Consider the following 54,766-nt stretch of genomic DNA (forward strand, 5'->3'; position numbering starts at 1 on the left):
GCCAGCCGCTCCTCCAGTTCCTCGTGCAGGGCCAGCGAGCCGTTGCTCAGGCGCGAGCCGCCGCTGCCGGTGCCCAGCCGCCGGACCGCCGCCGTCGCGGCCCGCTTGACCCGCTCGTCACCCGACAGGCCCAGATAGTCGTTGGAGCCGGCCTGCACGAGCACCCGGCCGTCGATGACGACCTCTCCCCCGCCCGGCCGCTCCCGCACGGCCCGGTAGTAAGGGTAGACACCGAGATCGCGGACGAGATCGTAGGTGTCGGGCATCCGGCACCGCGCGAACACGTCGGCCATCGTTCACCACCTTCCGGTCGATCGCACTCCCCGTGGGTACGAGTCTGGCCCGCGTCGCGGCCCGCCGTCGGCGGCGGACACAATGGGGCATATGACACGTGCGGTGTACGTCGCGGCCAGTGAGGCGGAGAGCAACAAGGGCACCGTCGCCCTCGGCATGGTGGAGCTGCTGTCCCGGCAGGTGGAGACCGTGGGGGTGTTCCGGCCCGTGGTGCGCGCGGGCCGCGAGGACAACCTGATCAACACCGTCCGCAGCCGCTTCCAGCTCGCCCTGCCCTACGACGCCTGCGCCGGCGTCACCTACGACGAGGTGCACGCCGACGCCGACCGCGCCGCCGGCGACATCGTGGCCCGCTACCGCGAGCTGGCCGGCCGCTGCGGCGCCGTGGTGGTCATCGGCACCGACTACACCGACGTCGGCGCGCCCACCGAGTTCGAGTTCAACGCCCGCCTGGCCGCCGACCTGGGCACTCCCGTCCTCAACGTGGTCAGCGGCCGCGGCCGCACCGCCGCCGAGATCGCCGCCGCCGTGGAGGTGTCGTCCCGGCAGCTCGCCCACCACCACGCCCGCGAGCTGGCCGTGGTCGTCACCCGCGCCGGAACCGGGGACGGGATCGGAGACGGGATCGGAGACGGGACCGCAACCGGCGCGGGGGCCGGGGCGGGGACCGGGACGCTTGGGGCAATCGGGGCGGCCGGGGAGGGGCATCCCACGCCGGTGTACGTGCTGCCGGAGACGCCCTCCCTGCGCGCCCCCACCGTCGCCGACCTGATGCAGGCCTGCGACGGCCGTTTCTACCTGGGCGAGCGCGACGGGCTCGGCCGCGAGGCCGGCGGCCTGATGGTGGGCGCGATGTCGCTGCCCGGCATCCTCGACCGCTACACCGAGGGCACTGCGCTGATCATCCCCTCCGACCGGGCGGCCGCGCTGCTGCCCGGCTTGATCGCCGCGCACAGCGCCCCCGGCTTCCCCGCCCTGTCCGCGGTGATCATGACCGGCGGGATGGAACTGCCCGCCCCCGTCGAGCGCCTGCTGCGCGGCATGACCATCCCCGTGCCGGTGATCGCCACCGACCACGACACCTTCGACACCGCCACCCGCCTGTCGGCGGTGGAAGGCCGCTTCACCCCCGAGGCCGCGGCGAAGATCGACACGGCGCTGCGGCTGTTCGCCGAGCACGTCGACGGCCAGGAGCTGCTGCGGCGGCTGTCCATCGCCAGGACCGACGTCGTCACGCCGCTGATGTTCGAGTACGAGCTGCTGGACCGGGCGCGGGCGCGCCGCCGGCGCATCGTGCTGCCCGAGGGCGAGGAGCCGCGCGTCCTGCGCGCCGCCGAGGTGCTGCTGCGCCGCGGCGTGGCCGAGCTGACCCTGCTCGGCGACCGCGAGCGCATCGCCGCCCAGGCCGCCCGGCTCGGCGTGGACCTCGACGGCGCCGCCGTGCTCAGCCCGTTCGACCCCGAGCTGCGCGAGCGGTTCGCCCGCGAGTACGCCCGGCTGCGCGCCCACAAGGGCATCACCGTCGAGCTGGCCCGCGACACCGTCACCGACGTGTCCTACTTCGGCACGCTCATGGTGCAGCAGGGGCTGGCCGACGGCATGGTGTCGGGGGCCGCGCACACCACGGCGCACACCATCCGGCCGGCGTTCGAGCTGCTGCGCCTCGGGCTGGTCTCCAGCGTGTTCTTCATGTGCCTGGCCGACCGGGTGCTGGTCTACGGCGACTGCGCGGTCAACCCCGACCCGGACGCCGCCCAGCTCGCCGACATCGCGATCTCCTCGGCCCGCACGGCGGCGTCGTTCGGGGTGGAGCCGCGCGTGGCGATGTTGTCGTACTCGACGGGCGCCTCCGGCGCGGGCGCGGACGTCGACAAGGTGCGCCAGGCCACCGAGCTGGTACGCCGCCGCCACCCCGACCTGCCGGTGGAGGGCCCCATCCAGTACGACGCCGCGATCGACCCCGCCGTGGCCCGCGCCAAGATGCCCGGCAGCGAGGTGGCCGGCCGCGCCACGGTGTTCGTGGTGCCCGACCTCAACACCGGCAACAACCTCTACAAGGCGGTGCAGCGCAGCGCCGGCGCGGTCGCGGTCGGGCCGGTGCTGCAGAACCTCCGCAAACCGGTCAACGACCTGTCGCGGGGCGCGACCGTCGCCGACATCGTCACCACCGTCGCCATCACCGCCGCCCAGGTCCGCGACGACGAGCCCGCCACCCATGAATGAGCCGGCCGCCGAGGCCGCACGTCCGCACGGGAGCACGACCTTGGCCGTACGCGCCGCGACCGACGACGACATGCCCGCCGTCCGGCGGATCGCCCGCCGCTTCGACCTGCTGACCGGCTGGCCCGCGGAGACCGACTTCCTGGACGCCGAGCGCGCGTTCGGCGCCCTGCTGGTCTCCGGCGAGGACGACGGGGAGGGGGGCGGGGCGGGGGGCGGGGCGGCCGGGTTCGGCGGGACGCTGCGGCGCGGGGCCCTCACCCACCTGGGCGACCTGTTCGTGCTGCCCGAGCGCCAGTCCTCCGGCACGGGCCGCGCCCTGCTGGAACGGCTGCTGGCCGGGGACGGGCCGAAGGTCACCTTCGCCTCCTCCGACCCCCGGGCGATGGCCCTGTACGTCCGGCGCGGGCTGCGCCCCTGGACGCCGCTGCTCTACCTGAGCGGCCCCACCGCCGGCCTGCCCGCCGGGTCGCGGGTCCGGGCGGCCGGGGCGCGGGAGGTCGCCGCCGCCGACGCCCGCGCCGCCGGCGGCGCCCGCCCCGGCACGCTCGCCTGGTACGCCGCCCTGCCCGGCGTCACCGTCCACGTCACCGTCACCGCGGGGACCGGCGGGGAAGCCGGATGGGAGGCCGGCGGAGAGGCCGGCGGAGAGGCCGGTTACGCGTTCGCCCGCCGCCTCGGCCGGGAGGTCCTGATCGGCCCGGCGGGCGGCGACAGCCCGGACGGCTGCGCGCGGGCCGTGCTCGGCGCCCTGGCCGCCGTCCGGGGCGCCGTCCGGGCCGTCGACGGCGCCCCGCAGGCCCGCCTCGCCGTCCCGGGCACGCACCCCCTGGTGCCGGTGCTGCTGGGCGCCGGCTGGCGGATCGGGGACATGGACACGTTCATGGCCGACGACGCCGCCCTCGACCTCGTCCGCCCCGACCGCTACGTCCCCCACCCCGACCTCGGCTGACCGGCCCCGGCCGGCTGACCGGCGGGCGCGGCGCCGTCACGGGCGCACGGGGATCTCGTCGAGCACGGACGTGGCCAGCGCCGCGGCGCTGGGCTCGTAGCGGCGGGCGAGGGTGTGGAACACGGTCTCGGCGCGGATGCCCGGCCAGTCGGCCGGCAGGTGCTCGGCGGGCAGGCGGGGGTCCTGGCGGACGAGCTGCAGCCAGTCGGTGTGCAGGAACAGCTGCCTGGCCAGGTCGTCCACGGCCGACGGCAGCGGGCGCGCGGTGTCCCAGCGGCCGAGGAAGGCCCGGTAGCGCTCGGCGATCTGGTCGGTGTCGAACGCCTTGCGCACCAGGTCGGCCGACTCCGTCGGCTTGTACGCCCGCGCCTGCAGCACGGTGACGTTGTCGCCCAGGCCCAGCGGGGCCAGCATCGCCTCCACGTCCTTGGCCCCCGGCGCGATCCACAGCCCGCCCTGCAGCAGCCCGAAACCGGCCCAGATGAGCTGGGAACGCAGGTCGTGGCGGGTGCTGCGCTCGCTGCCCGGCAGGGAGAAGCCGACGATCGTCCAGGTGCCGTCCCAGTCGCGGTTGACCGCGCCCCTCTCCCAGACGTGCCTTCGCCCGTTGTCGAGGACCTCCGTGGCGTGCGGCGTGAGCCCGAAGTAGACCTTCTTGCCCTGGCGGTGCCTGGCCAGCAGGTTGCGTTTGACCATGCGGGTGAGCGTCGAGCGCACCGCCTCCTCCGAGACGCCGAGGCGGGCGAAGACGTCGATGACGCTGCCCGAGTAGACGGCGGTGTCGCGCCCCAGCACGTAGATGCCGAGAAAGCTGAACATCAGCGACTGGGGGCGCGCCGAAGGCCGGTCGTGCTGCTCGTCCTCGTCCTTCACAGGGATGAGCGTAGACCGAACAGATAAGTCGGGCAAAGTATTGACTTAGGTCGAAAGTATGCCCAACGTAGGTCCACCGGCATTACACCGGAGCCCCTTCCACGAGGTGAGGAGCCCCCCACTCATGTCCGATCCCGTCCAGCTGCGCCGCGCGGTCGCCTCCAGCTTCCTCGGCAGCGTCATCGAGTACTACGACTTCCTCCTGTACGCCACGGCCTCGGCCGTCGTGTTCAACAAGGTCTTCTTCTCCAACCTCGACCCGCTGGTCGCCACGGTGGCCAGCCTGGGCACCTTCGCCACCGGCTACCTGTCCAGGCCCATCGGCGGCATCGTGTTCGGCCACTTCGGCGACCGGCTGGGGCGCAAGCGCATGCTGGTGCTGACCATGGTGCTGATGGGCGTGGCCAGCTTCCTCATCGGGCTGCTGCCCACGTACGCGCAGGCCGGGGTGCTCGCCCCCGTCGCGCTGGTCCTGCTGAGGGTCGTGCAGGGCGTCGCGGTCGGCGGCGAGTGGGGCGGCGCGGTGCTGATGTCCGCCGAGCACGCCACCGCCCGCCGCGGCCTGTGGGCCAGCTTCACCAACGCCGGCGCGCCGTTCGGCATGGTGCTGTCCACGGGCGCGCTGAGCGGCACCGTCGCCCTCGTCGGCAACGAGGCGTTCCTGGCCTGGGGGTGGCGGGTGCCGTTCCTGATCAGCATCGTGCTGCTCGCCATCGGCCTGTTCGTCAGGACGCGGGTGGAGGAGACCCCGGTGTTCAGCGCCGCCGTCAAGGAGCGCCCCTCCCGGGCCCCGCTGCTGGACGTGCTGCGCGGCCAGCCCAGGACGCTGCTGCTCGGGGTCGGCGTGGGGCTGGCGGCGTTCGTGGCGCAGGGCACGCTCACCACGTTCCTCATCGCGTACGGCGTGGCGGCCGGCTTCGAGCGGCAGACCGTGCTGAACGGGCTGACGCTGTCGTCGGCGCTGGCCGTGTTCGGCATCCTCGGCTGGTCGGCGCTGTCGGACCGGATCGGGCGGCGGCCGGTCGTCGTGATCGGCGCGCTGGTCATGGCGGTGTTCGCGTTCGCGCTGTTCCCGCTGGTGAACACGGGCAACGCCGCGCTGCTCACCGCCGCGCTCGTCCTCGGCCAGGCCGTCGTGCACCCGATGATGTACGGCCCGCTGGCCGCGCTCTACACCGAGCTGTTCAGCACCCGTACCCGCTACACCGGCGCGTCGCTCGGCTACCAGCTGGCCGGGCTCGGCGCCGGGCTCGCCCCCGTGGTGTTCGCCCAGATCCAGGCGTCCAGCGGCGGCGGCGGGACCCTGGTCATCTCGGCCGTCATCGCCGCCACGTGCCTGCTGGCCGTGGTCTGCACGCTCGCGCTCAAGGAGACCAGCCGCGGCGACCTCGCCGAGCCGGTCGCCTCCGAGGCCGCCACCGCGCCCTGAGCCGGACCCCGGAGGCATTCGTTTTCCGGCATCCGGAAACCGCCGTTCCGCGGTCGCCGTGACCCAGGTCACCATCGTTCCACCCCGGTGAAGGAGCCGCCCATGTCAAGCATCCCCCGCGACCAGTGGTACGTCGCCGCCTACGGCCGCGAGATCGGCCAGGAGCTGTTCAGCCGCACCATCTGCGGCGAGTCCATCCTGTTCTGGCGGACCCGCGCCGGAACCGTCACCGCCGTGTCGGACCGCTGCGTGCACCGCAGGTTCCCGCTGTCGGAGCCGCCCAGCCGGCTGGTCGACGACCAGGTGGTGTGCGGCTACCACGGCTTCACCTACGGCGCCGACGGCGGCTGCGTGGCCGTCCCCGGCCAGGCCCGGGTGCCGCGCACCGCCCGGCTGAAGAGCTACCCCGTCGTCGAGCAGGACTCGTTCGTCTGGGTCTGGATCGGCGACCCGGCCAGGAGCGACGCCACCCGCATCCCGCGGGCGCCCTGGCTGGTCTCGCCCGACTACACCACCGTGTCCGGGATGGAGCCGCTGAAGGCGAGATTCGGGCTGCTGGTGGACAACCTGCTCGACCTGTCGCACGAGACGTACCTGCACGGCGGCTACATCGGCACGCCCGAGGTCGCCGCCACCCCGATCACCACCGAGGTGGACGAGGAGGCCGGGATCGTCTACGTCAGCCGCCACATGGACGACGCCGAGTGCCCGCCGTTCTACGCCAAGTCCACCGGGCTGAGCGGGCGGATCATGCGCTGGCAGGACATCGAGTACACCCCGCCGTGCCTGTACAAGCTGCACTCGCGGATCGCGCCGCTGGGGGTGCTGCCGAACGCCGACGGCACCGACCCGGACGCCTTCCACGTCGAGGTCGTGTACGCGATCACGCCCGAGACGGAGCACACCACGCACGACTTCTGGGCCGTGGCGCGGGACTTCGCCCTGGACGACCAGGGCGTGTCGGACTTCCTCGCCGACAACAACCGGACCGTGGTGCTTCAGGACGTGGCCGCGCTGGACGTGCTGGAGCGGGTGATCGCCACCGAGCCGGAGGGCTACCAGGAGCTGTCGATCAACATCGACACCGGCGGGCTGGCGGCGCGGCGCATGCTGGCCCGGCTCGCCGGGCAAGGCGTCGGCAGCCGGGTGTGACGGGCATGGACTCGGCAGGCATGGACTTGGCAGGCATGGAGCCGGCGAGCACGGGCCCGACGGGCACGGGCCCGACGGGCACGGGGTCGGCGAGCACGGGGTCGGCGGGGATGGAGCCGGCGGGCATGCTCACCGGGCGTGGGGTGCTCCGGGTGGTGTGGCTGCCCGGCAGCGACGTGTTGCGGGGCCGGTGCCACTGCGGCGCCGTCCGCGACGCCCAGGGGCCGGTCGAGGTGTGGGAGTGGCTTCTCGCCCACCCGGCCGGCCACTTCCCCGAGCCGGACCCGGGCCCGCCCCCGGCCGGCGCGGGCCCGGAGCGGGCGGTCCCCGCGGGGACGGCCCGATGACCGGCCCGATGACCGGCCCGATGACCAGCCGGGAGGGCATAGCGGGCACGGCGGGAGCGGCGGGAGCGGCGGGGCGTGCCGATGGCGGCGCGGCCGAGCGCAAGGTCGTCGTGCACGCGCGTGAGCAGGTGGCCGAGGGAGTCGTCACGCTCGAACTGCGCGATCCGGCCGGCGGGGAGCTGCCCGGCTGGTCGCCGGGCGCGCACATCGACCTGGTGCTCGGCGGCGGCGACCTCGTCCGCCAGTACTCGCTGTGCGGCGACCCCGCCGACCGGACGGCGTGGCGGATCGCCGTGCTGCGCGAGCCCGCCGGCCGGGGCGGCTCGGCCTACGTGCACGACGAGCTGCGCCCCGGCGCCACGGTCCTGGCCCGCGGCCCCCGCAACAACTTCCCGCTCCACCCCGCCGCCCGCTACCTGTTCATCGCCGGAGGGATCGGGATCACCCCCATCCTCCCCATGATCGCCGCCGTCGGAGGCGCCCGGTGGCGGCTGGCCTACGGCGGCCGCACGGCGACGTCGATGGCGTTCGCCGACGAGCTGCGCGCCGCCCACGGCGACCGCGTGCTGCTGTGGCCGCAGGACGAGCACGGCCTGCTCGACCTCGACGCCCTCCTGGCCGAGGAGCCCCTGGACACCCTGGTCTACTGCTGCGGCCCGGCCCCGCTCCTGGAGGCCGTCGAGGCGCGGTGCGCCGACCGGCCGCTGCACGTCGAACGCTTCACCCCGAAGGAGGCGGGCGAGCCGGTCGTGGCCGGCGCGTTCGAGGTCGAGCTGGCCGTCTCCGGCCTCACCCTGACGGTGCCGCCGGACCGGTCGATCCTGCAGGTCGTGGAGGAGGCGGGCGTGCCCGTCCTGACCTCGTGCCGGGAGGGCACCTGCGGCACCTGCGAGACGCCCGTCCTCGACGGCGTCGTGGACCACCGCGACTCGCTGCTCACCCCCGAGGAGCGGGCGGCGAACGACGTGATGTTCGTCTGCGTCTCCCGCGCCGCCTGCCCCAAGCTGGTCCTCGAACTCTGAACGAGAAGCCGGGAGCCGTCGATGCCGTCGATGCCGTCAGCAGCCGCGCGGACCGGGCCGGTCGTGGCGCGGGCGCTGCAGGTCCTCGGCGCGTTCACCCCCGACCGGCGGTCGCTGACGCTCAGCGACCTGGCCCGGCACTCCGGGCTGCCGGTGTCCACGGTGCACCGGCTGGTGGCCGAGCTCGTGGCCTGGGGCGCGCTGGAACGCGGCCCGGCGGGCTGCTACCACATCGGCCTGCGCCTGTGGGAGATCGGCTCGCTCGCCCCGCGCGGGCTGGGCCTGCGCGAGGCCGCGCTGCCGTACCTGGAGGACCTGTCGCAGGTGACCCGCGAGAACGTGCAGCTGGCCGTGCGCGAGGGCGCCGAGGTGGTGTTCGTCGAACGGATCGCGGGCAGCGGCGCGGTGCCGGTGCTCACCAGGGTCGGTGGCCGCTTCGCGCTCACGGCCACCGGCGTCGGCCTGGTCCTGCTCGCCCACGCCCCCGCCGACGTGCAGGAGCAGGTCCTGGCCCGCCCCGTCGAGCGCTACACCGAGCGCACGCTCACCACCGCCCGCCAGATCCGCGCGGCCCTGGCCGACACCCGCGCCCGCGGCTACGCCGTCAGCGACCGCCAGGTCACCATGGACGCCCTGTCCGTCGCCGCCCCGATCCACGACCTCGACGGGCAGGTCGTGGCGGCCGTGTCGCTGGTCGTCCACCACGGCAGCGCCTCGACCCAGGCGCTCGCCCATCTCGTCCGCACCAGCGCCCGCGCCATCTCCCGCGCCCTCCCGCCACGGCACTGAGGACGGCCGGCCCGTCCCGGCGGGCTCAGGCGCCGGCCGGCTCCGTACGCCCGGCGCGGGCGGCGGTGGCGGCCCGCTGGTGGACCGGGATGTCCCCGTCCTCGCCGGGGTTGGGCTGTCCCTTGCCCGTGTTGATCAGGTCGCGCAGGCTGCCGTCGATGTAGCCGCTCCAGGCGTTGGCGCACACGTCGTAGCACTCGTGCGCCGGGACCAGGCCCACGTGGGTGAAGCGGATCTCGGCGCCGCCGTCCTTGCCGGTGATCTCGAAGACGACGTCGGTGCCCTTCCACTCGCCCTGGTCGGTGACGAAGTCGAAGTGGTTGTCCAGGACACGCCAGACGACCTTCCTGCCGGGCTGGAGCTCGGTGATCTGGACCGTACAGCGGTGGACGTCCTTGTAGTGGTGGTAGAACACGGCGCCGGCCTGGTCGGTGACGCCTTTGACGTCCTCGGACCACCAGCCGCGCACGTCGGTGACGCCCTCGAACGCCTCCTGCGGGCTCTTGTCCACCGTGACGGTGGTGGTGAAGTGCCGCCGCTCATCTGCTTGCATCATGCAAGTCACCGTAGAGCCATACGCTTTCATGACGCAAGTGGTTCGGTAGGATCAGTGACGTGTTGGGAAAGAGCTACGAGTCCCAGGTGTGCTCCATCGCGCGCGCCCTGGAGGTGGTCGGCGAACGCTGGAGCCTGCTCATCGCGCGCGAGGCCGTGTTCGGCGGGGTCACCCGCTACGGCGAGTTCCAGCGCAGGTTGGGCATCGCCACGAACGTGCTCAAGACCCGCCTGGCCGGCTTCGTGGAGGCCGGGATCATGCGCCGCGAGAGATCCCCGGAACACCCCGACCTGTACGAGTACCTGCTGACCGACAAGGGCCGCGCGCTCGCGCCCGTGCTGGTCGCGCTCACCGAATGGGGCGACCAGTGGGCGACCGACGGGGAGCCGCCGATCCTCTACACCCATGCCGCCTGCGGCCACGGCGTCACCCAGCGCACGACGTGCGCCCACTGCGGCCGCGTGGACGACCCGGCCGAGATCAGGGCCGTCCTCGGCCCCGGCCACCCCTCCCGGACCCCCGCCGCCTGACGGGCGACCGCGACCTGGCGGGTCGCTCAGGGGAAGGCGTCGCGGTGCGGCCCGTGGTCGGGGTCGAACTCGTGCCGGATACGGGCACAGTCCTCCAGCAGCGCCCCCTGCAACGACCGCAGCCGGTCGTCACCCACCCGGTCCAGCAGCGCCAGCGACAGCCGCTGCTGGTGCTCGCCGTCGCGCAGCGCCGCCCGCAGCTCCCGCAGGTCCTCGCCGCGGCCCCGGCCGACCTGCAACCGCCCGAACGTGGCGAACAGCCGCGCCAGCGTGGCCAGCTCCCCGGCCAGCGGCTCGGGCAGCTCGGCCGCCTCCTCGCCCGGCAGCCCGCGCACGCCCGCCACCAGGTCCGCCAGCCCCCTGGCCACGCCCCGCAACTGCTGGCAGGCGTGATCCAGGCAGGTCGCGGCCTCGGCCACCTGCCGCAGCCGGCGGTCGTAGCGGCGGCGGCGCAGCGACAGGCGTACCGACTCGGCCGCCTGGTCGGCCGTCGCCTCCATGTCCTCCAGCCGCCGCGCCAGGCCGCGGGCCCGCTCCAGCCAGTCCTCGGCCACGTCCTTGCCCCACCGCGAGCGCAGCCCGCCCGCCATGTCCTCGGCCAGCTCCGACAGCTCGCCCGACAGCTCGCACAGCTCCCGCATGGCGTGCTCCACGTAGCGCGGCGGCAGGATCAGCAGGTTCGCCGCGATGCCGATGGCCGCGCCCAGCAGCACGTCCGCCAGGCGGGCGAAGCCGTAGGTGCTGCCCAGCGACAACACCAGCAGCGCGGTGATCGGGATCTGCACGTTCTGGGCCGGCAGGTTGAGCAGGCGGGTCAGCACCAGGCCCGACACCACCAGCACGCCCAGGGTCAGCGCGTTGACGCCCATCAGCCAGATCAGGCCCGTCGCCGCCCCCACGCCCACGACGATCGCGCCGACCTGCTGCGCGCCGCGCACCACCGTGCTGTAGGCGGTCGCCGAGACCGTCAGCAGCACGCCGATGGGCACCAGCACCGGCAGCGCCAGCTTGAGCACGACCGCCGCCAGCCACCAGCCGAACACGCACGCCCCCGTCACCTTGACGGTCTGGACCAGCTGCTCGCGCTCCATCCGCAACCAGCGGCCCGGCCCCAGGCTCTTGATGCCCTCCAGCGCCGCCGTCCCGCTCGCCAGGATGCGGCCCAGCGGAGAGCCGCCGCTGCCGCGCCCCTTTCCGGTCTCCATGCCGGTGACCTGCCCAGCAAGGAAGCCGGATAGAGCGCGCCTTTGTGGGTAGCGGCCTGTGGGTAGCGGCACGACGGAGGCACGAGGACACGGGAGTCGCGTATGAGGACGTCAGTCGGAGCCGAGAAGATGGCGGTCACCGAGGGCTGGGTGGCCGGTGACCGGCTCAGCCTGTCCAACTCCGGGCCGCGCAACGCCTGCGTCGAGCTGACCTTCTGCGCCGAGGGCCAGCGGCCGCTGGGCCCGTACCGCATGACCGTCCCCGCCCGGCGCAGCCGCGCCATGTCGCTGGACGACCTGGCCGGCCCCGCCGCGGCCCTGTCGCCCGGCACGCTCTACGCCGTCGCGATCGTCTCCGACGCCGACGTGGTGGCCCAGCTCACCCACGACCTCACCCACGACGCGCACGAGGCCCACGAGGCCCACGGACAGCGCCCGGCCGCGTGAGGCCGGCCCGCCGCCGGGCCCGGCCGATCACGGTCAGGCGGGGCTGGCGGTCATCACGTCGTCCTGCGGCACCCGGTTCTCCAGCGAGCTGGCGCCCTGCCGCCAGCGGTCCAGGACGTGGCCCGCCCACAGCCGCTCCACGCCCAGCGCGCACGCCGCCCCGTACAGGATGTCGCCGGTGAGCGACGGCTCCTGCACCGCCAGGCCGGTGCACAGGTCGTGCGCGGCGATCTGCTCGTGCACGGCGTCGGCCTGGACGTGCTCGTCGTAGAAGCGGGTGGCCGCCGCGTCCCCGCCCAGCCGGCGCAGCGCCGTGGCGTAGCGGCGGTTGGGCAGCGAGGAGGTCATCTCCAGCGCCGCCAGATGGCCGGCCAGGGCGCCCCGCAACCGGCGGTGCAGCCCGAACAGCGACATGACGTTGGAGACCGCCAGCGTGATGCCGGGCACCCGCTCCAGGTAGGCGCCGTAGGAGGCGTCCAGCCCCAGCCCGGTCATGGTGGCCTTGAACAGCTCGGCGTGCACGCGCTCGGCGTGGCCGCCGCCGTACTCGTCGGACTGGATCTCCACCAGGGCGGCCTTGGGCACGCCGTGCAGGCGCGGGATGGCCCACGTGTGCGGGTCGGCCTCCTTGAGGTGGTAGATCGAGCGGTGCACGACGAACTCGCGGAAACGGCCCAGATCGGCCTCACGATGCAGGTACGCCGACAGCGCCGGGCCCTGCTGCTCGTCGTGGGCGACCAGCTCGTTCAGCGCGCGGCGCACCTGATGGGGCGGCACCGGCGCGGGACGCGGCACGGCGTGCTCCAGGGCCGCCTCCAGGCAGCGTTCGAGCTCGCGGCGCAGGGCCAGCAGCGACGGCTGCCACTCCCAGCGCTCGTCCACGTCCTCGAAACCGCGGTAGTGCAGCTCATAGCAGACGAACAGGGCCAGCTGCAGGTCGCCGTCCTCCAGCGCGCGGGCGCAGGGCGGCGTCACCAGCGGCGGCTCCACGTCGGCGGGCGCGCCGGCCAGGCGCTCGAACAGGCCGGCGGTGATGGGTCCGCGGGCGGCGGGCAGGCGCATCATGCCCCTCCCTTGCGACGGTCGCCGGCGGCGCGGCCGGGATCCCGAACGATGTCACAGCTGATGCTCCGGTCGGCGCCGCATCGGGCGCGCAGCTCGGACGTCGGCACTTCACCCCCTGGTGCTCCCCGTCGGTACGCGGCCCTCAGCTGCCCGGGCCTCCGAGGTCCAAACTACGGGCGCCCGGCATCGCGGCCGGTCAGGCGCGTCGTAGGCACCCGGACGCCGCGGGGTCCCCGATGATGAGGGGAAGATCACGATGACAGGAGCCACGCATGCAGATCGGTGTCGTCTTCCCGCAGACCGAGATCGGCGCCGATCCGGCCGCGGTGCGCGCCTACGGGCAGCGCGTCGAGGAGCTGGGCTTCCGCCACCTGCTGGCCTACGACCACGTGGTGGGCGCCGACCCGGCGGTGCACCGGGGCTGGTCGGGCCCCTACGACGTGCACACCACCTTCCACGAGCCGATGGTCCTGTTCGGCTACCTGGCCGCGCTGACGTCGCTGGAGCTGGTGACCGGCATCATCATCCTGCCGCAGCGGCAGGCGGTCCTGGCCGCCAAGCAGGCTGCCGAGATCGACCTGCTCACCGGCGGCCGCTTCCGCATGGGCGTGGGGCTGGGCTGGAACCGGGTCGAGTACGAAGCCCTCGGCCAGGACTTCGCCGGCCGGGGCCGGCGGGTGGAGGAGCAGGTGGCGGTGATGCGGCGGCTGTGGAGCGAGCAGACGGTCACCTTCGAGGGCGAGCACCACCGGGTGACGGGCGCCGGCCTGGCGCCGCTGCCGGTGCAGCGGCCGATCCCCGTCTGGTTCGGCGCGCAGTCGCCCCCCGCCTACCGGCGGGCCGGGCGGCTGGCCGACGGCTGGTTCCCGCAGATGTCGCCCGGGCCCGACCTGGAGCAGGCCAGGGCCGTGGTCGGGGAGGCCGCCGAGCGGGCCGGGCGCGACCCGTCCCGGCTCGGCATGGAGGGGCGGGCGAGCTGGACGGGCAGCGCCGGCGAGCTGGAGGAGCTGGCGGGCCGCTGGCGGGAGGCCGGCGCCACGCACCTGTCGATCGACACGATGCGGGCCGGGCTGCGCTCGGTCGAGGAGCACCTGGCCGCCCTGGAGAGCGCCGCGGCGGCACTCGGCCTCGCGGCGCGCTGACCGGCCACACCCCCGGCCACACCCCCGACCGCGGCCGCGAGCGGTTCTACCTCCACCTCGATCCCCTCACCTGGGGCTGACCCCGGCCATGCCCGCGCGGGCCGTCATGGGGATTTCGTGACCCGGGAATGACCCAGGTCAGAGGGCTGTTATACCTGTCCGTGAGCGGGGCCGCGACTGCGGGCCGCGCCGAGCGGCGTCCGGATCCCGGGCGCCATGTTCGCACCATCCTCCCACCGCGGGCCCACGTCGCCCGCGGCCGCTGAATCCGCCTCGCGCGGAACCGGGGACCCACGTCCGATCGGGGTGAATCGGCACGTCCGCGTGCCGTAGGGCAGCTTCCACCGCCCGAACCCGTCAGCTAACCCGGTAAGCGGCATGGAAGCAAGGAGCAATCGCCTCATGGCCATCAGCCGACTCATCCGTGCCCCGAAACCGTCCCTCTCGAAACTGCCCTTCTCGAAGCTGCCCGCCGCCAGGCTCGCGCTGGGCGCGACCCTCGCCGCCTCCGCCTTCGGCGCCCAGGCCGCGGTGACCGCGCAGGCCGACACGGCCGCCCAGCAGTCCGCGTCGGCCGCCCGGCACTCCGCCCAGGACAGCGGCGCCCGCGTGAACGTCACCGCCCAGCAGGTCCTGAACCTGGCCCGGGAGCAGGTCGGCACGTCCGAGGACGGCAACGGCGGCGGCACCAAGTTCCAGCAGTGGTACGCCTCCTCGCCGCGCGCCGGCGAGACCGTCCTGCGTGACGGCGGCAGCCGGGGCGCCTACCTGAACGCCCCGTGGTGCTCGATGTTCGTCTCCTGGGTCGGCGAGCAGAGCGGCGCCCGCTCGCAGGTCGGCTGGGACGCCTACACCGTCGCGCACGCCAAGTGGTTCGCCGCCAACGGCCGCTGGGGCGGCGAGGCCAGGCCCGGCGCCGTGGTGTTCTTCTCCTGGAGCGGCAGCAAGAGCCTCAGCGCCATCAACCACGTCGGGTTCGTCGTCAAGGACAACGGCGACGGCACGATCTCCACGATCGAGGGCAACACCGGCAACGGCAAGGTCGAGCAGCGGGTCCGCCCGGCCTCCCAGGTCGTCGGCTACGGCTACCCGAACTACGCCGTCTGATCCACCGCCCCCCGTCCGCCACCCTCCGTCCGCCACCCTCCGTCCTCGCCGAAAGCGCGCATCCCGTCCCCGGGGTGCGCGCTTTCGTCGTGAGTGGCGATGCCGGCGCTAGCATGGTGGTGTGCGGCCGTCCGCGCCCAACCTCCGGCGACCCGCCCCAGCCGGGTCACCCCAGGAGGCAAAGGGAGGTTCACCTCCCGGACGAGTGATCTGTTCGTCGGTCGTGCGCCCGCCGTACCGGTCGCTGGGGGATCCGCGGACGGCGCGCGGGAGACGTCCATGACCAAGCAGGCTGACTTCAAGCGGCGCGTGCGCGCCCGCATGGCGAAGACCGGCGAGTCGTACGCGACCGCCCGCAGCCGCCTCCTGGGCGAGCGGCCCACCCCGGTCGAGGAGCGGATGGCCACAGCGCTGCACATCAGCAACGGCGACGCCACCGACCTCCCCGGCACCGGGCTGGCCGAGCGCGTCGTCTACTGGCGCGATGTGCTCCACGAAGGGCCCGTCCCCGCGGTCGGGCGCGAGGAGCTGCGCAGGATCAGGGCCGAGTTCCTGGTCGGGGCCGGCGTGGACGACCACGGCGAGAGCATCCGCATGTTCCTGGAACGCGACGCCGCCGTGGACGCCAACCGGGACGGCGAGTACGTCCTGTGGTTCGAGGCCGACCTCTACGACCAGCTCCAGATCGTGGAGATCCTGGCCCGCCTGGCCGAGCTGGAGGTGCCGGCCGGGCGCGTCACGCTGATCTGCATCGGCGAGCACCCCGGCATCGCCCGCTTCGGCGGCCTCGGCCAGCTGGACCCCGGGCAGCTGCGCGAGCTGCCCGGGACCAGGGCGTGCGCCAGGCTCACCCCGGCCGCGCTCGACCTGGCGACCCGGGCCTGGGCGGCCTTCCGCGCCCCGACGCCGGACGGCCTGCCGGCCATCGCCGCCACCCGCTCCGGCGAGCTGCGCTTCCTCGGCGAGGCCTTCGAACGCCTCTGCCGCGAGTACCCCTCCACCCGCGACGGGCTCTCCCTCACCGAACGCCGCGTCCTGGCCGCCGCGGCGGACGCCACGGACGCCACGGACGCCACGGCCGGCGACGTCTTCGTCCGCGCCGCCTCCCGCGAGGCCCGCCCCTACCTCGGGGACGACTGGTGCTTCGCGGCGATGGACCGCCTGGCCCGGGCGCCGCATCCGCTGCTCGACGTCCGGCCCGCCGGCGCCCCGGTCGACCGCCGCACCCTGGTGCGCCTGACCGGCGCCGGCGCGCGGGTGCTGGCGGGAGAGGAGGACCACGTGACGCTCAACGGCGTCGACCGGTGGATCGGCGGCGTGCATCTGACCGGCCGCGACGTGCGGTGGAGATGGGACGAGGGCCGGGAGGCCCTGACCACGACCGGCCCGCCCTCCGGCGGCTGAGCGGGCGTCAGCCGTCCGGCGGCCAGTCGCGCAGGACGGCGTCCAGGGCGTCGAGGGTCCTGGCCCAGGACAGGTCCACCGCGCGCGGGGTGCGGCTGAAGCCGCCCTGCCGCTCCAGGCTCACAAAGCCGTGGAAGGTGCTGTGCAGCATGCGCACGGCGTCGGTCTGGGCGGGCTCGGACAGGTCGTAGCCGCGCAGGATGGCCCGCGTCATCTCCGCGTGCCGGCGGGCCGCGCTGGCGTGCGCGGTCTCGTCGTCCAGCTCGATCTGGGCGGCGGCGTAGCGGCCGGGATGCTCCTTGGCGTAGCCGCGGTAGGCGTCGGCGAAGGCCACCAGCGCGTCCTTGCCGGCGCGGCCGGCCAGGGCGGTGGCGGCCCGGTCGGCGAGCTCGGCCAGGGCCAGCACCGCCACCCGGACCCTCAGGTCCTGCGCGTCCTTGACGTGGGCGTACAGGGCGGCCGGCTTGACGCCGAAGCGGCGGGCCAGCGCCGAGACGGTCACGTTGGGGAAGCCGATCTCGTCGGCCAGCTCGGCCGCGGCCCGGGTCAGGCGGTCGGCGGTCAGTCCCGCACGTGCCACGCGGGCTCCTTCCGTTCCACAGAACTTAAAGCCTTTAATCATTTGCATAATAGCATTAAGGAAACTAGCCTCGCCGCTCATGAGACCACTCACCGAGCACGACATCCGCGCCTCGTTCATCAACTGCTCCAAGGGCGAGGCCAAGCGCGCCGGCCTCCCCCAGGATCTCGCCGCCCAGCCCTGGGACGACCTCGACTTCCTCGGCTGGCGAGATCCGGGGGCACCCGAGCGCGCCTACCTGATCGCCGAGCGCGACGACGGCTCCCTGGCCGGGCTCGCCCTGCGCGTGACCTCGGGCGCGGCCCGCGGCTTCACCTCGCGCAGCATGTGCTCGCTCTGCCTGACCACGCACACCAGCGGCGGCGTCGCGCTGATGACCGCCCGCCGCACCGGCGAGTCCGGCCGCCAGGGCAACTCCGTCGGGCAGTACCTGTGCGCCGACCTGGCCTGCTCCCTGTACCTGCGCGGCAGGAAGGAGGCGGCGGGCGGCGGCGTCGTGGAGGAGTCGCTCACCCTGGCCGACAAGCTCGCCCGCACCCGGGTCAACCTGCGCGCCTTCCTGGACAAGGTCGCAGCGTGAGCGCCCCGGTCTGTCAACGCCGCCCCGGCCGGCCACCCGCCCCGCCACGGGCGCCCGGCGCCGGCGGTGGTGAAAGGTTCACGGGTAGGCGCGTCCGCCTGGCTGGTCGGGGCGGGTGCCGGCCCGGGCGGCGTTGACAGGGCGGGGCGGGGACGCGAAACATCGTCGGCGGAACAGTGTTGGGAGCGCTCCCAAACGGTGCCGGGCCGAGCCCGGGGAAAGGTGCGCGAACTCATGACCCGTCCCCCCGTACGGCTGTGGGCAGCCGTCGCCTGCGCCGCCGCCCTGGCAGTGGCCGGCCTCGTCGCGGGCGTCCCCGCCGCGGCCGCCACCGGCTGCCGCGTGGACTACACGGTCAACCAGTGGCAGGGCGGCTTCACCGCGCAGGTGAAGGTGACGAACCTGGGGACGGCGCTCAGCGCCTGGCGGCTGCGCTGGACCTACACCGGCGACCAGCGCGTCACCAACGCCTGGAACGCCCAGGTGCAGCAGGACGCCGCCACCGTGACGGCCACCGGCGTCGCCTGGAACGCCTCCCTGCCCGCCGGCGGCGCCACCGAGTTCGGCCTGCAGGGCACCTGGTCGGCGGCCAACCCGGCACCCGCCGCCTTCACCCTCAACGACACCCCCTGCAACGACGCCCCGACCCCGACCGGGACACCCACGGCGACCCCGACCGTCACACCCACCGTGACCCCCACTGTGACCCCGACGGGCCAGCCGGACTGCTCGGGCGCGGCCGTCTGCTCCGGCTTCGAGGACCAGTCGGGCACCCCCTCCGGCGACTGGCGGACCGTCTCCCCCAACTGCTCCGGCACCGGCACCGCCACCATCGACACCACCCTCGCGCACACCGGCACCCGGTCCCTGCGCATCGACGGCGGCGGCGGCTACTGCAACCACGTCTTCGCCGCCACCACCCGCGACCTGTCCCAGCTCGGCCCGGTGCTCCACGCCCGCATGTGGATCCGCCACACCACCGCCCTGCCCGCCGGCCACGTCAGCATGATCACCATGGCCGACGCCAACGACGGCAACCGCGACCTGCGCGTCGGCGGCCAGAACGGCGCCCTGCAGTGGAACCGCGAGTCCGACGACGCCACCCTGCCCGAGCAGAGCCCGGCCGGCGTCGCGCTGAGCAGACCCCTGCCGACCGGCCGCTGGATCTGCCTGCGCTACGAGATCGACACCACCCGGCAGTCGATGCGCACCTTCCTCGACGACCAGGAGGTGACGGGCCTGCGCGTGGACGGCGTCCCCACTCAGGACGTGGACTCCCAATGGCTGCGCCGCGCCACCGCCCCGCGCCCGACGACCCTGCGGCTGGGCTGGGAGAGTTACGGCGGCGACCGCGACACCCTCTGGTACGACGACGTCGCCCTGAGCGCGTCCCCGCTGAGCTGCTGATTTGCTGGGCTGCTGACCTGCTGGGCTGCTGACCTGCTGACGCGGCCGGCCCGACGCGGCCGGCCCGCTACCTCTCTCCGGAGGCGGCCGCCAGACGGGCGGCGAAGCCCCGCAGGGCGCCCCGGAAGCGGGCCGGCTCCTCGACGGTGAAGGGGGCGTCCAGGAAGGCCAGGCCCAGCAGCAGCCACTGCCAGGTGTCGAGCATCAGCACCACCCGGGTACGCCGCCCGTCCAGCGCCTCCAGCTCGACGTCCTGGTGGACGAAGGCGTCGGCGACGGCCGCCGGCGGCGCCTGGACGGTGAGCACCACCCGCTCGCGGTCCTTGCCGAGCCCCTGGCGCAGGTAGCCGAGCGCGCTGCCGGCCGGCAGCGGGCGGGGCTCGTAGGTGCCGGTGGACACGCGCAGGCCGGTGATGCGGTCCACGCGGAACACCCGCCAGTCGCCCCGCCCGGTGTCCCAGGCCAGCAGGTACCAGCGCAGGTGGTGGTGGACGTGGCGGTAGGGGTCGGCCCGGCGGAAGGTGCGCGAGCCGTCCTTGCCGGTGTAGTCGAAGGTCACCGGATGGCGGTGCTGGATCGCCCCGGCCAGCTCGGCCAGGACGTCGGCGCTGACGCTCGGGCCCGGCGCCGCCCCGGTCTCCAGGCTCGCGCGCACCTGGGCGGCCCGGTGCCGCAGCCGCCTGGGCAGGAGCTGGTCGATCTTGCCGTAGGCGCGGGTGGCGGCCTCGTCCACGCTGCCCTCGGCGGCGCTGCCGGTCGCGGCGAGCGCGGCCAGCCCGAGGAGGGTGGCCACGGCCTCGTCGTCGTCGAGCACGAGCGGCGGCAGCGCGCTGCCCGCCACCAGCCGGTAGTGGCCTCCCGGGCCGGGCTGCGTCCTGACCGGGTAGCCGTAGCCGCGCAGGCGGTCGACGTCGCGGCGCAGCGTGCGAGGGCTGACGCCGAGCCGGGCGACCAGCTCCTCGCCGGTGAACGCCCGCCCGCTCTGCAACGTGGCCAGCAGGGCGAGGATGCGCTGGGTGACGTCCGCCATGCCTCCACTCTCCCCGCGGATGCGGCCGGAATCTGGCCACATCTGCTCCTAGCGTCGATCGTATGCCGAACCACCTGATCCGTATCCGTGGCGCCCGTACCAACAACCTCAAGTGCCTGGACGTGGACCTCCCGCGCGGCCGGCTGATCGTGTTCGTCGGGGTGTCCGGCTCGGGCAAGTCGTCGCTGGTGTTCGACACGATCGCCGCCGAGGCGGGGCACCAGCTCAACGAGACCTTCCCGCCGTTCGCCCGCAACCGGCTGCCGAAGTGGACCCGGCCCGACACCGACGAGATCGAGGGCCTGTCGCCGGTCGTGCTGATCGACCAGCGCAGGCTCGGCGGCAACGCCCGCTCGACGGTCGGCACGATCACCGACACCTGGACCTACCTGCGGCTGCTGTTCTCCCGCGCGAGCACCCCCCACGTGGGCGAGTCCAACCGCTTCTCCTTCAACGACCCCACCGGCATGTGCCCGGCCTGCTCCGGGCTGGGCGAGATCGTGGTCAGCGCCGTCGAGCGGTTCCTGGACCTGGACAAGTCGCTGGCCCAGGGCGCGATCCTGCTGCCCGGCTTCGGCAACGGCGGCTGGTGGTACTCCCAGTACGCCGACATCGGCAGCTTCGACGCCGAGACCCCGCTGCGTGACTGGACGCCGGCCGAGCGCGCGGCGCTGCTGTACGGCGGCGAGCACGCCGCCCGCCTCGGCACCCGCCCGCCCAAGGACTACGAGGGCGTGGTGCCGCGCTTCGAACGCATCTACCTGCACACCTCCGACGACCTGTCGGACCGCAAGCGGGAGACCATCGCCCGCTTCACCCGCTCCGAGACCTGCCCGGAATGCCACGGCGACCGGCTGGAGGAAGCCGCCCGCACCGCCACCGTCCTCGGACGCACGATCGGCGAGATGGCCCGCATGGAGATCACCGAGCTGGCCGGGCTGCTGGAGCAGGTACGCGAGCCGGCCGTCGCGCCGGTCGTGGCCGCGCTCGGCGACAAGCTACGCGCCATGATCACCATCGGGCTCGGGTACCTGCACCTCGGCCGCGCCACCACCTCGCTGTCCGGCGGGGAGTCGCAGCGCGTCAAGACCGTCAAGCACCTCGGCAGCAGCCTCGTCGAGATGCTCTACGTCTTCGACGAGCCCACGGTCGGGCTGCACCCGCACGACGTCACCGCCATGACGGGCCTGCTGCGGCGGCTGCGCGACAAGGGCAACACCGTGCTGGTCGTCGAGCACGACCCCGCCGTCATGGCGATCGCCGACCAGATCGTCGAGATCGGGCCCGAGGCGGGCGCCGGCGGCGGGCAGCTGGTGTTCCAGGGCGGCTTCGACGAGCTGCGCGCGGCCCGCACCGCCACCTCGGCGGCCTTCGCCGAACGCGTCCCGCTCAACACCGAGCCCCGCACGCCCGCCGGCGCGATCACGGTGACCGGCGCCACCCGCAACAACCTCAAGAACCTGACCGTGGACATCCCCGCCCGGGTCCTCACCGTCCTGACCGGGGTCGCCGGGTCGGGCAAGTCCAGCCTGGCGGCCGAGCTGGTCTGCCAGCACGAGGCCATCGCCATCGACCAGCGCCCGGTCAGCGTCAACCGCCGCTCCACCCCCGTCACCTACACCGGCATCGCCGCGCCGATCCGCAGGCTCTTCGCCGAGCACAGCGGCCTGCCCGCCGGCCTGTTCAGCGCCAACTCCGCCGGCGCCTGCCCCGACTGCAAGGGCCTCGGCGTCATCTATACGGACCTGGCCTTCATGGACGGGCAGGAGAGCGTGTGCGAGACCTGCCACGGGCGGCGCTTCACCGACGAGGTGCTGCGCCACCGGGTGAACGGCCTGTCCATCGCCGACCTCGACGACCTGACCATCAGCGACGCCCTGGACCGGCTGCCGGACCGGCACATCCGCGACGCGCTGCGCCACCTCGACCGGATCGGCCTCGGCTACCTGCGCCTCGGCCAGCCCCTGACGACGCTGTCCGGCGGCGAGTGCCAGCGCGTCAAGATCGCCAAGGAGCTGCGCGAGGCCGCCGAGCCGTCCCTGTACGTCCTGGACGAGCCCACCACCGGCCTGCACCTGCGCGACATCGCCGGCCTGCTCGGCGTGCTGGACCAGCTCGTCGACCAGGGCCACACGGTCGTCGTGATCGAGCACAACCTGGACGTCATCCGCCACGCGGACTGGGTCATCGACCTCGGGCCCGGCCCGGGCAGGCACGGCGGCCGCGTCCTCTACCAGGGCCCGGTCGCGCGCCTCACCGGCACCGCCACCGCGGCCGCCCTGCACGACCAGGACGAGCCGGCGACCGCCACCAGGTAGCGGCGCGCCCGCTGACCATGCTGGGCGAGGCACGGTCAGCGGGCACGGAGCGGGCGGCCGACCTCGTGCAGGTGGCGCAGGGCCTGGGCCCAGGAGGCGATCAGGCCGCACTCGGCGTAGTCGATGCCCAGGGAGCGGCAGTGGTCGCGCACGATGGGCCTGGCCCTGCGCAGGTTCACGCTCGGCATGCTCGGGAACAGGTGGTGCTCGATCTGGTGGTTCAGGCCGCCCAGCGCGACGTCCAGCAGGCGCCCGCCGCTGACGTTGCGGGAGGTCAGCACCTGGCGGCGCAGGAAGTCCAGCTCGTCCTGCGCGGTCAGCACGGGCATGCCCTTGTGGTTGGGGGCGAACGTGCAGCCCAGGTAGACGCCGTAGCAGGCCTGGTGGATCACCAGGAAGGCCAGGGCCTTGGCGGGCGGCAGGACGACCAGCAGCGCCCCGAGGTAGGCCACGACGTGCGCGACGAGCAGCAGTGCCTCGGCCGGGCGGTTCTTCAGCGACGGGCGGCGCAGCGCGCGGAAGCTCGACACCTTGAGGTTGACGCCTTCGAGGGTGAGCAGCGGGAAGAACAGCCACGCCTGCCGGCGCCCGATCAGGCGCGGCAGGCCGCGCGCGGCCTCGGCCTGCTTGAGCGACCAGATGAGGATGTCCGGCGCCACGTCGGGATCGTGGTCCTCGTGGTTGGGGTTGGCGTGGTGGCGGGTGTGCTTGTCCATCCACCAGCCGTAGCTCAGCCCGACGGCCAGGTTGCCGGCCAGCAGGCCCGCGATCCTGCCGGTACGCCGCGAGCGGGAGATCTGGCCGTGCGCCAGGTCGTGGGCCAGCAGCGTGACCTGGGCGAAGGCCACCGCCAGCAACAGCGCGACCGGAGCCTGCCACCAGGAGTCCCCCACGGCGGCGAACAGCCTCCAGCTCCCCGCGAACAGGGCCGCCACCAGCCCGATCCTGATCGCGTAGTAACCGGGCCGCCGCTCCAGCAGCCCGGCCTCGCTGACGCGGCGCGCCAGCACCGCGAAGTCGCTGCCGCGCTGGCGCGGGCGGGAGGTCTCTGCAACAGTCACAACACTCTCCGATGCCGGTGAAACTCCTCAAGGGTGATCACTTACCAGCATCCCGGGAAACAGCCGCCACGCGAACCCCCGCTGTCCCCCTTCTCCGCGGTAGTGCCCGCCCTACGTCCGTGCGCAGTAGGGTGCAGGCAGGCCGGAGGCGCCCCCCTTGGAGGGCTGATGGACGGTTTCGTACCGGAGATGCTGGAGTTCGAGACCACGATGGCGGGCTACCGCCGGGCGGCCGACCTGGCCAACGCCCTGCTGGCCCGCGGCTGGGCGCTGATGGCCGAGGTGACGCCCGCCGGGCAGGGCCGGCGGGCCGAGCAGGACCTGTGGACGGTCCGGGCCATCGGCACGCGGGACGAGGCCGGCAGCGTGGAGCGGTGCCTCAGACAGGCCAACCCGGACGGCCAGGTCACGGTGCGGGCACCCGTCCAGGAGCTGGACGGGTTCCTGAGCGAGCTGCTGGGCGAGCCCGGCCAGGACTGAGCCCGCCGGGACGCGCGGGCCAGCCGGGACGCGCGGACCCGCCGGTCAGCGGGAGTCGCGCAGCTTGCCGGTGGCGACGTAGTCGACGGCGACCTGGTAGAAGCTCGCGATCGACTCTCCGGCCTCGACCCCGTCCCGTAGCTGCTTGCGGACCTTGGTGAACGGGAAGGCCGTGCTGCCGTCGGGCAGGAGCACGCCCCACCCGTCCTCGTCCCTCTTGTGCCAGCGCCCGCCCGCCGCGGCGGCGATGCACGCGCCCAGGAACGAGCCCAGCACGCCCACCAGGCCGTCCACCTGCTCCGGGTCGAAGTCCGGCCGGGCGCGCCGGCGCTCGATGAACCCCTCGACCCACTCGACGGACTCCCGGTTGAGACCGAAGTCCACGTCGCTGATCGGGCCGAGCTGCTCGATCGCGAGATCGACGTTCTCCCGGATCCACTGGAGCTCCTGATCGTCCACCCGAGGATGGTGACAGCGCCCGCCGGGGCCGTTCAATCGGATTTCCTCCCGAGAGGGAGGGATCGCGCGGGCAGGGATCAGTAGCCGGGGAAGACCCGGCGCAGCAGGTCGAGGTCGGCCGCGCCGGTGGTGGCCACGCCGCCGGGGGTGCGGGCCGGCGCGAGGCGGCCGGCGACCAGGCGCAGCCAGGACTCGGCGGGCAGGGTCAGGGTGCCGTCGGGCCGCTCGGGGACGTCGAAGTCCACGCTGATCGGCGCCCGCAGGCGCAGCGCGAAGACGGAGCCGGGCTCGGTCGTGGTCACCTGGATGACCGCGGTGCGCCCGTCGAGCCGCTCCACCTTGCCGATCCAGGCGAACAGGTCCGGCCCCTGGTGCAGGAGGGCCGCCGTGGCGTCCGGCCGGAGCGTAGCGTGCTCGTCGAAGGCGACGCGCACGTCCCAGGCGTGCAGGGCCAGCTCGCTCAGGCGCATCCGCGCCACGGTGGCCACGTCCACCGGCGCGGGCAGGAAAGCCAGCTCGATGCGCAGGCTCTCGCGGGTAGAGGCGTCCAGCGACTCGTACAGCGAGGTCAGCTCCTGGTTGGCCCGCAGGAAGCCGGTGGCGCGCTCGCGCCGGGTCATGGCGTCCCATCGGTCCCAGACGCCCTGGTTGAAGTCGTGGCCGGGGCCAGGCTCGTCCTTCAGCGCGCACTGCAGGACGGTCCGGCCGATCTCGGCGCCGCTGCCCAGATGGCTGAGGACCTGCGAGACGTCCCACTCGGCCGCGCCCGAGGGCCGCGCCAGGTCGTCGTCGCCGAACCCGGACACCAGCCCGGCGAGGTCGTCGTGTCCGGTACGCAGTGCGGCGATGACGGGGTCGGCGCTGCTCATCGCTTGTTCTCCAGCCGCTCGAGTCGAGGAACTTCGTACCCCGATCTTGCACCTTCCCCCTTCCGGCGGAGAAGGCGGGGTCGGGAGCTTGACCTTGCCCCAGGGGCAAGGCCGGACGATGATCTGCGTGAACACGAACGCACTGCGTACCCTCGAAGCCCGCTTCCGTGAGCAGATCGCCGCCGCCTGCGAGTCCGGAGCCGTCCCCGGGTTCGTCGCCGGCGTCCACCACGCCGGCGAGCAGGTCGTCGTCGCCCACGGCACCGCCAACCTCGCCACCGGCGCGCCGATGCGCGAGGACACCGGGTTCCTCTTCGGCTCCGTCACCAAGGTCCTGACCACCACGCTGGTCCTGCAGCAGGTCGAGCGCGGGACGCTGGACCTCGACGCGCCGGTGGTGAGGTACCTGCCGGAGTTCGCCCTGGCCGTGCCGGGCGCGGCCGACAAGATCCTCGTCCGGCACCTGATCTCGCACACCAACGGCATCGACGCGGACCTGTACTTCCCCGACGCCAAGGGCCGCGACGCGCTGAAGACCTACGTCGCCGGCCTCGCCGACGGCCACGGCACCCTGTTCGAGCCGGGCGAGCGGCTCAGCTACTCCAACGGCGGCATGATCGTCGCGGGCCGCCTGCTGGAGGCGGTGACCGGCCTGTCCTTCCCCGGCCTGCTCCAGCGGGACGTGTACGGGCCCGCCGGCATGAAGGACTCCAGCACCTCGGCCGAGCAGGCCATCCTGCGCAGCACGGCCGTCGGCCACTTCCCCGGCCCCGACACGATGCCCGAGACCGTGCCCGAGACCGTGCCCGAGACCGTGCCCGAGACCGTGCGGCTCAGGCCCACCGGCATGTTCACGCTGCCCGACACCTGGGGGCCGGCCGGCGGCACGCCGATCGGCACCGTCGCCGACCTGCTCGCCTTCGGGCGCACCCACCTGGCCGGCGGCGTGTCCCCCACCGGCGCGCGCGTGCTGTCGGCCGCCTCGACGGAGCTGATGCGGCGGGTCTCGTACGACATGGCCAGCCCGAACGTGCCGCCGATGGGCCTGGGCTGGGTGTTGTACCCGTTCGGCGGCACCACCGTCCTGGCCATGTCCGGCGCGTCGCCGGGCGGCGTGTCCCTGCTGTGCGTCGTCCCCGAGCACGACCTGGTCCTCGCCGCCTACGGCAACACCCCCGGCGCGCTCATGCTGCAGGACCAGCTCCTGCGGCAGCTCCTGAGCGAGCACCTCGGCGTCGCGATCCCCACGCTGGTCAGTCAGGTGCGCCAGGACGTGGACCTCACCCCCTACGCCGGCACCTACCGCTCCGACCAGCTGCGCATCGACGTCAGCGTCGTGGACGGCCAGCTTGAGGAGCGGACCACCTACGAGCCGGCGGACGCCTCGCAGGAGCGGATCTTCACCGCGTTCGCCGGCGGCGCGACCTCCGCCCCGCCGCAGCGCTACGTGCCGGTCGGGCCCGGCCTCTTCGCGCCCGCCGGGCACCCGCTGGAGACGTTCGACGGATACCTGCGGCTGCTGCTCGTCTCGTACCACGACGTCCGCGACGGGCAGGCGCGCTTCCGCAACGGCGGCGGCCGGCTGACCCGGCGGGCCTGACCCCCGGAAGGAGGGACCTGACTGGCAGGATGTCCGGCATGCTCACGATCGGGCAGCTCGCGGACTACGCGGGAGTGACCACCAAGACCATCCGCCACTACCACGAGCGCGGCCTGCTCGCCGAGCCCGGCCGCGACTCCTCCGGCTACCGGCGCTACACCGCCGGGCACGCCGTGGACCTCGTCAAGATCAGGACCCTGGCGCAGGCGGGCGTGCCGCTGGCCCGCGTCAAGGACCTGCTCGACGCCGGCCCCGGCGCGCTCGCGGCGGCCATCGCCGAGATCGACCGGGAGCTGGAGGAGCGCATGGCGCGGCTGCGGCGGGCCCGCGAGCACCTGGCCGAGCTGCGCGGCGGCGACCGGCTCTTCGTCTCCCCCGAGGTCGCCGACTTCCTCGACGACCTGCGCCGGCTCGGCGTCAGCGAGCGCCAGATCCTCCTGGAACGCGACGGCTGGATCCTCATGCGGACCGCCGCGCCCGAGGACGCCGGAGCGTGGATCGCCGAGAAGCGCGAGCTGATGGCCGATCCCGAGTTCCGCGCCCTCTACCTGGAGCACGACGCCGCCTACGGCTGGCCGCCGGACGACCCCCGGCTGCCCGGCCTGGCCGCCCGCACCCGGAGCTGGTTCGCCGGCCGGCACAGCCCCTCCGAGACCCGCCCCGTCGCCAACCCCGCCATCGCCGAGCTGGCCGCCAGCTCCCAGCCCGGAGCCTCCTCCCCGGCCTGGGAACGCCTGGCCCGCCTCATGGAGGGCTGACCCCGGGGCCGGCGCGGCGCGGCGCGCGGGTGGAACGGGATGGAACGCCCACCGGGGTGCAGTCCATCCGACCGACCACGGGGAGAAACCGTGACATCTCTGACGAAGAAGCTTCTGGGCGCGCTCGCCACGGCGACGCTGGCGGGCACCGCCCTCGCCGCCACCGCAGCCCTGCCCGCCGCCGCGGCCCCGGCCGCCCGGCCCGCCGCCCCGGCCGCCGCCGTCCGGAGCGGCGCGCTGTTCGACGGGTTCGGCAAGGGCGCCGACGAGGGCGCCGCGGCCGCCGCCGCCGAGAGTGCCGCCAGGCGGAACGCGGCCGACCACGGGTTCACCGCGTGCGAGGTGTTCGAGTCGGTGCTCTGGCAGAACGCCGGGTCGTCCGCGTGGCTCGCGCTGGTCACGGTCCGGTGCGAGGACGCGGCCCGCTGATCCCGGGGGAGCCGGCGGCCGGGGAGGGGACGGTCAGCCGGCACCCCAGATGGGGCGCTCCGGGTCGGCGGGCGGCAGCATGGCCAGGACGGTGGCGATCGTGCTCCAGTCCGCGACCTGGACGCCGTCCCGCATCAGGCGCAGCCGCTGCGCGATCTGCCGGTGGGCGGACACCAGCACGTCGGTGCCCTCCATGATCTGGCCGGTGACCGCCACGTAGCCCGACCCGCCGCCCTCTCCCCCGGCGAAGGTGGCGCCCAGCTTGTCGTCGCCCCAGAAGGCCCCGATGGCCTCCAGGTCGCGGGCCGCCGCGCCGATGAAGCGGCCGAGGTCGTTCCCCTCGGCGTCGAAGGCGTCGGCCGCCGAGCGGAACACCTCCTTGTGGATCTCCATCTCGCGCTCGTCCATCCCAGGAACGTCCTCTCAGCCCGCGGGTTTGTGCGCCATCGTGAAGTACAGCAGGATCCGGCCCAGCGTCTGCTTCCACGTGGGCAGGAGGTCGGTGCCCTCCTCGCCGTTCATGGCGTCGTAGGAGGGGCCGTAGCCGATCGAGCCGCCGGCCATCCGGCTGAGGAAGTACTGGACGTCGGCGTTGCCGCTGATCCTGCTGGCCAGGGGCATCGCGGCGTCGAACACGCCGTAGAAGGCGACGGAGGCGGCGAACTCCTTCATCGCCTGGGTCGCGTTCTCCTTCAGCGAGCCGGGGTCGTCGCCGCGCAGCGCCTTGACGCCCGCCACCACGCCCACGTCGCCGAGCGCGAAGAAGGCGCTGCCGATCGTGTACTCCGTCAGCTTGCTCAGCACGATCCTGGCGACGCTGTGCTCCAGCAGCCTGGCCAGCATGCCCGCCTGCGCCCGCCGCATGAGGAACTGGGTGATCTGGTAGGCCGTCCCCGCCTGCCAGGGGAAGGTGCTGATGAAGATGAAGCTGGCGAAGTTGGCCAGGGCCAGCGTCCAGTACGTGTGCCGCGCCGTCTCGATCACCTCGGCGTACTCGGCGCACGCCTGGCTGTTCTGGCGGCAGCGCTGGGCGAGCCGGGCGGTGTAGGCCACCTCGGGCGGCGGCGGGTACAGGCCCTCGGTGACGGTCCTGGTGTAGGCGTCCACCCCGTCGCCGCTGTTCTTGCGCCACACCGCGGCGGCGGCGGGGAACGTCCGGTCCGGGCTCTTCTCGATCCGCTCGGCCAGCCGGGCCCAGACCTCGGCGGCCTGGCGGGCCTTGGCCGGGTCGCCTTCGGGGTAGTCGACGGCGAGCATCTTGAAGACGAAACCCGCGATGCCGAGGGCGCCGAGCCCGTAGATGCTCGCGCGGCCGGGATTGATGCTCAACGCCGCCGCGCCCCGCCGTCCCGGCCGGCCGCGCCTTCCTGGGGAGCGTCCCGGCCCCGCGGCCCGGCGTCCTCCAGGACGGTGCCGGCGATGAACGGGGCCACCAGGTCGTCGGCGGCCCGCGCGGCGTCCCGTGCCGCCCTGGCCGAGGCCTCCAGGATCGCCGCCGCCAGCTCCGCGGAGCCGAGCCGCATGGCGCGCGGGTCGATGACGAGCCCGGACAGCGCGCCGGCCGAGGTCACCTCGACCGTCACCCGTCCCTGCGCCGCCTCGCCCCGGCCTTTGACCGCGGTCATCTGCTCGCTCAGCCGCTCGATCGCGGCGACGTCCTGCTGGAAGCGGTCCAGCAGCCGGCCGAGCTCCTGGTCGCCGCCGTCGCTGAACGGACCGGCCGGTGATGACATCCTGTCTCCTGACTCTCTCGGATCCCTCCACATTACAACTAACCCAGCAGGGAATAAGGGTTTTTGTCGATCATGTGCCCGGATTCCGGTCCGGGCGGATGTGATAAATTCAGCGTCGCTGTGCGCCGCATCGACCGGAGGAGGTGAGACCGATCAACGTTGTGACAGATCGGGGCTCCCTTCCCCGCACGGCCTAGGGAGCGCCCGCACCAGGCACCCGAAAGGCTTGAAACGCGCATGCGCTTCACCTCCCTGACGTCGGCCGACGGCGTCACCGAACGCTCCTTCACCCTCGACGACATCCCCGGCGTGTTGTGGACGCCGCACACCGAGCCCACCGCCCTCGTCCTCGTCGGACACGGCGGCGGGCAGCACAAGCGGGCCCCCGGCGTGGCCGCCCGCGCCGCCCGGCTGGCGGCCGGCCACGGGTTCGCGGTGGCGGCCATCGACGCCCCCGCCCACGGCGACCGGCCCAGGAGCGCCGAGCACGAGCGGATCATCACCGAGATGCGCAGCCGCATGGCCGGCGGCGGCGACCCCGTCCCGCTGCTGGCCGAGCTGCACACGCTGCTGGCCGCCCAGACCGTCCCGGAGTGGCGCTCGGTCCTGGACGCGCTCGGCGACCTCGGCCCGGTGGGCTACTGGGGCGTGTCGCTGGGCTGCGCCCTCGGCCTCCCGCTGGTCGCCGCCGAGCCGCGGATCCGCGCGGCGGTGCTGGGGCTGAGCGGAACCTCGCTGGCCTCGGCCGAGGCCGCCGCCGGGATCACCGTGCCCGTGCGGTTCCTGGTGCAGTGGGACGACGAACGGGTGCCGCGCCAGGAGGCCCTGGCCCTGTTCGACGCCCTGGGCTCGGCGGAGAAGACCCTGCACGCCAACCCCGGCAAGCACGAGGACGTGCCGGGCTTCGAGGCCGACAGCGCCGTCCGGTTCCTCGCCGGCCACCTGGGCCGGCTGGGCTGACGCCGCCGCGCGCCGGCCGGGACGACGGGTCCCGGCCGGCGCGCGCTCGGTGAGCGTGCCGCACCGGCCCGGAGACCGCCCGACGTTTCCCTACCGCGCGACGGCCTGCAGGCCCCAGACGTTGATCCTGCTGTCCCGGCCCGCGCTCAGGGCGACGTGGCGCCCGTGCAGGACGGCGATCCGCACTGTTTCGACACCGCCCTCGTGGCCGACCAGCGGATCGCCGAGTTGCGTGCCGGTGGCCAGATCCCAGAGCCGCACCGTCCCGTCGGCGCCTCCGCTCACCGCCAGGGCGCGCTCACCGATCACCGCCGTGTCCACGGCTTCGACGGCGCCCTCGTGGCCCGTCAGCCGATCGCGGGGAGCGTCGTCTCCGTGCGCGTCCGCCAGGCCCCACACGTGGATCTCCTCCTCGACACCCGCCACCAGAAGGGGGTCACCTGCCGGCCCCGCCAGCGACACGGCCAGTACGCGTTCCCCTTCGGTGTCGAACGTCCTGACTTCCCCGTCCGCCGACAGATCCCACACGGCTATCCCCTCGTCCGCCCCGCCCGCCGCCGCCAGCGAGAAGCCAGGGGCGTGGGAGGCCGCGAGGCAGGCGACCGGGCCGATCTCGTTGAGCAGCTCCACCGGCGCCTCCGCGGACGGCCCCCACACCAGGATCTCCTCCGCGTACTGCGTAGCGGTCACGAACAGCGGCGGCCCCTCACCGCGCACCTCGGTCACGGCCGCGAGGTAGGGGTCGTCGAAACGCGCACCCCGAATCAGCTCACCGCTCTCCAGATCCCAGAAGGCGACCCCCTGCTCGTCACCGCCCGCCGCCAGGACCACCCGGCCCGCGGACATGACCGCGGCCACCGAACGGAGGTCGTTGTCGGCATGGGGGTACCGGGCGGCCAGCGGGTCTCCGGCGCAGGCGAAGGCCAGCGGCCGCTCCTGCCACACATCCCGCAGGGGGTCCCACGTCCACACTCCTCCGTACCCGGAGTCGGCGCAGACCACGAGCGGCCCGCCCCCGGTCTCGACCAACGTGAAATCCATGACCCGGGACGAAGAGGGAACCTCACTGCTCGACATCGCCGACCGCGCGCGCACGCCGCGAAGCTACCATTCAAGATCGCCTTTTACCGGCATATCTCATACATCTCCGTCGCCACCGGAACAGATGAGTCCGGCCAGTCCGGAGACGCGCGCTCAGAGGTTGCGCAGGACCGAGACCACGATGCCCAGCACCACCGCCCGGTCGCCGTCGATGACGTCGTAGGCGGGGTTGCGCGGTTCGAGCAGGACGTGCCCGCCGCGCCGGCGCAGCACCTTCACCGTGGCCTCGCCGTCGATCATCGCCGCGACGATCTGCCCGGAGTGCGCCTCGGACTGCTGCCGCACCACCACGATGTCACCGTCGCAGATCGCGGCGTCGATCATCGAGTCGCCCCGCACCCGCAGCGCGAACACGGTGCCCCGCCCGGTCAGGTCGCGCGGCAGCGTCAGCAGGTCGTCGACGTGCTCGTCGGCCAGGATGGGAGCGCCCGCGGCGATGTCGCCCACGACGGGCACGCTCACCAGGCCGGCCGGCGGCTCCGGCGCCGCGCCCCGCAGGAACAGGCGCACGTCGATCGGCCGGGCCACCGCCGCGCCCCGCCGCAGGAACCCCTTCTCCTCCAGGCTCCGCAGGTGCTTCGACACCGACGAGGACGAGCGCAGCCCGACCGCGCGGCCGATCTCGCGGGTGCTCGGCGGGTACCCGTACCTGACCACCCAGTCCCGGATCGTGGCCAGGATGCGCTGCTGGCGCGGCGGCAGGGCCGAGGCGTCCAGGTAGTCGAACGTGTCGAGGTCGTCGTAGGTGGTCACGTGCGACATGCTAGACCGGCGGCGGCGCGCGGGTGTCAGGCCGGCTGCGCCTGCCCGGCCGGCGCCTCCCGGCTCCTGACCGGCCGGGTGACCTGCTTGGCCACGCACGCCGGGATGCCCTCCGCCGACTCGGCCGCCTGCCGCCGGTAGGTGCTGGGCGACACGCCGACCAGCTCGGTGAAGCGGGTGCTGAAGGTGCCCAGCGACGAGCAGCCGACCGTGAAGCAGACCTCGGTGACGCTGAGGTCGCCGCGGCGCAGCAGCGCCATCGCGCGCTCGATGCGCCGCGTCATCAGGTAGGAGTACGGCGACTCGCCGTAGGCGCGGCGGAACTCGCGGCTGAGGTGGCCCGCCGACATGCTCACGCCGCGGGCCAGCGCCTCGACGTCCAGCGGCTGCGCGTACTCCCGGTCGATGCGGTCGCGGACGCGGCGCAGCAGCGCGAGGTTGCGCAGCCGCTGCCGGGCGGCGTCGTCGGAGGCGGGACGGTTGGTGTGCACGGCCCCATCTTTCCGAGCCGCCGCCCGGTTCGTCCACTTCCGCCCCCGGCGAGGGAGGGCGGCGCGTCTCGGCAGGAGGGCGACGTCAGGCGCCGACATAGGCCGCGAGGTGCTCGCCGGTGAGCGTGGAGCCGGCCGCGACGAGATCGGCGGGCGTGCCCTCGAAGACGACCCGGCCGCCGTCGTGACCGGCGCCGGGGCCCAGGTCGATGATCCAGTCGGCGTGCGCCATGACCGCCTGGTGGTGCTCGATGACGATGACCGACTTGCCGCCGTCCACCAGCCGGTCCAGCAGCCCGAGCAGGTGCTCGACATCGGCCAGGTGCAGGCCGGTGGTCGGCTCGTCCAGGACGTAGACGCCGCCCTTGCCGCCCAGGTGGGTGGCGAGCTTGAGCCGCTGCCGCTCGCCGCCGGACAGCGTGGTCAGCGGCTGGCCCAGGCTGAGGTAGCCCAGCCCGACGTCGGCGAGCCGGTCCAGGACGGCGTGCGCGGCCGGCGTGCGGGCCTCGCCCGCGGCGAAGAACTCCAGGGCCTCGGTCACCGGCATCGCCAGCACCTCGCTGATGTCCCGGCCGCCCAGGCGGTGCTCCAGCACCGCCGCCTGGAAGCGCCTGCCCTCGCACTCCTCGCAGGTCGTCGTGATGCCGGCCATCATGCCCAGGTCGGTGTAGACGACCCCGGCGCCGTTGCAGGCCGGGCAGGCGCCCTCGGAGTTGGCGCTGAACAGCGCCGGCTTCACCCCGTTGGCCTTCGCGAACGCCTTGCGGATCGGGTCGAGCAGCCCGGTGTAGGTCGCCGGGTTGCTGCGCCGTGAGCCGCGGATGGGCGTCTGGTCGACCACCACCACGCCGTCCCTGCCCGCCACCGAGCCGTGGATCAGCGAGCTCTTGCCGGACCCGGCCACGCCGGTCACCGCCACCAGCACGCCGAGCGGGATGTCCACGTCCACGTCGCGCAGGTTGTGCGTGGCGGCGCCGCGCACCTCCAGCGTCCCCGACGGCCGGCGTACTGACGGCTTCAGCGCCGCCCGGTCGTCCAGGTGCCGCCCGGTCAGGGTGCCGGCGGCGCGCAGCCCGTCCACCGTGCCCTCGAACACCACCTCGCCGCCGGCGGTCCCGGCGCCGGGGCCCAGGTCGATGACGTGGTCGGCGATCGCGATCACCTCCGGCTTGTGCTCGACCACCAGCACGGTGTTGCCCTTGTCGCGCAGCCGCCGCAGCAGGTCGTTCATGCGCTGGATGTCGTGCGGGTGCAGCCCGATCGTCGGCTCGTCGAAGACGTAGGTCACGTCGGTCAGCGACGAGCCGAGGTGCCGGATCATCTTGGTGCGCTGCGCCTCGCCGCCCGACAGCGTGCCCGCGGGCCGGTCGAGGCTGAGGTAGCCCAGCCCGATCTCCACGAACGAGTCCAGCGTGTGCCGCAGCGCGGCCAGCAGCGGCGCGACGGACGGCTCGTCCAGGCCGCTCACCCACTCGGCCAGGTCGGTGATCTGCATCGCGCACACGTCGGCGATGTTCAGCCCGGCGATCCGCGAGGAGCGGGCCGCCTCGCTCAGCCGGGTGCCGTCGCAGTCGGGGCAGGTGGTGAAGGTGACCGCCCGGTCCACGAACGCCCTGATGTGCGGCTGCATCGCCTCCCGGTCCTTGGCCAGGAACGACTTCTGGATCTTGGGGATCAGCCCCTCGTAGGTGAGGTTGACGCCCTCCACCTTCACCTTGATCGGCTCGTGGTAGAGGAAGTCGCGCATCTCCTTCTTGGTGAACTCGCGAATCGGCTTGTCCGGGTCGAGCAGGCCCGACTCGGCGTAGACCCGTACCGTCCAGAAGCTGTCGGACTTCCAGCCCGGGATGGTGAAGGCGCCCTCCGACAGCGACTTGGAGTCGTCGTAGAGCTGGGTGAGGTCGATGTCGGAGACCGCTCCCCGGCCCTCGCAGCGCGGGCACATGCCGCCGGTGAGGGTGAAGGTCTGCTTGACGGTCTTGCCGCCGCCGCGCTCGACGGTGGCCGCGCCGCTGCCCCGCACCGAGGGGACGTTGAAGGAGAACGCCTGCGGCGAGCCGATGTGCGGCTGCCCGAGCCGGCTGAACAGGATGCGCAGCATCGCGTTGGCGTCGGTGGCGGTGCCGACCGTGGAGCGGGGGTCGGCGCCCATCCGCTGCTGGTCCACGATGATCGCGGTGGTCAGCCCTTCGAGCACGTCCACCTCGGGCCGCGCCAGCGTCGGCATGAAGCCCTGCACGAACGCGCTGTAGGTCTCGTTGATGAGCCGCTGCGACTCGGCGGCGACCGTGTCGAACACCAGGGAGCTCTTGCCCGAGCCGGACACGCCGGTGAACACGGTCAGCCGGCGCTTGGGGATCTCGACGCTGACGTCCTTGAGGTTGTTCTCGCGCGCGCCGTGGACCCGGATCACGTCGTGGCTGTCGGCCAGGGGCGGCTCGGACGGCCGCGGGCCGGTGCCCGTTCCGGCGTTCAGGTCGGTGCTCATCGTCTCTCCATGTGTCGGTCGCCTGGCTCGGCGAGGTCCCGGTGGCCGTCCATTTTCTCCCTCGGGGCCGGCCGCGCGACCCGCGGGCCGCGCGGCCGGCCGGGGCTCACTGGTCCTGGACCAGGCCGAGGACGTTGCCGTCGGTGTCGGTGAAGGTGGCCACCAGGCGGCCGCCGCCGACCTCGCGCGGGGGCTCCTTGACGGTGGCGCCCGCGGCCGTCACCTCGGCCAGCTTCGCCTCGATGTCGCTCACGTGCCAGTGCGCCACCGGCGAGGTCATGCCCTGCGGCCCGCCGTTCGGGACCAGCCCGATCTGCTGTCCGGCGACCTCGTAGCCGACGTAGTAGGACGAGTCGACCTGCGGCGGCGTGCCGAGCAGCGCGGTGTAGACCGCCTTGGCCTTCTCCAGGTCCGAGACGGGGTGCAGCACGGTCTGGATGCCGAGGTTGGCGGAGTCGCTCATGATCGCTCCTGACGGGGGTGGTCGCGTGGAATCGGATCGGACGCCGGCGCGGGTGAAGGGCGCGACGTCCGTGACGCTCACGCTAGCCACGGCCCCGGGAGCGCCGCTTCTCGATTCCTGACCGGTCCGGCGCCCGCCGCCCCCGCGGGGCGGGCGCCGGTCACTCGTGCACGGCGCTCCACAGGTCGGCGCCCTCCAGCGTGGCGATCTCCCAGGTACGCGACCGCAGCGTGCCCCGGTCGCGGTACGCCCGCATGATCCGCACGTGTTCCGGCAGCCGCACGAACGCCCGGAGGTCGGCCTCGCTCCGCCACACCGACAGCGACCCGGCCCGGCGGCCGGGCAGATCGCTCCAGAGCCACATACCGACCGCCCCGGGCAGCTCCGGCCACAGGCGGCTCAGCGCCAGCCCCTGGCGGGCGATGCCGGGCAGGTCGAGCAGCCGGTGCGCCCGGTAGTCGGTCAGCGCGACCACCAGCGGGCCGGGGCCGGCGGGCGCCGGACCGGCGATCCAGCGGGATCTCAGCACGGCGGCACGCCCGATCAGCACGGTGGCACGCCCGATCAGCACGGTGGCACGCCGGATCAGCACGGTGGCGGGACGCGGGATCAGCACGGCAGCGGCGTGCGGAGCAGGGGCTCGGCGGCGGCGCGCAGCTCGGCGCTGAACGGCTCGGGCCGCAGCGTGGCCGGGTCCAGGTTGACGTTGACGCGGTAGCCGTCGGCGTGCACGAGCGAGCGGTCGGCCGACAGGACGCGGAAGCCGTAGACGCCGCTGGTGCGGCCCATGCGTTCCATCCAGAAGTGCACCATCGGCTCCCCGGCCCCGGCGATGGGCGCGTGGTAGGTCACCTTGAACTCGCGCACGGCCAGGAACACGTCCTTGAACACCGACCTGGCCGGGTCGGGCGCCCAGCCCAGGCGCTGCCAGTAGGCGCCGATCGCGCGCTCGACCAGCAGGGCGTAGCGGGAGTTGTGCAGCAGGCCCATCGCGTCGAGGTCGTCGAAGTGCACCTGGACCGGCTCGTAGATCCCGTCAGCTGTCATGGCCGTCCTCCGGAAGGAGCGTGGGGTCGGGGCAGAGGGCGCGCAGGCGCTGCAGGACGGCGCGGCGGGCGTGCAGGAGGCTGGCCGCGCCGTCGTGCAGGCGGGAGTGCGTGACCACCATCTCGCCGAGCGCGTCGATCTCGTAGGCGAGCTGGGCGGGATCGACGTCCCGCGCCAGCTCGCCCAGCTCGACCGCCTCCGTCACCTGCCGCTGGAGGAACGCCTGCCACTCGCCCAGGGCGCGGGCGACGCGGTCGCGCACCGGCCCCGGGCGGTCGTCGAACTCGACCTGGGCGGTGAAGAAGAAGCACCCTCCGGGCAGCACGCCGTCGCCGTAGAAGCGCAGCCGCGCCTCGTGCAGCGCGAACAGCCGCCGCACGCCCGCGGGGGCCCGCAGGGCGGGCGCCACCACGTGCTCGCTCCACTGCCGGGCGGCCCATTCCACGGCGTCGAGCTGCAACTGCTCCTTGCCGGCCCAGTGGGCGAAGAACCCGGACTTGCTGGTGCCGGTCGCGGCGGCCAGCCGCCCCAGGGTGAGCCCGTCCAGCCCTTCGACGGAGGCGAGGCTCACCGCTCGCTCCAGGATCGCCTCGCGGCTGCGCGAGCCGCGCAGCCGTCGGCCGTCGTTCGTCATGCCGACAAACTACATGAACGATCGGTCGTTTGTATAGATGGGACGGGATCAGCGCAGCGGGTCGAAGCCGGCCAGGGCCTCGGGCCGCTTGCCGGTGGTGATCTGCTCGGCCAGCAGCCGGCCGGTGACGGGGCCGTGGGCCAGGCCCCACATGCCGTGCCCGCCCGCCACGTAGACGGTGGGGGCCGCCGTCGCGCCGACGAGCGGCCGCCCGTCCGGGGTGACCGGGCGCGGCCCCACCCAGACGTCGGTGCGCTCCTCCCAGCGCACGCCGCGCAGCAGCGGCCGGGCCGAGGCCACGATGGCCTCCAGCCGGGCCGGCACCTGCGGGGCGTCCGGGTCGCGGAACTCCATCGTGCCCGCCACCCGCAGCCAGCCCCGGTAGGGCGTGCACGCCACCCGCACGCCGGGCAGGTAGAGGGGGCCGGGCACCGGACGCTCCACCGGCACGGTGAAGGAGTAGCCGCGGCCGGCCCGCACCGGCACCCGCACGCCCCACTGCCGGGCCAGGCGGGGCAGCCACGCCCCGGTGGCCAGCACCACCGCGTCGGCCGACAGGACGGTGCCCTTGGCCGAGCGGACGACGGTCTTCCTGCCGTCGGTGCGCACCTCGTCCACCTCGACGGCGTACAGGGTGGCGCCGCGCCGCATCACGGCCTCGCCCAGGGCGCGCACGAACGCGCCGGGATCGACGTAGCGCTGGCCGTCGATCCGCACCCCCGTGGTCAGCGCCTCGCCGGCCAGCGGGACCTGCTCGGCCAGCCGGGCGCCGTCCAGCACGGCGTGCTCGACGCGCTGCCCGGCCTCCTGGAGCCTGCGCAGCTCGCGCAGCAGGCCCTCGGCCTGGCGGGGCGTGCGGAACGCGGCGGTGATCGGCGCCGCCACGACCGGGGCGGCCACGCCCTCGGCGGCCAGCACCTCGTACGCCTCGACGCACTCCTCGTTGAGCGGCAGGTTGGCCCGCACGGCGCGGGTCCACGCCCCCCAGTGGCTGCTGGCGGCGAAGCGGGCCAGGAACCTCCACAGGCCGGGGTCGAGGCTCGCCGGCACGTGCAGCGGCGCAGCCGGGTTCAGCAGCGAGCGCAGCCCGTAACGCAGCACGGCCGGCTCGTTCAGCGGGACGGCCAGGCCCGGCGCGACCCAGCCGGCGTTGCCCCAGGACGCGCCGGCCGCCACGCCGCCGCGGTCCACCACGTCCACCTGGACGCCACGCTCCTGCAGGAACCACGCGGTCGACAGCCCCACGATGCCCGCGCCCACCACGACCACCGAACGCGGCCAGTTGCCGACCATGCCAACCTCCATCGGGACGAATGCCGGTGTCGCTGCCAGCATCGCCCGCCCGGCCGCCCGCGGCGTTGTGGGCGGGCGACAATCGGGGCGCCGCGATTGTGGCCGCCGCACAACGGGTCAGGGGCGGGGCTCGTCCTCGACGGCGGCCAGCACGATGGTCAGGGCGAGGCGCTTACGGCCGTCGTCCAGCTCCAGCGGGGTCAGCTCGCCCATCCTGCGCAGCCGGTTGCGCACGGTGTTGGGATGCACGCCCAGCCGCTCGGCGGCCAGGGTGAGGTCGCCCTGGGCCGCCAGCCAGGCCCGCAGGGTGTCCACGAAGCGCGTGCCGTGGCGGGCGTCGTGCCGCAGCAGCGTGGGAACGGGCCCGCGCGACGGGGCCCGGCCGGCCCGCGCGACCGCGCGCAGCCGCCGCAGCAGGATGTCGTCCCAGGACTCGTCGTAGGCGGGCGGGACCGCGCCGGGCGCGGCGCTCTCGTGCAGCGCCAGGCACTCGTCGGCCTCCTGGCGGGCGGCGGGCAGCTCCGCGACCTCGGCGGGCGCGCCGATCCCGGCCGCCACCCGCACCCCGGCGGGCAGCTCGCCGCGCAGGGCCGCGATCCACTGCCGGGCCGCCCCGGCCCGCTCGGCCGGCAGGACGGTGTAGAGCGTGTCGCCCAGCAGCGCGCTGCGGCCGGGCCTGGACCAGCCGAACCCGGTGGTGGCCTGCTCGAAGGCCAGCAGCAGCGCGGCGTGCCGGTCGTCGGGGGTGGACGCGCGCACCGCGATCACCCGCATCGCCTGCGGCGCCAGGCCCAGCCGGCTGATCGTCGTCGCGGCGTCGGCACTGCCCTCCAGCAGCCGGATGACCAGGTCGGACTCCACCTGCCGCTCCAGGTCGGCGCTGGCCCGCGAGCGCAGCAGGTGCAGCGCGACGGTACGCGCGCCGTCGGCCAGGGCGCGCCGGTGGGCGCCGGTCAGCGGGCGCTCGCAGCTCACCCACACCGATCCCAGCAGCTCGCGGCCCGCCCGGACCGCCACCGCCATCCGCCCGGTCAGGCCGTGCCCGGCCTCGGCCGGGACGAACACCGGCCCCTCCGCCGCCGCCAGCCGGGCGAGAACCCCCCGCCGCTGGAGCAGCTCGCGCAGCCGGTCGGGGACGCGCCGGGCCAGGATGGTCTCCAGCCGGGCCGGGTCGCCCGCCTGCTGGGAGCGGGAGTAGGCCAGCACCCGCGAGTGCCGGTCCTCGATGGTCACCGCCCCGCCGATGACGTCGGCCAGGCTGTCGGCCAGGGCGAACAGGTCGGTCGGGCCGCGCCCGGAGGCGGTCTCGCGGCTCTCCAGCACCAGCCCGTACACGACGCCGGCGAGCTGGCTCCAGGAGACCTCGGGATCGGCCAGCAGCACGGCCACCCCGTGCCGGTCGCCGAGCGCGGCGGCCTCGTCGGCGTCGCCGCCGGTCGCGGCGGCCTCGTCGGCGTCGCCGCCCGTCGGGGCGGGGCGGACCAGGACCGCCGTGGCCCTGGCGGCGGCCGCCCACCGCACCGCCTCGGCGGGCGAGGCGGCGCCGACGGCCAGGAGCAGGTCGCCGGTGGCGCGGCGGTCGGCCGGGTCCGGCATCGCCACGCTGCGCAGCCACGCCGAGCGGGCCGCGGGATCGCCGCACAGCCGCACGCCGTAGCCGCCGAGCACGTTCACCAGGCGGTCCAGTGTGATCATGATCAGCTCCGGTGACCGGGAGGGGGCGGGGCGGGCCCGTCCCCTCCCGGCCGGGTCAGGCGGCCTCGTGCCGCCGCTGGCAGTCGATGCAGGTGCGCGCCAGCGGCCGGACCTTGAGCCGTTCGAACGGGATGGCCGTCCGGCAGTGGGCACACCGGCCGTAGGTGCCGTCCTCCAGTCTGTCGAAAGCCAGCGACAGCTCGGCGACGGCACGCTCGGCGGCGGTGACGGAGACGACCAGCTCCTGCCAGGTGCCGTCGCCGCCGTTGCTCTCCCGCTCCTGCTCGCGCAGGGCGTCCAGGTGCCGCCTGCGCTGGTCGAGCTGCTCCCGCAGGTCGTCGCGGAGCGCCTGCAGCTGCACGCTGCTGAGGTGGGCGGGGTGACGGTCGGTCATGATCGGATGTCCTTTCTGCGGGGATGTGACGTTCTCGGGGGACGAGCGGGCCGGCCGATGGACAGCTCAGCCGGCGGGCAGTTCAGCCGGCGGACAGTTCAGCCGGCGGACAGTTCAGCCGGCGGGCAGGGCGAGGCCGGAGGCCAGGGACGGTTGCAGGCACAGCCGCATCAGGCCGCGGACAGTGGCGTGCTGCGGCTGCGCCGCGGCGCTGACCGGCAGCCGCACCGCGGCGCGCAGCCGGCGCAGCAGCAGCTCCTGGTGCGCGCCGCCGCCGGTGACCACCAGGCCGCGGGCGCGCGCGGCCGGCCCGCGGCGGGCCAGGCCCGCGGTCATGGCGACGACGCCCTCCAGCGCGTACGCCGCCAGGCCCGCCTCGGTGGTGGCGCTGAGCTGGAGCGCGGCCGCGTCGAGGACGGCCCCGTCGCCGATGGCCACGGCCTCGACGATGCCCGCCCCGACGTCCAGCAGGAGGCAGGGCCGCGGATCGAGGACGTCCAGGCCGGCGCCGACGGCGGCGGCCAGCGGCTCCTCCACCAGCGTCACCTCGCAGCCGGCGGTCTCGGCGACCGCCGCGCGGACCGCCCGCCGGTCGCTCGGCGAGGCCGCCACCGGCACCCCGGCCAGCACCCGCGCCGGCGGCCGGCCGTCGTGCAGCCGGGTGTCGCGCAGCACCAGCCGGACCAGCCGCAGGCAGGCACCAGGGTCGGCGACCATGCCGTGCCGCAGGGGGCGCACGACCTCGGGGCCGGCGCCGGCGGACGAGCGCCCCAGGACCGCCGACGGCCGGTCGGCGATGGCGTGCCCGCCCACGGCCAGCGCCCGGGTCCGGGCGGTGCCCAGGTCGAGCGCCACGAAGCGCCGCACCCGGCTCATCCCGCGCTCCGGGCGCGCGTGAACATGTGAACTGATCGGAGGACGGCCATGACGATGATCGGCTCCTAACTGGCGTCGGGACAGAAGACAGGGAACGGCGGCAGACGGCACCCGGCTCCCGCACGGGCAGCCCGCGGTCCCCCTGCCGGGGACGGTTCAAGGAACGCCTTCGTCCCCGAACCCGCCGACACGCCCGGCACGGGCACGGCCAGCACGGGGCACGCCCGGCACGGGCACGCCCAGTACGGGCACACCCGGCACGGGCACGGCCAGCACGGGCACGGCCAGCACGGACACACCCGCACGGACACACCCGCACGGACACACCCGCACGGACACACCCGCACGGGCGCACGCTGGCACGGGCGCACGCTGGCACGGCGGCAGGCGGAGGTACCTGGAGAGCGGGCGAGCGCGAGCGACGTGCGGAAGCGCGGATGACGTGCGGTCGGGCCCCACGGCGCGCGCGGCCGCAGAGGCCGGCCGGCTGTCGTCGGCCTGTGGGAAGGCGCCGGCTAGCGCTGGCCTGTGGGAAGGCGCTGGCTAGCGCTGGGCGGGTGGCGGGCTGCGCGACCCGGTGGCGCGCTGGCCGAACTGCTGCGGGTCGCGGAGCGGGTCCGTGCCCGCGCCGGGCGACGGCAGCAGCGCCAGATGGGCGACCTCGCTCTGGCGCTCACCGCGCAGCGGCGGCCACAACGACAGCACGTGGTGCTCGCGGACGCCGCCCGCCTGCGGTGGCAGGCTCGACAGGTCGATGTCCCCGCCGCCCGGGCTCCACACCGGGCCGGGGACCGACGCCGGGGCGACCGCCGGGGCGGGGACCGACGCCGGGGCGACCGCCTGGGCGGGGACCGACGCCTGGGCGACCGCCGGGACGCCGCCGCCCGCCCGGCCCGACGGGCCGGCCGGCAGCAGCGACAGCGCGATCAGGGACAGCAGGACCAGGCCCATCACGCTGGTGAACGCGATGGACCCGCGTGGCGTTCTCCACGGTCCCGTCATAGGGCCGACCATAGCCCAGACCTCCGCAAAAGGCATGCCGGGACAGTCACCGGCTGCGGATACGCCGCGGCCGGGGTACCGTGGCCGCCAATACCCATTCGCGGCCGGCCAGGAGGAGACGTGCGCAGCAGACTGCCCGCCGTCCTGCTCCTGGTGCTGTCCGCCTTCCTGCTGGGCCCCACCCCCGCTGCCGACGCCGGTGCCGCCCACCCGCCCGCCGCCGCGACGCTCGCGGCCTGGTGGGGCGAGCCGTCCGGGGTCTGGTGGAGCGGGCCGTCCGAGCACGCCGTCCAGCACGCCGTGCTGCCCCGGACGTCCCTGTCCCGTGGCGTGCCCGCGCCGCCGCTGTGGCCGGCCGTGCTGCCCTCCGCCGGGCTCCCGGAGCCGCCCGCGCGGCCCGTCGCGGCCGCTCCGCGATCCGTCACCCCGGCGCCGCGACCGGCCGCCCGCGCGGTCGCGGCGCGAGCACCACCCTCCACGACGCGCTGACGTCCCTTTTCCTTCTTCGACAGCCCGTGGAGGCTCTCATGTCCCGCGCGCCCTTCTGGCGCGCGGTGGCGGCGTGCGTTCTGGCCGCCACCGCACTGATACTCACCGTGACCATCTCGCCACGCCTCGGCTTGGACCTGCGTGGCGGCACCCAGCTCGTCTTCGAGTCCCGCGACTCCCCCACGGCCAAGGCCGACGCCGATGCCACCGACCGCGCCCTGGACGTGCTGCGCCGGCGCGCCGACGCGCTCGGCGTGGTCGATCCCACCCTGCTGCGCTCCGGGGAGCGGCGCATCATCGTCGAGCTGCCCGGCGTGCTCGACCCCCGCCAGGCCGCCGGCGTCATCGGCAGGACCGCCCAGCTCGCCTTCCACCCCGTCCTGGGACAGGCCGCCGACGCCTCCGGCGAGCGGGTCCTGGCGGACGAGTCCGGCCGGCACCTGCGGCTCGGCCCCGCCGCGATCACCGGCGACGGCGTGACCGACGCCGCCGCGGGCCAGGACCCGCAGCAGGGGCCGGGCTGGTTCGCCACCGTCGACTTCCGTGACGCCGACGCCTGGCAGCGGCTGACCGGCGAGGCCGCCTGCCACGAGCCGGGCGATCCCCGGCGGCGGGTCGCCATCGTCCTGGACGACAAGATCATCTCTTCGCCGCAGGTGAACCCGGGCGTGCCCTGCCGGACCGGCATCCCCGGCGGATCCACCCAGATCACCGGCTCCTTCAGCTACCAGGAGGCCAACGACCTGGCCGTGCTCATCAAGGGCGGCGCGCTGCCCGTCCCGCTCGACCTGATCGAGCAGCGCACCGTCGGCCCCACGCTCGGCGCGCAGGCGATCGAGGCCAGCGCCAAGGCGGGCATCGCCGGGGTGCTGCTCACCGCGCTGTTCATCGTCGTCACCTACCGGCTGTCGGGGCTGCTGGCCACCGTCGCGCTGGCCGCCTACGGGCTCATCTCCTACGCCGCCCTGCTCGCCCTCGGCGCGACCCTCACCCTGCCGGGCCTGGCCGGGTTCGTGCTGGCCATCGGCATGGCGGTGGACGCCAACGTGCTGGTCTTCGAGCGGGCCCGCGAGGAGTACGGCCGCGCGCCGCGCCGCGGGTTGCGGCACGCCCTCGGCCGCGGCTTCTCCGGCGCCTGGAGCGCCATCGCCGACTCCAACATCACCACGCTCCTGGCCGCCGGGCTGCTGTTCTGGCTGGCCTCGGGGCCGGTGCGCGGGTTCGGCGTGACGCTGGCCATCGGCGTCCTGGCCTCGCTGGCCTCGGCCATGCTCATCACCCGGGTGCTGACCGACGCCGCCGTCGGCAGGGCCGGCCCGCGGCTGTCGGGGCTGGCGATGCAGGGCCGGGTGCGGGTCTGGATCGCCCGGCGCGAGCCGTCCCTCATGTCCGCCGGCCGGCGGTGGCTGGCCGGGGCCGCCGTCCTGGTCGCCGCCGCCGTCGCCGGGCTGGTCCTGCACGGGCTGAACTTCGGCATCGAGTTCACCGGCGGCCGGATGGCCGAGTTCACCGCCGCGCGGCCGGTGAGCGCCGAGGCGGCGCGGCAGGCGGTCGCCGAGGCCGGGCACCCGGCCGCGAGCGTGCAGGTCTCCGGGACCAGCGTGTCCGTACGGGCCGGCCAGATCGGCGCCGGTGACGTCGCCGCCATCGAGCAGGCGCTCGACGCCCGGTTCGGCGAGGTGACCAAGCAGCGCGACGAGCTGATCGGCCCCAGCCTGGGCGAGGAGCTGCGCCGCAACGCGGTGGTCGCGCTCGGCGTGGCGCTGGCGGCACAGCTGCTGTACCTGGCCGTCCGGTTCCGCTGGACGTTCGGCGCGGCGGCGGTGCTGGCGCTCGTCGTGGACACCCTCGCCGTGCTGGGCCTGTTCGCCTGGCTGGGCAAGCCCATCGACGGGGTGTTCCTGGCGGCCATGCTGACCGTCATCGGGTACTCCGTCAACGACAAGGTCGTGGTCTTCGACCGCGTCCGCGAGCTGTGGCAGGCCCGGCGGCAGGCCCGCTTCGCCGGCGTCGTCAACGCGGCGATCCTGCAGACCGTGCCGCGTACCGTCAACACCGGTCTCGGCGCGCTGTTCATCCTCACCGCGCTGGCCGTCTTCGGCGGCGACACCCTGCGCGACTTCGCCGTCGCGCTGATCGTCGGCATCGTGGTGGGGACGGCGTCCTCGGCGTTCGTGGCCGGGCCGCTCGCGATCGAGTTCGAACGGCTCAGCAAGCAGCCCCCGCCCCAGCCGCCCGCGCCGCGCGAGCGCCGCAGGCAGGGCACGGGCGCGGTGCTGTGAGCACGGTCCTGTGAGTACGGGCGTCCGGGGCCGCGTGCCGGTCCCGGGCGCCCGCCGGAGGAACGCCTCACCCGGTGGCGGGAGCGGGGTCAGGAGCCGGCGGCCAGCGTGAAGGCGCCGCGGGCGAGCGTGACGAACTCCATGCCGCCGCGCACGTCGTCGAACGGCGCCCGCGGGTTGGCGCCCATCACCGCCACCACGTACGTCCTGCCCTTCGACGTGCGGGCCAGGAAGCCGGTGGCCAGCACGCCCGGCTCCGAGCCGCCCTTGTACCACGCCCGCTGCCAGCGCTCCGGGTCCAGGCCGATCCCGGCGTCGTTGATCGACATGATCTCGCCGATCCGCGGGTCCCGTACCTCGGCCAGCCGCGCGTAGGCGCGGCAGAGCTGCGCCGGCGTGGCGAACCATTCGATGCGGTCCAGCTCGCGCGGCTCGGTCCACGGCGTGATGTCCGTCAGCGGCACCTTGGCGACGACCTTGTCCAGGTAGCGGCGCCGCTCCCCCGTCTTCAGCGACAGGTAGCGCTCGGCGTGGCGCGGGTAGCCGGCCCCCTTGAGCACGAACAGCTCCCGCGTCGTCAGGAACGGCACGTTGCGCCCGGCGTCGCCGCCCCACGACCGCATCACGCGCTCGACGGTCTTGCGGCCCGCCTGGTGGACGAGCAGGTCGGTGGCGGTGTTGTCGCTGATGGAGATCATCAGCCGGGCGGCCTCCAGGACCGTCACCTGGCTGCCGTCCGGGCGGTCCTGGAGCCGGCCGGAGGGCAGGCTCTTCAGCTCCGGCCGGATCGTGATCCGGGTGTCCCAGCCGAAGGCGCCCTGCCGGATGCGCTCGGCCACCGCGCCCAGCACGTAGAGCTTGAACATCGAGCCGAGCGGGCGCGGCGTGCCCGGCGCGACGGCGTGCACGGGGCGGCAGCGGCCGTCGCCGGTCAGCTCGGCCGCCAGGAACCCGGCCTGGGGCGCCGCCGCGCGCAGCCGCTGGTCCAGCTCCGCCCAGCTCGCCGGGGTGGAGCCGCCGAACAGCAGGGTGTCGATCAGGCCCGCGCCGTCCACGGTGAGCAGCAGCGGGTACGTCTTCCCGCCCGCGACGACGAGCGCCTGCAGCGACCGGTCCCCGGACTGCGCCAGCCGGTCGAGCCGCATGCCGGCGTAGCCCGCCAGCGCCTGGTTGACCTGGGCGGGCGGGATCTGCTGGAGGAAGGCGGCGGCGAAGTGGCGGGCCAGCTCGCCGTCGGGGACCGGCAGCCGCGCGGCGGCCTCGACGAGCCAGCCCAGCTGCCGGCCGGCGGGGGTGTCCGGCAGGCCGGCGGGCGTCGGGGTCCCCGGCGGGGTGGTGACCCCGGTGACGGCCCCAGCGGCGGCCCCGGTGGTGGCCGGCGCGGTGCTCGACGCGATGCTCGACGCGGTGCCCGGTGGGGTGGCCGGCGTGGTCGCGGTGGTGGCTGTCGTCGCGCCGGCCGGGGCGGTCGCGGCCGCGCAGGCCGTCAGCGTCGCCGCCGTCACCGCCGCCACGGCCGCCGCCAGCGCCCGGACGGTCTTCGGAGAGGTGTTCATGGGGGCTCCTTCGACTCGGACAGGGGTTCCAGGCAATCGGAGCCCGGCCGTCCCGGACCACCTGGCCGGCCACCGCCGTCGCGGGTGGGGTTGTCCGCATTCGGAGTGCGGACAACCTCATGGACACCGGGCGCGGCGCTCGGCGACGATGGTGACCCATGAGTTCGAGGCTGGTGGCGGGGCTGCTGGCGACGGCGGCGGCCGGCAGCACGGTGGCGGGGGTGGTCCTGGAGACCGGCATGCCCGTCCCGCCGCAGCAGTGGGTGTACGCCGGTTTCGCCCTCCTGCTGCCCGCGCTGGGATGGCTGCTCACCGCCCGGCGGCCCGGCGTCCGCTACGGCTGGCTGCTGCAGGTCACCGCGCTCTGCCTCGGGCTGGGTTTCCTGGGCGGGGCCCTGGTGATGAGGACGCAGGCGGAGCCCCCGCTCGCCGCGGTCCCGTCCGCCGTGCTCGCCGTGTTCTTCGGGCTGGACTGGGTCTTCGTCCCGCTGCTGTTCCCCGAGGGGCGGCTGCCGGGGCGCCGCTGGCGGCACGCCGCCCGCGCCGGGGCCGCCGCGATCGCCGCGCACGCGGCGGGCCTGCTGCTGAGCGGGTACGTCCCGGGCCGGCCGATCGGCAACGGATCGGCCGCCGGGCTGATCGGCGCGCTGCTCGGCGCGGCCGGGCAGCTCGCCGTGTTCGTCACCGGGCTGGTGGTGTTCGGCGGCCTCGTCGTGCGGTGGCGGCGCGTGGCCGGCGGCGAGCGCGGCCAGTACGCCTGCATGGTCGCGGGCACCGGCCTCAGCCTCGCCGGGGCGGTGCTGATCTTCTCCTACCTGGAGGGCGGCTCGTGGGTGAGCGGCACGCTCGGCATCGTCGCCGCGGTCGGCGCCCTGCCGGTGGCGCTCGCGGTGGCCGTCGTCCGGCACGGGCTGCTGGACATCCGCATCGGCCTGCGCGGCTCCCGGCTCAGCCTGGTGTTCGACCTGCGGCCCACCGTGGACGACGTCCTGCACGAGCTGGGCACCGCCCTGGAGGACACGCCCGAGCCCGCCGAGCAGCTCGGCAGGCTGGCGGCGGCCGTACGGGCCGGGCTGGAGACCCGGTGGGCGGCCGTCACGCTCGCCGACGGCACGCGCGTGGTCGCCGGCCGCGAGGAGGGGCCCGCCGTCCTGGCCGTGCCGGTGCGCGGCGGGCTCGGCCGGCTCGAGTGCGGCCCCAAGGACGGCGGGCGCCTCGGCCGCGAGGACCGCCGGCTGCTGCGGGCCCTGGCCGTGCCCGCCGGGCTGGCCATCCAGAACGCCGGGCTGGTCGCCCGCCTGGTCAACGCGCAGGAGGCCGAGCGCCGCCGCATCGAGCGCAACATCCACGACGGCGTGCAGCAGCAGCTCGTCGCCCTCATCGCCGGGCTGGAGCTGGCCCGCGCCACCGGGGCAGGCCCCGACGCGCTGGCCCGGCTGCGCGACCAGGCCCGCCAGACCCTCGCCGACCTGCGCGAGCTGGCCGCCGGCATCCATCCTTCCGCGCTCAGCCAGGGCGGCCTGGTGGAGGCCGTCGAAGAGCGCTGCGCCGGCCTGCCCGTGCCCACGACGGTCAGCGCCGATCCCGGGCTGCGGGCCCGCCGCTTCGCCGACGAGATCGAGGGCGCGCTCTACTTCACCGTCAGCGAGGCCGTCGCCAACGCGCTCAAGCACGCGGCGGCGTCCAGAATAGAGGTACGACTGACGCGGGCGGACGGCCGCCTGCGCGCGGTGGTCAGCGACGACGGCCGGGGCTTCGTGCCGCGAGACGCCGGGCGGCGGGGGCTGGCCACGCTGGCCGACCGGCTCGACGCGCTGGGCGGCGGCCTCGGTCTCGACAGCCGTCCTGGGGAGGGGACACGCGTGAACGCCTGGGTGCCGGTCGATGGCTGAGCCGATCCGTACCGTGGTGGCCGACGACCACTACCTCGTCCGGGAGGGCACCCGGCAGCTCCTGGAGACCTCGGGCGAGGTGACGGTCGTGGGCGCGGTCGGCGACGCCGACGAGCTGGTCGACGCGGTGCGCCGGCTGGCCCCCGACGTCGTGATCACCGACATCCGCATGCCGGGCGGCGCGTGGCGCCAGGGCTTCGAGGGCATCGACGCCGCCCACCGCATCCGGGCCGCCCACCCGGGCACCGGCGTGGTGGTGCTGTCCCAGTACTCCGACGCGCTGTTCGCCTTCGAGCTGTTCAGGGAGGGCACCGAGGGGTTCGCGTACCTGCTGAAGGACCGCGTCGGGGACCTGGACGAGCTGCTGGGCGCGATCCGCGCGGTCGCCACGGGCGGGTCGGTCATCGACCCGAAGGTGGTGGAGGGGCTGCTGGCCCGGCGCGGTGTCCGGGGCCAGCAGGAGGCGCTGACCGCCCGGGAGCGCGACGTGCTGCGCGAGATGGCGCACGGCCGCTCCAACTCCGCCATCGCACGGGCCCTGCACCTGTCGGTCTCGTCGGTGGAGAAGAACGTCAACGCCATCTTCACCAAGCTGGGGCTGGAGAACAGCGGTGACGTCCACCGCCGGGTGGCCGCCGTCCTGGCCTACCTCGGCCCCGGCTGATCCCCAGGGGGTCGCGGGGGGCGCGAAAAGCGTTGGCGCCGCGATTCCCGGCCGGGCTAGCGTGGCCGCGCCGGTGAACCAGCGGACAGGAGACACGGAATGACTTGCCAGCTCATCGCGCTCTGCTTCGACGCGCACGACCCGCAGGGGCTCGCCCGATTCTGGTCGGGGGTGCTGGGCTGGGAGAGCGCCGACGACCCCCGGGGCGGCGTCACGCTGCTGCCCGATGACGACACCGGGTTCCGGCTGCGGTTCGTCGCCTCCGAGGAGGAGAAGCGCGGCCAGAACCAGATGCACTTCGACCTGACGAGCACCTCCCTCGACAACCAGCGCGAGACGGTGGCGCGGGCGCTGGAGCTCGGCGGGCGGCACCTCGACATCGGGCAGGGCCCGGACGCGACGCACGTGGTGATGGCCGACCCCGAGGGCAACGAGTTCTGCGTCATCGAGCCGGACAACAAGTTCCTCGCCGAGTGCGGGTTCCTCGGCGCGCTCGCCTCCGACGGCACGCAGGCCGTCGGCTACTTCTGGAGCGAGGCGCTGGGCTGGCCGCTGGTCTGGGACCAGGACGAGGAGACCGCGATCCGCTCCCCGCACGGCGGCCCGAAGATCACCTGGGGCGGCCCGCCGGTCGCGCCGAAGACCGGCAAGAACCGGCTGCACTTCGACCTCGCCCCGCCCGCCGGCGGCGACCTGCGGGCGGAGGTCGAGCGGCTCACCTCGCTCGGCGCGACCCGGATCGACATCGGGCAGGGCGAGCCCGGCTGGGTGGTGATGGCAGACCCCGACGGCAACGAGTTCTGCGTGCTGCCGCCGGCCTGACCGCGCCAGTTGCCGGTCATTCCTTAATGCAATTTGCTGGCAATTGCGTCTCATGTGCAGAATGAGGTCGTCGTAGCGCGTCCGATCTCGTTCCACCGCCCGGAGACCCACCGCATGAGCCGCCCGTCCCGTACCGCCCCACCCGTCGCCGCCGCCGGCGGCCGGATCGTGAGAAGGCTGCTTGTCCTGGCGGCGGCCCTGACGCTGGCCGCCTGCTCGCAGGCCCCCGCCGCCCGGCCGGCCGGGCGGGCGGCCGCCCCGCAGGCCGGGTTCCCGGTCACGGTGCACAACTGCGGGCGCGAGCTCACCTTCGACCGGCCGCCCGCCAAGGTGGTGACCGGCTACCACCCGGCCCTGGAGACCCTGCTCGCCCTCGGCCTGGGCGACCGGATCGCCGGGCGCACGAACTTCGCGGAAAGCCCGTTCCTGCCCGGTCAGAAGGAGCAGTACGACCGGATCCCGGAGATCTCCCCGACGATCATGCTGCCGCAGAAGGAGGTCATGCTCGCCCAGGGCGCGGACTTCGTCCTGGACAACGCGATGGCCTCCTTCGACGCCGCCGGCGGCTACGCCACGGTGGAGGAGCTGGACGCGGCCGGCAGCCCCGTGTACATCCTGGGCGGCTGGTGCAGCCCCGAGGAGGTGCTGCGGTTCACCATCGACGACACCTTCACCGACCTGCGCAACCTCGGCAGGATCTTCGGCGTCCCCGACCGCGCGGAGAAGCTGGCCGGCGAGCTGCGGGCCCGGCTGGCCGAGGTGGACAAGCGCGTCGCGGGCCGTACCCCGGTCAGGGTGCTGGCCACCGACGGCGGCAAGGGCCCGGTCAACGCCTACGGCGGCCTCGGGATCACCAACCAGATGATCACCCTGGCCGGCGGCGTGAACGTGCTGGCCGGCGTCAAGGGCGACTACACCGAGGTCAGCGCCGAGACGATCAGCGCCGCCCGGCCCGAGGCGCTGCTGGTCAGCGACTACGCCACGCTGCGCGGCGAGGACATGCCCAGCTCGCCGGCCAAGGCCGAGGAGGCGTTCGCCATCGCCAGGAACAGCCCGGCCGCCGCGAAGAAGCGTTACCTCGCCCTCCCGGTGGCGGCCCAGCACCCCGGCTACCGCAACCTCCTGGCCGTCACCGACATCGCCCGGTTCCTGCACCCGGACGCCTTCGGCCGGTGACCGGCACCATCCGGCGGAGCCCGGCACGGACCGGGCCCGCGCCCCGCGCCCGCCGCGCGAGCCGGTTCGCGCTGCTCGTCGCCGCGCTGCTCGCCGCCGTCGTCGCCGCGACCTGGCTGGCGGTGAGCATCGGCGCGGTGCCCGTCGCCCTGTCCCAGGCCTGGGGCATCGTCGCCGACCGGCTCGTCCCCGGCGTGGTGCCGCGCACCTGGACGCCCGTGCAGGAGCAGATCGTGTGGGAGTTCCGGCTGCCGCGCGCGCTGCTGGCACTGCTCGTGGGGGCCGGGCTGGCGGTGGTCGGCGCGGTGCTCCAGGCCCTGGTACGCAACCCGCTGGCCGACCCGTTCCTGCTCGGCGTCTCCTCCGGCGCCTCGTTCGGCGCGGTGTGCGTGCTCGTCCTGGGCGCCTCCGCGCTGGGCGGGCTGTCGCTGTCGGCCGCCGCCTTCGCCGGCTCGCTGCTCGCGCTCGGCCTGGTGTACGCGCTGGCGCAGCGCTCCGGGCGGCTCACCCCTTCGCGGCTGGTGCTGGCCGGGGTGGCGCTGGCGTACCTGTTCCAGGCCGCCTACAGCTTCGTCCTGCAACTCGCGCAGAGCGGGCGGGCCGCCCAGCAGGTGCTGTTCTGGCTGATGGGCAGCCTGGGCGGGGCGCGCTGGCACGTGCTGCCGGTGCCGGCCGCGGTCCTGGCCGCCGGGGTGACGTACCTGCTGCTCCAGCACCGCCCGCTGAACGCGCTGGCCGCAGGCGAGGAGACGGCCGCCTCGCTCGGCGTGAACGTCAGCCGCTTCAGGCTCACCCTGTTCGTGCTGACCTCGCTGCTGGTCGGCGTGCTGGTGGCCACCAGCGGCGCGATCGCGTTCGTCGGGCTGATCGTGCCGCACGCCGCCCGGCTGCTCGTCGGCGCCGACCACCGCCGGGTGCTGCCCGTCACCGCCCTGCTCGGAGCGGTGTTCCTGCAACTGGTGGACGTGGCCGCGCGCACCGTCAACGCGCCGCAGGAGCTGGCGCTCAGCATCGTCACCGCGCTGTTCGGCGTGCCGTTCTTCCTGTGGCTGCTGCGCCGCCGCTCGGCCGACCGGGCGGTGAGCGTCCTATGAGGCTCGACCTGCGCGGGGTGTCGGTCACCCTCGACGGCTCCCCCATCGTGCGCGAGGCCGGGCTGGAGGTGGGCGAGGGCGAGTTCGCCGGCCTGGTCGGGCCGAACGGCTGCGGCAAGTCCACCCTGCTGCGGGCCGTCTACCGGGCGCTGCGGCCCACGGCCGGGCTCGTCGCCGTGGACGGCGACGACCTGCACCGGCTGCCCGCCCGCCGGGCCGCCCGCCGCGTCGCCGTCATGGCCCAGGAGATCCCGGCCGACCTGGACTTCACGGTGGCCGAGATCGTCCTCATGGGCCGCACCCCGTACCGGGCCGACGCCGCCGCCGACGAGCGGCGGTGCGCGCGGGCCCTCGACCGGGTGGGCCTCGCCGGCGCGGCGGAGCGCGTCTTCGCCACGCTGTCCGGCGGCGAGAAGCAGCGCGCGCTGCTGGCCCGCGCCCTGGTGCAGGAGACCCGGCTGCTCCTGCTCGACGAGCCCACCTCCCACCTGGACGTCCGTCACCAGCTCGAACTCCTGCACCTGGTGCGCGAGCTGGGCACCGAGCTGGGGATCGCCACCCTGGCCGTGCTGCACGACCTCAACCAGGCCGCCGCCTTCTGCGACCGGCTCTACGTCATGAACGCCGGCCGCGTCGTGGCGGGCGGCCCGCCCGCCCAGGTCCTCACCCCCGAGCTGATCTCCGAGGTGTACGGCGTGCGCGCGGTGCGCCGCACCCAGCTCGTCTTCGAACGCCTCCGGGAGGAACGCTGACGGAAGATCGCTTGTCCGCCGGGACGGGACCGCACTACCGTGCCGGGATGGATCTGTTCAGCCACTCCTGGGCGGCGTTGCGCGCGGCGGTCGCCGGCCTGCCCGACGAGGACTTCGCCCGGCCGTCGGGCTGCGCCGGCTGGCTCGTCCGGGATCTGGTGTGCCACCTGGTCATCGACGCGCAGGACGTCCTGATCACCCTGGCCACCCCCGCCGACGCCGAGCCGACCCGCGACGCGGTGACCTACTGGGAGGTCGCCGCGACGCCACCGACCGGCGACGACCCGCTGGACGCGCTCATCGTCCGGCTGGCGGCGGCCTACCAGGAGATGCCGCTGCTCAAGTTCCACCTCGACGACGTCGGCTCCGCCGCGGGCCGCGCCGCCGGGCTCGCCGATCCCGGGCTGCGGGTCGGCACCCGCGGGCAGGTCCTGACGGCGGGCGACTACCTGGCGGCGTACGTGCTGGAGTGGACGCTGCACCACCTCGACCTGGTGACGCACCTCCCGGACGTCGCCGGGCCGCCCGCCGAGGGGCTGGCCCGCTCCCGCGAGATGCTGGAGGCGATCGCCGGGACCGCGTTCCCCCGCGCGCTCTCCGACGAGGACGCGCTGCTGGTGGGCACCGGGCGGCGCGCCCCGACCGGCGCGGAGCGGGCCGCGCTGGGCGACCTGGCCGCCCGGCTCCCGCTCTTCCTGGGCTGACAGCCCCCATCAACTCGCGCGCCCGGACGTCCACGGCCCGCCCGGGGGCGCCGACGGGCGGTCAGTCGCGGGGCTTGCGGCCCAGGGCGCGTTTCACCCTGCCGGACAGCAGCGCGCGCACGCCCTGCTGGGCCCGCTGGGCGCGCTGGGCGGCGTGCAGCTCGCGGCGCAGCGCGCCGACCTCCCGGCGCAGCTCCACCGTGCTCTTGCGCCAGCGTGCCGCCTCCTCACGCCACTTGGCGACCTGGCCACGCAGCCGCTCGGCCTCCTTGGCCAGCCGCTCCGCCTCGG

Annotated in this window: 57 protein-coding genes and 1 riboswitch (2 of these 58 only partly in view); of the genes, 29 read left to right on the forward strand and 28 right to left on the reverse strand. The window is 74.6% G+C overall.

What is annotated here, in order from left to right; genetic code table 11:
• On the reverse strand, nt 1-293 hold the start of the coding sequence (locus AB0H75_RS19925; RefSeq protein WP_367798052.1) for an aminotransferase class I/II-fold pyridoxal phosphate-dependent enzyme. The gene continues 913 nt to the left of window position 1, outside the view; the window shows 293 of its 1,206 coding nt (coding positions 1-293); the start codon lies at nt 291-293; its stop codon lies off the left edge, out of view.
• A gap of 91 nt (nt 294-384) precedes the next feature.
• On the opposite strand from AB0H75_RS19925, the gene pta reads away from it, so the two are divergent.
• Complete coding sequence (pta, locus tag AB0H75_RS19930) at nt 385-2,517, forward strand: phosphate acetyltransferase (RefSeq protein ID WP_367798054.1); 2,133 nt, start codon at nt 385-387, stop codon at nt 2,515-2,517.
• Between the two features lie 40 nt (nt 2,518-2,557).
• On the forward strand, nt 2,558-3,466 hold the full coding sequence (locus tag AB0H75_RS19935) for a hypothetical protein (protein WP_367798056.1): 909 nt from the start codon (nt 2,558-2,560) through the stop codon (nt 3,464-3,466).
• 36 nt (nt 3,467-3,502) lie between these two features.
• Here AB0H75_RS19935 and AB0H75_RS19940 read toward each other — a convergent pair whose 3' ends face one another.
• Entirely contained in the window at nt 3,503-4,339 is an 837-nt protein-coding gene (locus tag AB0H75_RS19940) for a PaaX family transcriptional regulator C-terminal domain-containing protein (protein WP_367798058.1), read from the reverse strand.
• A gap of 124 nt (nt 4,340-4,463) precedes the next feature.
• Here AB0H75_RS19940 and AB0H75_RS19945 point away from each other — a divergent pair, with 124 nt between their 5' ends.
• The 5 genes from AB0H75_RS19945 (at nt 4,464) to AB0H75_RS19965 (ending at nt 9,078) form a co-directional block, all read left to right on the forward strand.
• Entirely contained in the window at nt 4,464-5,768 is a 1,305-nt protein-coding gene (locus tag AB0H75_RS19945; RefSeq protein WP_367798060.1) for an MFS transporter, read from the forward strand.
• Nucleotides 5,769-5,870: 102 nt separating this feature from the next.
• The gene (locus AB0H75_RS19950; protein WP_367798062.1) at nt 5,871-6,920 is read left to right on the forward strand and encodes a Rieske 2Fe-2S domain-containing protein; all 1,050 of its coding nucleotides are present in this window, start codon (nt 5,871-5,873) and stop codon (nt 6,918-6,920) included.
• A 20-nt stretch (nt 6,921-6,940) separates the two neighbouring features.
• Entirely contained in the window at nt 6,941-7,267 is a 327-nt protein-coding gene (locus AB0H75_RS19955; RefSeq protein ID WP_367798064.1) for a hypothetical protein, read from the forward strand.
• Complete coding sequence (locus AB0H75_RS19960; RefSeq protein ID WP_367798066.1) at nt 7,264-8,289, forward strand: 2Fe-2S iron-sulfur cluster-binding protein; 1,026 nt, start codon at nt 7,264-7,266, stop codon at nt 8,287-8,289. The genes AB0H75_RS19955 and AB0H75_RS19960 overlap by 4 nt, the downstream gene beginning before the upstream one ends.
• Before the next feature lie 21 nt (nt 8,290-8,310).
• Nucleotides 8,311-9,078 (forward strand): IclR family transcriptional regulator, encoded by a 768-nt coding sequence (locus tag AB0H75_RS19965; protein WP_367798068.1) that lies wholly within the window; start codon nt 8,311-8,313, stop codon nt 9,076-9,078.
• A gap of 25 nt (nt 9,079-9,103) precedes the next feature.
• On the opposite strand, the gene AB0H75_RS19970 is transcribed toward AB0H75_RS19965, so the two are convergent.
• On the reverse strand, nt 9,104-9,634 hold the full coding sequence (locus tag AB0H75_RS19970; RefSeq protein WP_367798070.1) for an SRPBCC domain-containing protein: 531 nt from the start codon (nt 9,632-9,634) through the stop codon (nt 9,104-9,106).
• 59 nt (nt 9,635-9,693) lie between these two features.
• Here AB0H75_RS19970 and AB0H75_RS19975 point away from each other — a divergent pair, with 59 nt between their 5' ends.
• Nucleotides 9,694-10,164 (forward strand): winged helix-turn-helix transcriptional regulator, encoded by a 471-nt coding sequence (locus AB0H75_RS19975; protein ID WP_367798072.1) that lies wholly within the window; start codon nt 9,694-9,696, stop codon nt 10,162-10,164.
• A 26-nt stretch (nt 10,165-10,190) separates the two neighbouring features.
• Here the strand turns inward: AB0H75_RS19975 and AB0H75_RS19980 are convergent, their stop codons facing one another.
• The gene (locus tag AB0H75_RS19980; RefSeq protein ID WP_367798074.1) at nt 10,191-11,369 is read right to left on the reverse strand and encodes an aromatic acid exporter family protein; all 1,179 of its coding nucleotides are present in this window, start codon (nt 11,367-11,369) and stop codon (nt 10,191-10,193) included.
• A 102-nt stretch (nt 11,370-11,471) separates the two neighbouring features.
• On the opposite strand from AB0H75_RS19980, the gene AB0H75_RS19985 reads away from it, so the two are divergent.
• Nucleotides 11,472-11,816 carry a sensory rhodopsin transducer gene (locus AB0H75_RS19985; protein WP_367798076.1) on the forward strand — a complete coding sequence of 115 codons (345 nt, stop codon included), beginning with the start codon at nt 11,472-11,474 and terminating at the stop codon, nt 11,814-11,816.
• Between the two features lie 33 nt (nt 11,817-11,849).
• On the opposite strand, the gene AB0H75_RS19990 is transcribed toward AB0H75_RS19985, so the two are convergent.
• Nucleotides 11,850-12,881: an iron-containing redox enzyme family protein gene (locus AB0H75_RS19990; RefSeq protein ID WP_367798078.1), complete on the reverse strand. Its 1,032-nt coding sequence runs from the start codon at nt 12,879-12,881 to the stop codon at nt 11,850-11,852.
• Between the two features lie 272 nt (nt 12,882-13,153).
• Between AB0H75_RS19990 and AB0H75_RS19995 the strand changes: the two genes are divergently transcribed.
• The 3 genes from AB0H75_RS19995 (at nt 13,154) to AB0H75_RS20005 (ending at nt 16,534) form a co-directional block, all read left to right on the forward strand.
• Nucleotides 13,154-14,023 (forward strand): LLM class F420-dependent oxidoreductase, encoded by an 870-nt coding sequence (locus tag AB0H75_RS19995; RefSeq protein WP_367798080.1) that lies wholly within the window; start codon nt 13,154-13,156, stop codon nt 14,021-14,023.
• 250 nt (nt 14,024-14,273) lie between these two features.
• Nucleotides 14,274-14,414, forward strand: a riboswitch (cyclic di-AMP (ydaO/yuaA leader).
• 11 nt (nt 14,415-14,425) lie between these two features.
• Nucleotides 14,426-15,130 (forward strand): CHAP domain-containing protein, encoded by a 705-nt coding sequence (locus AB0H75_RS20000; protein ID WP_367798082.1) that lies wholly within the window; start codon nt 14,426-14,428, stop codon nt 15,128-15,130.
• 279 nt (nt 15,131-15,409) lie between these two features.
• Nucleotides 15,410-16,534 (forward strand): hypothetical protein, encoded by a 1,125-nt coding sequence (locus AB0H75_RS20005; RefSeq protein ID WP_367798084.1) that lies wholly within the window; start codon nt 15,410-15,412, stop codon nt 16,532-16,534.
• A 7-nt stretch (nt 16,535-16,541) separates the two neighbouring features.
• Here AB0H75_RS20005 and AB0H75_RS20010 read toward each other — a convergent pair whose 3' ends face one another.
• Nucleotides 16,542-17,114 (reverse strand): TetR/AcrR family transcriptional regulator, encoded by a 573-nt coding sequence (locus AB0H75_RS20010; RefSeq protein ID WP_367798086.1) that lies wholly within the window; start codon nt 17,112-17,114, stop codon nt 16,542-16,544.
• Nucleotides 17,115-17,193: 79 nt separating this feature from the next.
• On the opposite strand from AB0H75_RS20010, the gene AB0H75_RS20015 reads away from it, so the two are divergent.
• A complete protein-coding gene (locus AB0H75_RS20015; protein ID WP_367798088.1) occupies nt 17,194-17,694 on the forward strand; it encodes an FBP domain-containing protein in 501 nt (166 codons plus the stop codon).
• A gap of 234 nt (nt 17,695-17,928) precedes the next feature.
• Nucleotides 17,929-19,101, forward strand: a complete 1,173-nt coding sequence (locus tag AB0H75_RS20020; protein WP_367798090.1) for a cellulose-binding domain-containing protein — start codon at nt 17,929-17,931, stop codon at nt 19,099-19,101.
• Between the two features lie 67 nt (nt 19,102-19,168).
• On the opposite strand, the gene AB0H75_RS20025 is transcribed toward AB0H75_RS20020, so the two are convergent.
• Complete coding sequence (locus AB0H75_RS20025) at nt 19,169-20,131, reverse strand: helix-turn-helix transcriptional regulator (RefSeq protein ID WP_367798092.1); 963 nt, start codon at nt 20,129-20,131, stop codon at nt 19,169-19,171.
• A 62-nt stretch (nt 20,132-20,193) separates the two neighbouring features.
• Here AB0H75_RS20025 and AB0H75_RS20030 point away from each other — a divergent pair, with 62 nt between their 5' ends.
• Nucleotides 20,194-22,449, forward strand: a complete 2,256-nt coding sequence (locus AB0H75_RS20030; RefSeq protein ID WP_367798094.1) for an ATP-binding cassette domain-containing protein — start codon at nt 20,194-20,196, stop codon at nt 22,447-22,449.
• Between the two features lie 35 nt (nt 22,450-22,484).
• Here the strand turns inward: AB0H75_RS20030 and AB0H75_RS20035 are convergent, their stop codons facing one another.
• A complete protein-coding gene (locus tag AB0H75_RS20035) occupies nt 22,485-23,510 on the reverse strand; it encodes a fatty acid desaturase (protein WP_367798096.1) in 1,026 nt (341 codons plus the stop codon).
• 168 nt (nt 23,511-23,678) lie between these two features.
• On the opposite strand from AB0H75_RS20035, the gene AB0H75_RS20040 reads away from it, so the two are divergent.
• Entirely contained in the window at nt 23,679-23,990 is a 312-nt protein-coding gene (locus AB0H75_RS20040; RefSeq protein WP_367798098.1) for a hypothetical protein, read from the forward strand.
• Between the two features lie 45 nt (nt 23,991-24,035).
• Here AB0H75_RS20040 and AB0H75_RS20045 read toward each other — a convergent pair whose 3' ends face one another.
• Nucleotides 24,036-24,449: a hypothetical protein gene (locus AB0H75_RS20045; RefSeq protein WP_367798100.1), complete on the reverse strand. Its 414-nt coding sequence runs from the start codon at nt 24,447-24,449 to the stop codon at nt 24,036-24,038.
• 77 nt (nt 24,450-24,526) lie between these two features.
• Nucleotides 24,527-25,318 (reverse strand): maleylpyruvate isomerase family mycothiol-dependent enzyme, encoded by a 792-nt coding sequence (locus tag AB0H75_RS20050; RefSeq protein ID WP_367798102.1) that lies wholly within the window; start codon nt 25,316-25,318, stop codon nt 24,527-24,529.
• Nucleotides 25,319-25,445: 127 nt separating this feature from the next.
• Here AB0H75_RS20050 and AB0H75_RS20055 point away from each other — a divergent pair, with 127 nt between their 5' ends.
• The 3 genes from AB0H75_RS20055 to AB0H75_RS20065 all read left to right on the forward strand — a co-directional run bounded on the left by AB0H75_RS20055 (nt 25,446) and on the right by AB0H75_RS20065 (nt 28,105).
• Nucleotides 25,446-26,918, forward strand: coding sequence for a serine hydrolase domain-containing protein (locus tag AB0H75_RS20055; RefSeq protein WP_367798104.1), 1,473 nt, complete (start codon nt 25,446-25,448; stop codon nt 26,916-26,918).
• A 38-nt stretch (nt 26,919-26,956) separates the two neighbouring features.
• The gene (locus AB0H75_RS20060; RefSeq protein ID WP_367798106.1) at nt 26,957-27,676 is read left to right on the forward strand and encodes a MerR family transcriptional regulator; all 720 of its coding nucleotides are present in this window, start codon (nt 26,957-26,959) and stop codon (nt 27,674-27,676) included.
• A 90-nt stretch (nt 27,677-27,766) separates the two neighbouring features.
• Nucleotides 27,767-28,105: a hypothetical protein gene (locus AB0H75_RS20065; protein ID WP_367798108.1), complete on the forward strand. Its 339-nt coding sequence runs from the start codon at nt 27,767-27,769 to the stop codon at nt 28,103-28,105.
• A 33-nt stretch (nt 28,106-28,138) separates the two neighbouring features.
• Here AB0H75_RS20065 and AB0H75_RS20070 read toward each other — a convergent pair whose 3' ends face one another.
• From AB0H75_RS20070 to AB0H75_RS20080, 3 genes are read right to left on the reverse strand one after another with little or no spacing between them, the layout of a single operon-like run.
• Nucleotides 28,139-28,513, reverse strand: coding sequence for a hypothetical protein (locus AB0H75_RS20070; RefSeq protein ID WP_367798110.1), 375 nt, complete (start codon nt 28,511-28,513; stop codon nt 28,139-28,141).
• Between the two features lie 15 nt (nt 28,514-28,528).
• Nucleotides 28,529-29,434, reverse strand: coding sequence for a hypothetical protein (locus tag AB0H75_RS20075; RefSeq protein ID WP_367798112.1), 906 nt, complete (start codon nt 29,432-29,434; stop codon nt 28,529-28,531).
• Nucleotides 29,431-29,838, reverse strand: coding sequence for a YbaB/EbfC family nucleoid-associated protein (locus AB0H75_RS20080; RefSeq protein WP_367798114.1), 408 nt, complete (start codon nt 29,836-29,838; stop codon nt 29,431-29,433). The genes AB0H75_RS20075 and AB0H75_RS20080 overlap by 4 nt, the downstream gene beginning before the upstream one ends.
• Nucleotides 29,839-30,075: 237 nt before the next feature.
• Between AB0H75_RS20080 and AB0H75_RS20085 the strand changes: the two genes are divergently transcribed.
• Nucleotides 30,076-30,798 (forward strand): alpha/beta hydrolase, encoded by a 723-nt coding sequence (locus tag AB0H75_RS20085; RefSeq protein ID WP_367798116.1) that lies wholly within the window; start codon nt 30,076-30,078, stop codon nt 30,796-30,798.
• 90 nt (nt 30,799-30,888) lie between these two features.
• Here AB0H75_RS20085 and AB0H75_RS20090 read toward each other — a convergent pair whose 3' ends face one another.
• From AB0H75_RS20090 to AB0H75_RS20150, 13 genes are all read right to left on the reverse strand, one after another.
• Nucleotides 30,889-31,839 (reverse strand): hypothetical protein, encoded by a 951-nt coding sequence (locus AB0H75_RS20090; RefSeq protein WP_367798118.1) that lies wholly within the window; start codon nt 31,837-31,839, stop codon nt 30,889-30,891.
• 153 nt (nt 31,840-31,992) lie between these two features.
• A complete protein-coding gene (lexA, locus tag AB0H75_RS20095) occupies nt 31,993-32,661 on the reverse strand; it encodes a transcriptional repressor LexA (protein WP_367798120.1) in 669 nt (222 codons plus the stop codon).
• Between the two features lie 26 nt (nt 32,662-32,687).
• Nucleotides 32,688-33,152, reverse strand: a complete 465-nt coding sequence (locus AB0H75_RS20100; protein WP_367798122.1) for a helix-turn-helix transcriptional regulator — start codon at nt 33,150-33,152, stop codon at nt 32,688-32,690.
• Between the two features lie 85 nt (nt 33,153-33,237).
• On the reverse strand, nt 33,238-35,640 hold the full coding sequence (locus AB0H75_RS20105) for an ATP-binding cassette domain-containing protein (protein WP_367798124.1): 2,403 nt from the start codon (nt 35,638-35,640) through the stop codon (nt 33,238-33,240).
• A 106-nt stretch (nt 35,641-35,746) separates the two neighbouring features.
• A complete protein-coding gene (locus AB0H75_RS20110) occupies nt 35,747-36,103 on the reverse strand; it encodes a VOC family protein (RefSeq protein ID WP_367798126.1) in 357 nt (118 codons plus the stop codon).
• 160 nt (nt 36,104-36,263) lie between these two features.
• Nucleotides 36,264-36,719: an antibiotic biosynthesis monooxygenase gene (locus tag AB0H75_RS20115; RefSeq protein WP_367798128.1), complete on the reverse strand. Its 456-nt coding sequence runs from the start codon at nt 36,717-36,719 to the stop codon at nt 36,264-36,266.
• A complete protein-coding gene (locus AB0H75_RS20120) occupies nt 36,713-37,150 on the reverse strand; it encodes an acyl-CoA thioesterase (RefSeq protein WP_367798130.1) in 438 nt (145 codons plus the stop codon). The genes AB0H75_RS20115 and AB0H75_RS20120 overlap by 7 nt, the downstream gene beginning before the upstream one ends.
• Entirely contained in the window at nt 37,140-37,784 is a 645-nt protein-coding gene (locus AB0H75_RS20125) for a TetR/AcrR family transcriptional regulator (RefSeq protein WP_367798131.1), read from the reverse strand. The genes AB0H75_RS20120 and AB0H75_RS20125 overlap by 11 nt, the downstream gene beginning before the upstream one ends.
• 48 nt (nt 37,785-37,832) lie before the next feature.
• Nucleotides 37,833-39,077, reverse strand: a complete 1,245-nt coding sequence (locus AB0H75_RS20130) for an NAD(P)/FAD-dependent oxidoreductase (protein WP_367798132.1) — start codon at nt 39,075-39,077, stop codon at nt 37,833-37,835.
• A 117-nt stretch (nt 39,078-39,194) separates the two neighbouring features.
• A complete protein-coding gene (locus tag AB0H75_RS20135; RefSeq protein ID WP_367798134.1) occupies nt 39,195-40,772 on the reverse strand; it encodes a PucR family transcriptional regulator in 1,578 nt (525 codons plus the stop codon).
• Between the two features lie 55 nt (nt 40,773-40,827).
• Entirely contained in the window at nt 40,828-41,166 is a 339-nt protein-coding gene (locus AB0H75_RS20140) for a TraR/DksA family transcriptional regulator (protein WP_367798136.1), read from the reverse strand.
• Nucleotides 41,167-41,280: 114 nt separating this feature from the next.
• Nucleotides 41,281-42,042 (reverse strand): rod shape-determining protein, encoded by a 762-nt coding sequence (locus AB0H75_RS20145; RefSeq protein ID WP_367798138.1) that lies wholly within the window; start codon nt 42,040-42,042, stop codon nt 41,281-41,283.
• A 543-nt stretch (nt 42,043-42,585) separates the two neighbouring features.
• On the reverse strand, nt 42,586-43,044 hold the full coding sequence (locus tag AB0H75_RS20150) for a hypothetical protein (RefSeq protein WP_367798140.1): 459 nt from the start codon (nt 43,042-43,044) through the stop codon (nt 42,586-42,588).
• A 120-nt stretch (nt 43,045-43,164) separates the two neighbouring features.
• Here AB0H75_RS20150 and AB0H75_RS20155 point away from each other — a divergent pair, with 120 nt between their 5' ends.
• Both AB0H75_RS20155 and secD read left to right on the forward strand, forming a co-directional pair.
• Complete coding sequence (locus AB0H75_RS20155) at nt 43,165-43,533, forward strand: hypothetical protein (RefSeq protein WP_367798142.1); 369 nt, start codon at nt 43,165-43,167, stop codon at nt 43,531-43,533.
• A 38-nt stretch (nt 43,534-43,571) separates the two neighbouring features.
• A complete protein-coding gene (secD, locus tag AB0H75_RS20160) occupies nt 43,572-45,815 on the forward strand; it encodes a protein translocase subunit SecD (protein WP_367798144.1) in 2,244 nt (747 codons plus the stop codon).
• A gap of 89 nt (nt 45,816-45,904) precedes the next feature.
• Here secD and AB0H75_RS20165 read toward each other — a convergent pair whose 3' ends face one another.
• Nucleotides 45,905-47,371 carry a serine hydrolase gene (locus tag AB0H75_RS20165; protein ID WP_367798146.1) on the reverse strand — a complete coding sequence of 489 codons (1,467 nt, stop codon included), beginning with the start codon at nt 47,369-47,371 and terminating at the stop codon, nt 45,905-45,907.
• A gap of 158 nt (nt 47,372-47,529) precedes the next feature.
• Between AB0H75_RS20165 and AB0H75_RS20170 the strand changes: the two genes are divergently transcribed.
• The 7 genes from AB0H75_RS20170 (at nt 47,530) to AB0H75_RS20200 (ending at nt 54,475) form a co-directional block, all read left to right on the forward strand.
• Nucleotides 47,530-49,263, forward strand: a complete 1,734-nt coding sequence (locus tag AB0H75_RS20170) for an ATP-binding protein (RefSeq protein ID WP_367798148.1) — start codon at nt 47,530-47,532, stop codon at nt 49,261-49,263.
• Nucleotides 49,256-49,927, forward strand: coding sequence for a response regulator (locus AB0H75_RS20175; RefSeq protein WP_367798150.1), 672 nt, complete (start codon nt 49,256-49,258; stop codon nt 49,925-49,927). Before AB0H75_RS20170 ends, AB0H75_RS20175 begins: the two co-directional genes overlap by 8 nt.
• Nucleotides 49,928-50,026: 99 nt before the next feature.
• Nucleotides 50,027-50,749, forward strand: coding sequence for a VOC family protein (locus tag AB0H75_RS20180; RefSeq protein WP_367798152.1), 723 nt, complete (start codon nt 50,027-50,029; stop codon nt 50,747-50,749).
• Nucleotides 50,750-50,863: 114 nt separating this feature from the next.
• Nucleotides 50,864-51,925: an ABC transporter substrate-binding protein gene (locus tag AB0H75_RS20185; protein ID WP_367798154.1), complete on the forward strand. Its 1,062-nt coding sequence runs from the start codon at nt 50,864-50,866 to the stop codon at nt 51,923-51,925.
• Nucleotides 51,922-53,019, forward strand: a complete 1,098-nt coding sequence (locus AB0H75_RS20190) for a FecCD family ABC transporter permease (protein WP_367798156.1) — start codon at nt 51,922-51,924, stop codon at nt 53,017-53,019. The genes AB0H75_RS20185 and AB0H75_RS20190 overlap by 4 nt, the downstream gene beginning before the upstream one ends.
• Complete coding sequence (locus AB0H75_RS20195) at nt 53,016-53,771, forward strand: ABC transporter ATP-binding protein (protein WP_367798158.1); 756 nt, start codon at nt 53,016-53,018, stop codon at nt 53,769-53,771. Before AB0H75_RS20190 ends, AB0H75_RS20195 begins: the two co-directional genes overlap by 4 nt.
• 47 nt (nt 53,772-53,818) lie before the next feature.
• The gene (locus tag AB0H75_RS20200; protein WP_367798160.1) at nt 53,819-54,475 is read left to right on the forward strand and encodes a maleylpyruvate isomerase N-terminal domain-containing protein; all 657 of its coding nucleotides are present in this window, start codon (nt 53,819-53,821) and stop codon (nt 54,473-54,475) included.
• A gap of 61 nt (nt 54,476-54,536) precedes the next feature.
• On the opposite strand, the gene AB0H75_RS20205 is transcribed toward AB0H75_RS20200, so the two are convergent.
• A protein-coding gene (locus tag AB0H75_RS20205) for a glycosyltransferase (RefSeq protein ID WP_367798162.1) crosses the window boundary here: on the reverse strand, nt 54,537-54,766 show its end. The gene runs 1,423 nt beyond the window's last position; only the last 230 of its 1,653 coding nucleotides appear in the window; its start codon lies beyond the right edge, outside the window — the gene reads right to left on this strand; the stop codon is at nt 54,537-54,539.

Source organism: Nonomuraea sp. NPDC050783, from assembly GCF_040802095.1.
Lineage (GTDB): Bacteria > Actinomycetota > Actinomycetes > Streptosporangiales > Streptosporangiaceae > Nonomuraea.

Coding starts and splice junctions, on each gene's coding strand:
- pta (WP_367798054.1), top strand. CDS start 385: ATGACACGTGCGGTGTACGTCGCGGCCAGTGAGGCGGAGAGCAACAAG.
- AB0H75_RS19945 (WP_367798060.1), top strand. CDS start 4,464: ATGTCCGATCCCGTCCAGCTGCGCCGCGCGGTCGCCTCCAGCTTCCTC.
- AB0H75_RS19950 (WP_367798062.1), top strand. CDS start 5,871: ATGTCAAGCATCCCCCGCGACCAGTGGTACGTCGCCGCCTACGGCCGC.
- AB0H75_RS19955 (WP_367798064.1), top strand. CDS start 6,941: ATGGACTTGGCAGGCATGGAGCCGGCGAGCACGGGCCCGACGGGCACG.
- AB0H75_RS19960 (WP_367798066.1), top strand. CDS start 7,264: ATGACCGGCCCGATGACCGGCCCGATGACCAGCCGGGAGGGCATAGCG.
- AB0H75_RS19965 (WP_367798068.1), top strand. CDS start 8,311: ATGCCGTCGATGCCGTCAGCAGCCGCGCGGACCGGGCCGGTCGTGGCG.
- AB0H75_RS19970 (WP_367798070.1), bottom strand. CDS start 9,634: ATGATGCAAGCAGATGAGCGGCGGCACTTCACCACCACCGTCACGGTG.
- AB0H75_RS19980 (WP_367798074.1), bottom strand. CDS start 11,369: ATGGAGACCGGAAAGGGGCGCGGCAGCGGCGGCTCTCCGCTGGGCCGC.
- AB0H75_RS19985 (WP_367798076.1), top strand. CDS start 11,472: ATGAGGACGTCAGTCGGAGCCGAGAAGATGGCGGTCACCGAGGGCTGG.
- AB0H75_RS19990 (WP_367798078.1), bottom strand. CDS start 12,881: ATGATGCGCCTGCCCGCCGCCCGCGGACCCATCACCGCCGGCCTGTTC.
- AB0H75_RS19995 (WP_367798080.1), top strand. CDS start 13,154: ATGCAGATCGGTGTCGTCTTCCCGCAGACCGAGATCGGCGCCGATCCG.
- AB0H75_RS20000 (WP_367798082.1), top strand. CDS start 14,426: ATGGCCATCAGCCGACTCATCCGTGCCCCGAAACCGTCCCTCTCGAAA.
- AB0H75_RS20005 (WP_367798084.1), top strand. CDS start 15,410: ATGACCAAGCAGGCTGACTTCAAGCGGCGCGTGCGCGCCCGCATGGCG.
- AB0H75_RS20015 (WP_367798088.1), top strand. CDS start 17,194: ATGAGACCACTCACCGAGCACGACATCCGCGCCTCGTTCATCAACTGC.
- AB0H75_RS20020 (WP_367798090.1), top strand. CDS start 17,929: ATGACCCGTCCCCCCGTACGGCTGTGGGCAGCCGTCGCCTGCGCCGCC.
- AB0H75_RS20025 (WP_367798092.1), bottom strand. CDS start 20,131: ATGGCGGACGTCACCCAGCGCATCCTCGCCCTGCTGGCCACGTTGCAG.
- AB0H75_RS20030 (WP_367798094.1), top strand. CDS start 20,194: ATGCCGAACCACCTGATCCGTATCCGTGGCGCCCGTACCAACAACCTC.
- AB0H75_RS20040 (WP_367798098.1), top strand. CDS start 23,679: ATGGACGGTTTCGTACCGGAGATGCTGGAGTTCGAGACCACGATGGCG.
- AB0H75_RS20050 (WP_367798102.1), bottom strand. CDS start 25,318: ATGAGCAGCGCCGACCCCGTCATCGCCGCACTGCGTACCGGACACGAC.
- AB0H75_RS20060 (WP_367798106.1), top strand. CDS start 26,957: ATGCTCACGATCGGGCAGCTCGCGGACTACGCGGGAGTGACCACCAAG.
- AB0H75_RS20070 (WP_367798110.1), bottom strand. CDS start 28,513: ATGGACGAGCGCGAGATGGAGATCCACAAGGAGGTGTTCCGCTCGGCG.
- AB0H75_RS20080 (WP_367798114.1), bottom strand. CDS start 29,838: ATGTCATCACCGGCCGGTCCGTTCAGCGACGGCGGCGACCAGGAGCTC.
- AB0H75_RS20085 (WP_367798116.1), top strand. CDS start 30,076: ATGCGCTTCACCTCCCTGACGTCGGCCGACGGCGTCACCGAACGCTCC.
- AB0H75_RS20090 (WP_367798118.1), bottom strand. CDS start 31,839: ATGGATTTCACGTTGGTCGAGACCGGGGGCGGGCCGCTCGTGGTCTGC.
- lexA (WP_367798120.1), bottom strand. CDS start 32,661: ATGTCGCACGTGACCACCTACGACGACCTCGACACGTTCGACTACCTG.
- AB0H75_RS20105 (WP_367798124.1), bottom strand. CDS start 35,640: ATGAGCACCGACCTGAACGCCGGAACGGGCACCGGCCCGCGGCCGTCC.
- AB0H75_RS20110 (WP_367798126.1), bottom strand. CDS start 36,103: ATGAGCGACTCCGCCAACCTCGGCATCCAGACCGTGCTGCACCCCGTC.
- AB0H75_RS20120 (WP_367798130.1), bottom strand. CDS start 37,150: ATGACAGCTGACGGGATCTACGAGCCGGTCCAGGTGCACTTCGACGAC.
- AB0H75_RS20125 (WP_367798131.1), bottom strand. CDS start 37,784: ATGACGAACGACGGCCGACGGCTGCGCGGCTCGCGCAGCCGCGAGGCG.
- AB0H75_RS20130 (WP_367798132.1), bottom strand. CDS start 39,077: ATGGTCGGCAACTGGCCGCGTTCGGTGGTCGTGGTGGGCGCGGGCATC.
- AB0H75_RS20135 (WP_367798134.1), bottom strand. CDS start 40,772: ATGATCACACTGGACCGCCTGGTGAACGTGCTCGGCGGCTACGGCGTG.
- AB0H75_RS20140 (WP_367798136.1), bottom strand. CDS start 41,166: ATGACCGACCGTCACCCCGCCCACCTCAGCAGCGTGCAGCTGCAGGCG.
- AB0H75_RS20145 (WP_367798138.1), bottom strand. CDS start 42,042: ATGAGCCGGGTGCGGCGCTTCGTGGCGCTCGACCTGGGCACCGCCCGG.
- AB0H75_RS20150 (WP_367798140.1), bottom strand. CDS start 43,044: ATGACGGGACCGTGGAGAACGCCACGCGGGTCCATCGCGTTCACCAGC.
- secD (WP_367798144.1), top strand. CDS start 43,572: ATGTCCCGCGCGCCCTTCTGGCGCGCGGTGGCGGCGTGCGTTCTGGCC.
- AB0H75_RS20165 (WP_367798146.1), bottom strand. CDS start 47,371: ATGAACACCTCTCCGAAGACCGTCCGGGCGCTGGCGGCGGCCGTGGCG.
- AB0H75_RS20170 (WP_367798148.1), top strand. CDS start 47,530: ATGAGTTCGAGGCTGGTGGCGGGGCTGCTGGCGACGGCGGCGGCCGGC.
- AB0H75_RS20175 (WP_367798150.1), top strand. CDS start 49,256: ATGGCTGAGCCGATCCGTACCGTGGTGGCCGACGACCACTACCTCGTC.
- AB0H75_RS20180 (WP_367798152.1), top strand. CDS start 50,027: ATGACTTGCCAGCTCATCGCGCTCTGCTTCGACGCGCACGACCCGCAG.
- AB0H75_RS20185 (WP_367798154.1), top strand. CDS start 50,864: ATGAGCCGCCCGTCCCGTACCGCCCCACCCGTCGCCGCCGCCGGCGGC.
- AB0H75_RS20195 (WP_367798158.1), top strand. CDS start 53,016: ATGAGGCTCGACCTGCGCGGGGTGTCGGTCACCCTCGACGGCTCCCCC.
- AB0H75_RS20200 (WP_367798160.1), top strand. CDS start 53,819: ATGGATCTGTTCAGCCACTCCTGGGCGGCGTTGCGCGCGGCGGTCGCC.